Below are 53461 nucleotides of genomic sequence, written 5' to 3' on the forward strand. Positions count from 1 at the left end.
CCATTTTTCGCTGCGCGAAAAATGGGGTACGTCCCCATTTTTTTCCGTCCCCATTTTTTCCGTCCCCGTTTTATTCTAGGCGGGAGCGGATGAAGTCGATGAAGCTGGTTAGCTTAGGCGTTGGCTGGCGGTCGCGCGGGTAGAGCAGGTGCATGGGGCGCGGGGTGGGCAGGTAGTCGTCCAGCACGCGCACCAGGCGGCCGGCGGCGATGTCTTGCGCCAGTGCTGTTTCGGCTTGCATGATCAGGCCAAAGCCTTTCAGCGCGGCCTGCTTCAGGGCGTAGCTGTTGTTGGCGCGCAGGCGGCTCACGGGAATGTGGCGGGCGTCCGGGTAGCCTTTCAGGCGCCAGCGTGCTTGCGGTACCCAGCCGCTGAATTCCAGGCATTCGTGCTGCGCCAGGTCGGACGGTACCTGCGGTACCCCGCGCCGTGCCAGGTATTCAGGCGAGCCGCAAATCACCACGCCATACGGCCGCAACGGCCGCGCCACCAGCGATGAATCTTCCAGCGTGCCGATGCGCACCGCGATGTCGAAACCTTCTTCCACCATGTCGATCATGCGGTCGTTCAGGTTAAGGTCCACGCTGACTTCGGGATGCATTCCAAGGTAGTCGGGCAGCATGGGGGCGAGCCATTCCATGCCGAACGAGACTGCGGTGGTGACCTTCAGGACGCCGCGCGGTGCGATGCGCATGGTTTCGGCCAGGCTTTCGGCGGCGTTGACCTGGGCCAGGATGGCGCGGCATTGCTCGGCATACTGGCGCCCGATCTCGGTCAATGACTGGCGCCGCGTGGTGCGGGTGAGCAGGGCGGCGCCGAGGCGTTGTTCCAGTTCGCGCACGTGCTTGCCGACCATGACGGCGGAAATGCCGAAACGCTCGGCCGCCGCCGTGAAGCTGCCGCTGTCGACGGCGGCCACGAAAATCTCCATGCTGCGCAACTTGTCCATTGCTAACCTTTGGTTTGTAATGATCTAAATGATATCTCATTTATTCCTGTGAAGACGGAGAGCATACTGGCTCCACTTCGTAACCCAACAGGAGAAATCAAATGAAGAAGATCATCGTTATCGGCGCATCGGGCACCATCGGCCGGGCCATCGTGGAACAACTCGGCCTGCGCCACGAAGTCATCAGCGTGGGCCGCAGCAGCGGCCAGTACCAGGTGAAGATCGAAGATCCAGCCTCGGTGCAGGCCTTGTTCGAAAAGGTCGGCAAGGTGGACGGCGTGGTGGTGGCTGCCGGCGACGCGCATTTCGGCGCGCTGCAGGAAATGACCGCCGAGCAGTTTTACATCGGCCTCAACTCCAAGCTGATGGGGCAGGTGAACGTGGCCCTGGCGGCGCAAAAGTACTTGAACGACGGCGGTTCGATCACGCTGACCAGCGGCAGCCTGTCGCATAACCCGATCCGCTACGGCACGAACGCCAGCACGGTCAATGCCGCCGTGGACGGCTTTGTGCTCGGCGCCGCCGTTGAGATGCCGCGCGGCTTGCGCATCAACTCCGTCAGCCCGACCCTGGTGGATGAGTCGGTCGATGTGTACGGCCCGTATTTCTACGGCATGGAAACGGTGCCAGTGAAACGTGCCGCCCTGGCCTACAGCCGCAGCGTGGAAGGCGCGGAAACCGGCAAAACCTACCGCGTGTGGTAATGCGCACGGTCCTGGTAATTGGCGGCACCGGCACCATCGGCCGCGCGGTGGCGCAGGAGCTGGGCCAGCGGCATCGCGTGCTGACCGCCGGCCGCACCAGCGGCGACTTCCGCGTCGCCATCGAAGATATCGCTTCCGTGCGTGCGCTGTTCGCGGCAGCGGGCAAGGTGGACGATGTGGTGGTGGCGGCCGGCGCGCTCCATGTCGGGCCGCTGGCGGAGATGACGCAGTCGCAATTCCTCGTCGGCGTGGCGTCGAAGCTGATGGGGCAGGTGAATGTGGCCTTGGTGGCGCAGCATGCCTTGAATGACGGCGGCTCCATCACGCTGACAAGCGGGGTGGATGCGCATAACCCGCTGCGCGGCTGCGCCAATACGGTCACGGTCAACAACGGCATCGAGGGCTTTGCACGCGGCGCGGCGGTGGAGCTGCAGCGCGGCCTGCGCATCAACGTCGTCAACCCCTCGCTGCTGGAGGAGTCGGCGGCCAGGTTCGAGGCGCTGTTCCATGGCTTTGAGACGGTGCCGGCGGCGCGGGTGGCGCGCGCGTACAGCCGTTGCGTGGAAGGCGCGGAAAACGGAAAAACTTACCGCGCCTGGTAGGCAGGGGCATACAATGTGGCCTTCCTTTTAACTGTAGAGAAAAGGCCACATGAAAAACCTCCTGACCCCGCTGGTGCTGGCGCTTGCCAGCGCCACCGCCTCCGCTGCGCCGGCCGATGTGGCCGAGCTGCAGAAGATGACCAAGCGCTACGCGCCGGTGCAACTGAAGGCCGATACGTCGCAGCTGTCGGCCGGCGACCGCCTGGCGATCAAGAAGCTGATCGAGGCGGCGAAGATCATCGATACCTTGCAGCTGCGCCAGCGCTGGTCCGGCAACGAGGCGCTGTACGCGGCGCTGCAGAAGGATAAGTCGGCCCTGGGCAAGGCGCGCGCCGATTACTTCTGGCTCAATAAGGGCCCGTGGTCGATCCTGGACGACAACAAGTCCTTCCTGCCGGCCGAAGTGGCGGGCATCAAGGTACCGGCGGCGAAACCGGCCGGGGCCAACTTCTATCCGGAAGGCGCCAGCAAGGAAGAGCTGGAGGCGTGGATTGGCGGCCTGCCGGCGGCGCAGAAGCAGGAGGCACAATGGTTCTTCACCACCATCCGCAAGGGCGATGACGGCAGGTTCAAGATCGTCAAATATTCGGAGGAGTACAAGCCGGAGCTGGAGAAGCTGGCCAAGCTGCTGAAGGAGGCGGCCGCCGCCACCGGCAACGCCTCGCTGAAGAAGTTCCTCGACCTGCGCGCCGACGCCTTCCTGTCCAACGACTACCTGCCGTCCGACTTCGCGTGGATGGACCTGGATTCGGTGGTCGACGTCACCATCGGCCCGTACGAAACTTACAACGACGAGCTGTTCGGCTACAAGGCCGCCTTCGAAGCCTACGTCAGCATCCGCGACGAGAAGGAAACGCGCAAGCTGGACTTCTTCGCCAAGCATATGCAGGAGCTGGAGGACAACCTGCCGGTCGATCCGCAATACCGCAACCCGAAAGTGGGCGCAGTGGCGCCGATGGTGGTGGTGAACCAGGTGTACGGCGCGGGCGACGGCAATATGGGCGTGCAGACCGCGGCCTACAACCTGCCGAACGATGAACGCATCATCAGCCAGCGCGGCTCCAAGCGCGTGATGCTGAAGAACGTGCAGGAAGAGAAATTCAAGGCCACGCTGACGCCGATCTCGAAGATCGTGCTGCGCCCGCAGGACCAGAAGGACCTGGACTTCAACTCCTTCTTCACCCACATCCTGGCGCACGAAATCACGCACGGCCTGGGTCCGCACAGCACCAAGGGCGGCTCCACGCCGCGCCAGGACCTGAAGGATGCCTATTCCACCATCGAGGAAGCGAAAGCCGACATGACCGGCCTGTTCGCGCTGATCTACATGATGGACAAGGGCCAGCTGAAGGATTCGCTGGGGCAGGGCGAGGCGGCGGAGCGCAAGCTGTTCACCACCTTCCTCGCGTCCGGCTTCCGCACGCTGCACTTCGGCCTGACTTCCTCGCACGCGCGCGGCATGGCGATCCAGATGAACTACCTGCTGGATAAAGGCGGCTTCGTGTCGCACGGCGACGGCACCTTCTCGGTCGACTTCAAGAAGATCAAACAGGCAGTCAGCGATCTTGACCGCGAGTTCCTCACCATCGAAGCCACCGGCGATTACGCGCGCGCCAAGGACATGATGGCGAAGTACGTGGTGATCCGCCCGGATGTGCAGAAGGCCTTGGACAAGATGAAGAAAGTACCGAACGATATCCGTCCTTCTTTCCCGACTGCCAACTCCTTGCTCGCAAAATAAAGTTGCCGACTAGCTCAGCCAATATTTTGTAACAGCCCCGAAACTCCGGTAACAGCTTGCCGCAAGGCATGTATAGTTGAAGCTAGTTACCGGAGTTTTCCATGAAGCTGAGCCTGCCCATCCTGCTATCCTTGTGTGCCGCGTCGGCCGGCGCTGCCCAGCTCACCGACATGGAAACGCGCTGGCTGCAGGCCGGTGCGCCGGTGCTGGCCTACGCCAAGCAGGAACTCAAACTCCCCATCGATATCATTGTGCAGCCGCAGGCCGGCCCGAACGACGTGCCGCTGGCCATGGGCTTTGTCGACGGCCGTTGCAAGCTGGTGTTTTCCATGCGCGGCAATCCGCAGGCGGAAGAAGTGCTGGCCGGCGTACCAGCGGCGCAACACAAGGTGTTGATCGAAGCGATGACCGCGCACGAAGTGGGCCATTGCTGGCGCCAGGCGCATGGCAGCTGGCACGCGGTGCCGGCCGGCTTCATTGAAGGTCCGCAGCAGCAACTGGCAAGCCCCGAGTTGCAGGCGCTGTCGAGGCAGATGCGCGATACGCGCCGCGAGGAAGCGTTCTCCGACCTGGTGGCCCTGGCCTGGACCCAGCGCGCCAACGCCGCGCATTACGCCCAGGTGCATGGCTGGCTGATGCAGGTGCGCCAGCCGGTGGCGCATGGCTCGCATAACACGCGTGCCTGGCTGCAACTGGCCAGCAATGGCGCAGTGTTCGATAGCGAACATAACCCTTTCGAACAGGCGCGCGTGCTGTGGGGTAAAGGCCTGCTGAAAGACGAGCAATAACCCGACTGTGTTCGGTCGCGCACAGAAGTTAGTCCCGGCAAGCGGTTTAATCGCCATGCCAACCATCCTAAAGGGGACTAACCATGAAGAAAATCCTGTGTATTTCGCTGGCTGCCCTGTTCAGCTCTTCGGTTGCCTTTGCGCAAACTGTCGATAACAACGCATACAAAGCCGCGAAGGATCGGGCCGAATCTGACTACAAGGCTGCCAAGGACCGCTGCAAGGAATTGAAAGGCAATGCCGAAGACGTCTGCAAGGAGGAAGCCAAAGTGGCGCAAGCCCGTGCAGAGTTGGACGCAACCATGCAGCACCACAACACGGCCAAGGACGTCGAGAAATCGCGCCGCAAGCTGGCCGATGCCGAGTATGACCTGGCCAAGGAGCGCTGCGACGATATGAGCGGTTCGGCCAAGTCGGCCTGCAAGAACGACGCCAAGTCCGCCCACAAGACGGCGCTGGCCAGCGTGAATACGCCTGCCACCAGCACCACCGCTGCCATTGCGCAGGATGCGCGCCAGGCGGGCACCAATGTGGCCGACACCGCGCGTGAGAAAACCGCCGACACCCGCACTGCCATGTCGGACACCATGATCACCACCAAGGTAAAGGCTGAAATGGCGGCAGATCCGCTGGTCAAGGCCATGGACGTCCACGTGGAAACCCAGAAGGGCATCGTGATGCTGAGCGGCTTTGTGCCATCCAAGGCTGAAGCTGACAAGGCAGTCGAACTGGCGCGCAAGGTGGAAGGCGTGCAGGAAGTGAAATCTTCCATCCAGGTCAAGAAATAACGGCGCTGGGCGCCACGGAAAAGCCGGCCACCTGCGCCGGCTTTTCTTTTTCTTGTTTTTATGACGATCATCATTTAAGATGATCTGCATGATAGCCCAGACCCTCTCCATGCGCCTGCAACGGCGCGGCATCCACTACGCGTGGATCATCGTTGCCTTGACCTTCCTCACGGGACTTACCTCGTCCGCCGCGCTCGGCTTGCCGGGCGCGCTGCTGCAGCCGATCAGCAAAGAGTTCGGCTGGGGCGTGGACCAGGTGTCGTCGGCACTGGCGGTGCGTTTTGCGCTGTTCGGGCTGATGGGACCCTTCGCCGCGATCCTGATGGAGCGCTTTGGCCTGCGCAATGTGATGGTGACGGCGCTCGGGCTGATTTGCGCCGGCTCGCTGCTGGCGCTGGGGATGGCTGAATTCTGGCAGCTGGTGCTGCTGTGGGGCGTGATGCTGGGCGTGGGCTCGGGCATGACGGCTCTGGTGCTGAGCGCAGTGGTTTCGACGCGCTGGTTCGAAACCCGGCGCGGCCTGGTGGTGGGCATGCTGACCGCCAGTTCGGCCACGGGGCAGCTGGTCTTCCTGCCGGTTGGCGCCTGGCTGGTGGAGCGCTTTGGCTGGCGCATGGCGGTGCTGCCGGTGCTGGTGGCCTGCGCGCTGGTGGCGCTGGTGGTGTTCGTGTTGATGCGTAACCGGCCGTCCGACCTTGGCCTGGCGCCTTTCGGTGCGAGCGCGCCTGCGCCGGCTGCGGGGGCGGCACCGGCTGCGGCGCTCAGCGCCGCCACGCCATTCCGCGTGCTGCGCGAAGCATCGCGCAGCGGCGTGTTCTGGCTGCTGGCGGGCAGCTTCTTCATCTGCGGCCTGAGTACGAATGGCCTGATCCAGACCCACTTCATTTCGCTGTGCGGCGACGCGGGCATGGGGCCGGTGCCGGCGGCGTCGGTGCTGGCGATGATGGGCGCGTTCGACCTGGTCGGCACCGTGCTCTCCGGCTGGCTGTCGGACCGCTACGACAACCGCAAGCTGCTGTTCTGGTATTACAGCCTGCGCGGCCTGTCGCTGCTGTGGCTTCCATATTCCGAATTCACCTTGTACGGACTGTCGCTGTTCGCCATGTTCTATGGCCTGGACTGGATCGCCACCGTGCCGCCGACGGTGCGCCTGGTGGCCACCACCTTCGGCAAGGAGAAGGCCGGCATGGTGTTCGGCTGGGTATTCGCCGCGCACCAGCTGGGCGCCGCGGTCGCCGCGTACGGCGCTGGCCAGGTGCGCACGCTGCTGCTGACCTATAACCCGGCCTTGTTTGCGGCCGGTGCGGCCTGCCTGGTGGCGGCGCTGATGGTGCTGGCGGTGCGCCTGCAGCCGGCGCGGGCGGCGGCGCCCGTGGGTACAAGTGCCGCGTAAAGCGGTGACGAGGTCGATGGAAGAACGCCTGGCGGCGGTGGAGCGGGAAAACGCCAGCCTTCGCAAACGCATGGCGCGCCAGAACGCGAGCTGGTTGTTCGGCGTGCTGGCGCTGGCAGCCGGGGTGGCAGTGGCGGGTGTGGCGGCGCAGGATGCGGTTTTCGGCAGCATCAAGGCGAAAGAGGTCGTGGTGGTGGATGACAATGGCACGGTGCGCGCACGGATCAGCGGCGGCGTGCCGGATGCGGTCATGGCCGGCGGCCGGCATGATCATCTACGATGCCGAGGGCATTGAGCGTGGCGGCTATGTCACCACCGATACCGAGGACAATGCGATGATAAGGCTCGACTCCAGGCACCGCATGGCCGCCATCCTGGTGGCCGGCCCGGACTGCGCCGATCAAAACGGATCGCGCATGACGGTGGCGGACAAGGAGGGCGTGAAATTCCAGCAGCCGGCCATTGCGGCGCTATCGCCCGCCAGCTGCGGCGAGTTCCGCAGGATCGAGAAAGAGGCGCCCGGCAGGCGCTGGTGTCAGAAGCGATTTTCCGACGCCGCCTGCCAGGCCTGCCTTGGCGGCAGTTAAGCCATTGCCAGGATGGCGAGGCTGATGCCGACGCCGGCGAACCAGGTCAGCGAGCGCAGCGTGGCCAGGTTGCTGATGTAGATGATGCTGTACAGCACGCGGATCAGGACGAAGGACATGGCCAGGATGTCGATGCGGTCCTGGTTCGCGTGGGCCTGCTGCGCCAGGATGACGGCGGCAATGAACAGCGGCAGCGCTTCAAAGCCGTTCAGGTGGGCGGCGTGGGCGCGCCGCATCCAGCCGGACTGGCGTCCCTCCCAGTCACGCGGGTGGGCATTGTCGTAGCGGTCCTTGCCTTTGAACGAAGCCACCTTCGGCGTCAGTTCCACCAAAATGGGCAGCAGGCAGGCTGCGGCGATACACCAGTTTGCAACCGTCATCTAGTACTTCTCCTTAGTTATTGAGGTATTTGGCGAGCCAGCCGTGAACCTCGTTGTAGAAGTAGCGGCTGTTCTCTCCCTTGAGGATCCAGTGGTTCTCGTCCGGGAATACTACCAGCTTGCTCGGCGTATTCAAACGCTGCTGCGCCGCGAAGTTCATCAGCGCGTTGTTGACCGGCACACGGTAATCGAGTTCGCCCACCGTGATCAGGATCGGCGTCTTGAAGCCGGTGCCCTTGGCATGGTTCCCGCCCTGCATGATCGGGCTTTGCTCGCGCCATACCGGCAGGTCGCTCCAGACCGGGCCGCCGCCGTTCACTTCGCGGCCGTAGATGCTGTCGCTGGTACCCCACTGCATGACCAGGTCCATCTCGCCGGCGTGCGACACGATAGCCTTGTAGCGCGTGGTGGTGGCCTGCAGCCAGTTGGCCAGGTGGCCGCCGTAGCTGGCGCCGCCGGCTGCCAGCTTGCTGCCGTCGATGAACGGGTACTTCCTGATCGCCTCGTCCACCGCCCAGTTGATCTCGTCGCCCGGGCCTTTCAGCGGGTCGTGCTGGATGGAGCGGGCGAATTCCTCGCCATAGCCGGTGGAGCCCTTGTAGTCGGTCAGCAGCACCACATAGCCTGGCTTGGCCAGCAGGTGGTAGTTCCAGCGCAGTACGAACTGGTCGCGCCACATATTTGCCGCGCCGCCGTGGATCACGGCGAACAGCGGATACTTCTTGTTCGGGTCGAAGCCGGCCGGCTTCACGATCATATTGTGGATCTGGCGGCCGTCCGGGGTCTTGAACCAGAAGTGCTCGGGCGCCTGCCAGTCGATGGCGGCAGCCTTGTCCACGTTGAAGGAAGTCAGGCGCTTGGGCACGCCGTTGAAGGAGTAGATCTCCGGCGGGTTGACGGCCGATTCCCATACGCCCACCAGCGCTTTGCCGCCGGCGTTCAGGGAGTTGATGGCGCCGTTCGGCAGCGATGGCTCTTCGCGCTTGTCGCCGCCGCTGTAGTTCATCGAATACACCTTCTCCAGGCCGGCGTGCTCGAAGGAGTAGTACACGCGCTTGCCGTCGGCCGGCAGGGCGATGCGCGAGATCGAGCGGTCCAGGTCCTGCGTCAGGATCTTCGGCTGCGCGCTAGTGAAGGGCCAGGCGAAGCTGGCCACGCGGGTCAGGTCGTACACCTTGTTCGGCGCTTCTTCTTCGGTCAGGGCGAACAGGGTTTTGCCGTCCGGGGCGAAGCGCAGGTCGTGGTAGCTGCGGCCGTCCCTGGTCAGCTGGGTTGGCTCGCCGCCGGCCAGCGGCACGCTGTAGATCTGCGTGAAGGTGGAGGCGCGCGCGGCTTCGTGGCGGTTGGTGGAGACGGCGAACACCACGCCTTTGCCGTCCGGCGTCCAGACCGCGTTCAGCGACTGGCCGTCGTCGCCCTGGCTGCCGCCGAAGCCCGGCAGATCGGCCAGCTTGCTGCCGGCCAGGATGTCGCGCGGCTTGGCGTCCGGCTGCGCATCCATCACGAACAGGCGCACCTTCTTGTCGTCCAGCCACTTGTCGAAGAAGCGCGGCGGGAAGGATTCGTAGGCGCGCGCGGTGTATTTGCGGTCCTTGCGTTCCTTGGCGGATTTCTTTACCGCTTCCTCATCGGCGTTGCCCGGGTAGATTTCGCTGACGAACAGGATCTGCTTGCCGTCCGGGCTCCATTTCGGCACGCGCGCGCCCAAGGTCAGGCTGGTCATGCGCTGCGCTTCGCCGCCGCTGGCCACGTCCAGGCGATAGATCTGCGGCGCGTCGTCGCCTTCGCGCTTGGCAGTAAACAGCAGGAAGCGGCTGTCGGGCGACCAGGCATGGGCCGATTCGCCGCCCTTGCTGAAGGTCAGGCGGCGCGGCGCGCTGTCGTCGACCAGCGACTTGATCCAGATGTCGGACCACTGTTCCTTGCTGTCGTAGGCCGGGTCGGTGACCGAGAACACGGCCCATTTGCCGTCCGGGCTCGGTTGCGGGGCGCCGACGCGCTTCATCAGCCACACGTCTTCGTGTGTGATGGCGCGCTTGGCCGGTTCGACGGCTGCGGCCTGGGCCAGGGTGGCGCTGATGCCCAGGATCAGCAGGGAGGTAAGCTTGGGCAGGAAGGTAGTTGCATTCATTGCACTGGCTTCGTTGAGTCAATGGAACCGGTCATGGTGCGGAAACGGGGCGCCCCTGTCAACGTGCTGTTACTTGCCTGTTACAAAGCGCGCGCGTGGTAGACTCGCGCCCCATGAATGCCATCCTCGCCCTCAAGCTGTTCCTCGTTCCCTCCCTGATTTATGCCGTAACGCTGGCTGGGCGGCGCTGGGGACCGGGCGTGGCGGGATGGTTGTCCGCCTTCCCTGTGGTGGCCGGTCCCATCCTGCTGGCCATCGCGCTGGAGCAGGGCGCGGCGTTCGCCGCGGCGGCGGCGGAGGGCACCCTGATGGCGGTGCTGGCCATTATCGTATTCAGCCTGTCCTATGCCTGGGCATCGGCGCGCTGGAACGTGGCGCGCGCCATGCCGGCCGCCCTGGCCGCGTGGGGGCTGGCCGTGGCAGGACTGCAGGCGGTGCGCCCGGCGCTGCCGCTGGCGGCCTTGCTGGTGGTCGCCGCGCTGCTGCTGGCGCCGCGCCTGTTCCCCTCATTGCCCGCCGCAGCGGCGGCGCCTGGCGCGCAGCCGCTGCCTGCGGCGCGCGCGCGCTTCGGCGGCGACCTGCCGTGGCGCATGCTGGCGGGCGCGCTGCTGGTGATGTCGGTGAGCGCGGCGGCGGCCGGGCTGGGGCCGCGCCTGAGCGGCTTCCTGGCCATGTTCCCGGTGATGGGCACGGTGCTGGTCGGCTTCACGCATGTGCAGTCGGGCCGCGCCAGCGCGGTGCAGCTGCTGCGCGGCACCATGCTGGGCTATTTCGCTTTCGCCGCCTTCTGCCTGTCCATCGCCTTGCTGCTGCGCGCGCAGCCGGTGCCGGTATCGTTCGGCGCCGCCTTTGTGTTCGCGCTGACTATCCAGCTGCTGGCGAAAGCCGCATCGTCAAAGCGCCCGGCGCCATGACGAAGCCGTGGTATTCGGCGCTGTCGCCTTCCACCGCCACCAGGTCGAATCGTCCCAGCATGCAGGCCATTGCCACCTTGATCTCCAGCAGCGACAGGTAGCGCCCCGGGCACAGGCGCGGGCCGGCGCCGAACGGCATGGCCAACTGGCGCGCCGGGCCGCCATCGAGCCAGCGCTGCGGGTCGAACGCCGCCGCATTGCGCAGTTTTGCTTCCGACACGCTGTCGTGGCGCAGCACGCACCAGACGATGCTGTCCTGCGGCAGCTGCACATCGCCCACCACGCAATCGCGGTTGGCCTGCAGCGGGATGAAGGGCGCGGGCGGTTTCAGGCGCATCGCCTCGTGTGCGCAGGCGTCGATGTACTCCAGCTGGTCCATCTGCTCGATGGTGAAAGCCGCCGCATCGGGCGCCACGCGCCGCACTTCCTCCTGCGCGCGGCGCAGCGCATCCGGATGGCGCGCCAGCAGCCAGGCCAGCCAGGCCAGCGCGCTGGACGTGGTGTCTTCGCCCGCCAGCAGCATGGTGCTGACATTGCCCACCACAGCGCCGTGGTCGATGCCGCTGCCTTCCTGGTCGGCGGCCGCCAGCATGGCTTCCAGCATATTCTGCGGGTGCGCCGCGCGCGCAGGCTCGTCGCGCATGCGCTGCCGCGCCTTGGCGATAAAGCCGTCGGTGGCCGCGCGCAAGGCTGCCACGGCCGCTTCCAGGCGGTGGTCGAACGGCAGCTTGACGTAGCGCCAGTACGGCACCGGCAGCAGCGAGCGGCGCGCCGTGCCTTCCATGATCAGCTCCAGCTGCTGCTGCACCACGTCGTCGCCGTGCTCGATGGTGTTGACTTCCTCGCCGAAGGCCAGGCCCGCCACCACGTCCACCGTAAAGCGCTTCAGGTCCGCGTTCAGGGCGATAGGGCGGCCCGCGCGCGCCGCTTGTTCCCAGCGCGCCTGCAGCCGCGCGCCGACGCGCGCCAGCAAGGGGAAGTAGGCCTTGATGGCGTGCGGCGCGAAGGCCTGCATCACCATCTTGCGCTGGTTGCGCCAGGCCGCGCCTTCGGCCAGGAAGACGCCGCGCTCGCCGCCCATCTCATCGGACACCTGCGCCGTCACGTCGGGCCGGCGGAAGCCGTCCGGGCGGTCGCGCAGGATGCCGCTGACCAGGGCGGCATCGGCCACCACCAGCGCCTGCTGGCGGCCTACGCGAAGGCGGAACAAGGGGCCGAAGCGGTGCACCATCGCCTCCACGTCGGCGTGCACCTTTTTCGGCCGCAGCTGCAGCGCGTTGCCAAGGAAGGGCAGGCCGGCGGGGCCGGGCAGGTTGGCGAGCTGGCGCAGGGCGCCGTTGTGCGGGGTGGTTGTCGTATCCATCAGCCCAGTATGCGCCGCCTCCGCCGCCCGGTCTTGAACATTTGCGACATCGCGCTACAATGCTGCGCATGTTGCCAGTAAGTCAATTCATCGTGCCGCGCCTGTCGCTCGCTTCCTGCGTGCGCGGCATTGTCGTGCGCAGCACGCTGGGCTGCGCGCTGCCGCCGGCACAGCGCCTGAACCGCTACCCGGCCACGCCGTTCCCTACCTTGTTCCTGCAGTTGGCCGGCGAGTCGAGCATGGCGGAACCGTTCGACCCGCAGCTGGTCTGCCCGGCCGGCGGCGTGCTGCTGTCGGGCGCCCGGGCGCGCCCCACGGCCACCGGCAATCCCGGACCGGCGCACTTCATGATGGTGCTGTTTTTCCCCGATGCGCTGCATAGCCTGACGGGCATCGACATGAACAGCATCGTCGACCAGTTCCTGCCGCTGGAGGGACTGCTGGACGCGCCATGGCAGGAGCTGGGCGCGCGCATGGTGGCCGCACCCGACGACACGGCGCGCGTGGCGCTGGTGGAGGATTTCCTGGAGCCGCGCTGGCGTGCGGCCCGTCCGGGCGGCGCTTTCGACGGCGTGGTGGGGGACTGGGTGCATCGCCTCGGCGCGCAGGCCGCTGCGGCCGGCATTGGCCGCAGCGCGCGCATGGTGGAGCGCCGCATCCGCGAATGGGCCGGGCAGCCGCTGCGCCGGCTGCGGCGCACTTATCGCGCCGAGCAATCGTTCATCGCGGCGCGCGACGCCGCCTTGAAAGGCAAGGTGTCGCTGGGCGACGTGGCGCAGATGGGCGGCTACGCCGACCAGGCGCACATGAGCCGCGAAGCGCGCGAGATCAGCGGCCTGAGTCCGGGCGAAATCCTGCGCCGCGCGCAGGACGACGAGACTTACTGGATTTACCGCATCTGGAGCTAGCCCGCTAGCGCGGCAGGTCGTAATCGTAGTCGGCCAGGATGCGGCGGTACGTGCCGTCGGCCTTCATCGATTCCAGCGCCGCCTTCCAGCGCGCCAGTTCGGCCGGCGGCACGTCGGGCGAGGCGGCCAGGTGGATCTCGGCGCGCCGCAGCACCGCCCCGCGCCGCAAGGCCGACACCGGCAGGTTCTCCGAAGCCTGGGCGCGTTTGATGCTGTTCCACACGCCGACCCAGGCGCTGATGCGGCCCACCGCCAGTTTGCGCGCATTCAGCCTTTCCTCCGCCACCGCCTCCAGCCGGTGCAGGCCCGCGCGCTCGGCAATATCGAAGCCCATGCCGCCGCGCAGGCCACCCACCGGTTGTTCGCGTACCGCGCCGACCGAGCTGATGTCCACGCCCGAGTCCTGGCGCGCCACCAGTACCACATCGTCTTCCAGCAACTTAATATGCCATTGGAAAAAGGCCTCGCGGCTGTCGTTGCGGCCCAGCGGCAGCAGCACCATGGGGCCGGCGCGCGCCGTCTCGATGGAGCGCGCCTGCGGCATCAGGTCGATCGGCCGCTGGTAGCCGACTCGGCGCGCCATCTCGGCCACCAGCACGCAACTGACGCCGCTGACGCCGCCGGCGGCGCTGCTTTTGGCCTCGCAGAAGCCGGGGATCATGCCCGCGACGATGCGCAGCACCTGCGCCTGGGCCGGCAATGCCAGGCACAGCGCCAGCAGCAGGATGAAGCGGCAGGAGGCAGCCATGCGTGGCTCCGGCTGGACAGTGGTTTGCTCCAGTGTGCGCCGGGCTGCCAGCCGCGTCAAGGCGCTATAATCGCTGCGACATGACAGATTTTGACGACGACGAACAGCTGATCCACGAGCTGGGCCTGGCGGCCCGCGGCATCCAGCTGGCAAAGCAGGAAGGCCGGGTATTCCTGCGCTTTACCGGCAGCGTGCAGCTGGACGGGCTGCACATCCCCTACGACCTGGTACCGCAGCAAGGCGTGCTGGCCAAGCCCTCCAAGTGGCGCAAGCTGGAACGCGACGGGCGCGCCGCACTGTTGCTGGAACGCGGCAGCGCGGCGGCGCAATCGGCCCTGCACGCCGACGTGGAAGCGTTCGCCGCCGAGCTGCGCGAGGAGTGCGACGACTACGGCATGAAGCCGATGGACTTCCTGCACGCGCTGGAAGACATGCAGTCGTCCGAGCCGGCCGGCGTGGTGTTCGACCGCATCCGCCAGCGCCTGGAACACGCGGTGGAGCGCCACCGCGAAGAGCGTCACGCCGAACGCACGCGCCAGAGCATCAACCTGGCTGAATACCCCGACACCTTTGAGGTGGCGCGCCGCCTGCCGCGCAAATTCATCGCCTACCTCGGCCCCACCAATTCCGGCAAGACGCACAAGGCGATGGAGGCGCTGGCCAAGGCGCGCAGCGGCGTCTACCTGGCGCCCCTGCGCCTGCTGGCGCTGGAGAATTACGAGCGCCTGCAGGCGGCCGATCCCGACCTGAAGGTGAGCCTGGTCACCGGCGAGGAGCGCCGCATCGAGGAGGGCGCCACCCACGTTGCCAGCACGGTGGAAATGCTGGACACCCGCACCCCGGTCGAGGTGGCGGTGATCGACGAGATCCAGATGCTGTCCGACCGCGACCGCGGCGCCGCCTGGACCGCCGCCGTGTGCGGCGCGCCGGCGCGCACCGTGTACCTGGTGGGCGCGGCGGAAGCGCGGCGCGCGGTGGAGGCGCTGGCGGAGCGGCTGGAATGCGAGCTTGAAGTGCATATCCTCAAGCGCAAGGCGCCGCTGTCGATGGAGCCGTCCGCCGTGCGCAAGCTCAAGGCGCTGCGCAAGGGCGATGCCGTGATCGCCTTCTCGCGCCGCGAAGTGCTGATGTGGCGCGACATGGTGACCGAGGCCGGGCTGTCGGTGGCGACCGTGTACGGCAACCTGTCGCCCGAAGTGCGGCGCGCCCAGGCGCAGCGCTTCCGCGACGGCCAGGCCGACGTGGTGGTGGGCACCGACGCCATCGCCATGGGCCTGAACCTGCCGATCCAGCGCGTGGTGATGACCACCACCGTCAAGTACAACGGCTACGAGGAAGAGGAAATCCCGGCTGCCCTGGCGCGCCAGATCGCCGGCCGGGCAGGGCGCTACGGCGTGCACGAGGAAGGCCACGTGGCGGGCTACGACGACGAGACGCACAACGTGATGCGTTCCCTGCTCAAGGAAAAGCTGCCGCCGCTGAAGGCCACCGGCTTCGCCGTGGCGCCGACGCTGGAGCACCTGCACCGCATCGCCGCCGTCACCGGCGAGGATTCGCTGGCACGGCTGCTGAAGCGCTTTGTGCACAATATCGACGTGCCGGACGGCTTCTTCTTCCCGCGCATCACCGAAGAGCAGTTCGAACGCGCCGAGTGGCTCGACACCCTGCCGCTGTCGGTGGCCGACAAGTTCACCCTGTCGCTGGTGCCGGTATCGTCGAACATCGTGTCGCTGCAGAAGGCCTGGGAGCACTGGTGCGTGTCGCTCTCGCGCCAGCGCGTGACGCGCCTGCACCCCGAGCAAAACCCTCTGCACTGGATGAATTTGCAGGAGGCCGAAGACGCCTGCCGCCTCTACTCGGCCTATGCCTGGCTGGGCTACCGCGTACCGGACTACTTCCCCGACGTGGCGCAGGCGCTGGAGCTGTCGCGCTCCGCCTCGGCCCGCGTCGACGCCATCCTGCAGGACCAGAACAGCGCCAACCGCCGCCGCCAGCAAGGCGGCTTCGGGCGGCGCAACGGAAGGCGCTAGCGCGCCGCCTGTTCGCCGTCGGCGGCCTGGCCTTCCGCAGGCATGCCGTTGGCGCACCCGTCGCCGAAGCGCACCAGCACCCGCAGGCCGCGCCCCGCGTCGCCGTCATGCAGGGTGATGCTTGCGCCATTGCGCTGCGCCGCCCGCTCCGCAATCGCCAGACCAAGCCCGCTGCCGGCCACCAGCTGGCCGGGAATCCGGTAGAAGCGCTCAAACACGCGCGTCCGCAGTTCCGGCGCAATGCCGGGACCCTGGTCGCACACCGCCAGCTCCGGACCCATCCCCGAGCGCGCGCGCAGCGACACCATGACGCGCCCGCCGTCCGGCGAATACTTCACCGCATTGCCGACCAGATTGTCCAGCAGCGCCACAATGCTCTCCCGGTGCAGCGGCATGACGCAGGCGGGCGGCGCCTCCAGTTCCAGCTCGATCGCGCGCTGCATCGCCAGCGGCGCCGCCTGCGCCAGGCGCTCGCGCAGCAAGCGCACCAGGTCGAGCGGCTGGTTGCCGCCATCGCCCGCATCATTGCGCGCCCGTTCCAGCGCTAGCAGCTGATGCACGGTATGCGTGGCGCGCGCCACGCCATGGCGCAAACCTTGGTCGGCCTCCTGCAGGCGCGCCGGATTGTCGCGATGGTTCAGCAGCAGGTGCGCATTGGCCTGGATCACCGAAAGCGGCGTTTTCAACTCATGCGCCGCGTCGGTCAGGAATTCCTTGTCGCGTTCAACGCGCTCGGTTAGCCGCTGCATCAGGCGGTTGACCGAAGCCGCCAGCGGCGACAGCTCGCGATAGCCGGACGGCGGCAGCGGCTGCAGGTCGCTGCCGGAGCGCTGCTCGATGGCGGCGACCATATCCTGCAATGGCCGCAAGCCGCGCCGCACGATCAGCCAGGCCGGCAGCAGCAGGAAGGGCAGGCTGTACACCAGCGGCGCCAGGTAGTACGCCGCGCCGGACCCGGTCAGCAGCCAGCTGGTGTCATGCATCGCATCGCGCCGCACGACCACTCCGCTGGCGGTGTCGCGCTCCGTAGCGACGGACCAGTTGCGCCCCAGCGCCGGGCTGTCCGGCCCCGGCAGGGCCAGCCCCGCCGGCAGCCCGCCCTCCGACTGGTAAATGCGTTCGCCGTGCAACCACACCTGCAGCATGGTCGGCTTGGGCCAGTAATCGACCTCGCGCAGCATTTCGCTGCGCAGCGTTTCCACCTGCCGCGCCACGCGCGCCGCTTCGGCCCGGTCGTGCGCTACCGAGCGCAGGTTGAGCAGGATCTGGCGCGCCCAGCCACGGTTTTCCGCCGCGGTATGGCGCGCATGCAGCACGGTCGCCTCGTACACCGCCAGGCCCACCACGCCCAGCCAGATGGCCAGCATCACCACCAGGAAGCCGCCCAGCAGGCGGCGGAACAATGAGCGCTGCGCGATCATGATGCGATCATGTAGCCGACGCCGCGCACCGTCCGTACGCGCTGCTCGCCGATCTTCTTGCGCAGGTTGGACATATGGACATCCAGCGACTGGCTGTCGCTGCCGGCCAGCGCCCGGTCCTCCAGTTCGCCGCGCGTCACCACGCGGTCGGGCGACTGCATCAACGCCAGCAGCAGCGCGTACTCGGTGGGCGACAGCCCAACGGCTTCGCCGCCGCAGCTGATGGTCTTGCGCCTTTCGTCCAGCGTCAGTGCGCCGCAGCTCCACACGCCGCTAGCGGCGGACGGGCCGTGCGTGCGCCGCAGCACTGCCCGCAGGCGCGCCAGCAGCTCCGCCATGTCGAACGGCTTGACCAGGTAGTCGTCGGCGCCGGTCGCAAAGCCCGCCAGGCGATCCTCCAGCGCGTCGCGCGCAGTGATCAGCACGACCGGCACCTGGTCGCCCCCGCCGCGCAGTTCGCCCAGCAGCGCCATGCCGTCGCCGTCCGGCAGGCCAAGGTCCAGTACCGCGGCCGCAAACGCGTCCGGCGCCAGCAGGCGGCGCGCATCGGCCGCCATGCGCACCCAGACGGCGTCGAAGCCGTCATCCAGCAGGACCGCTTGCAGCGCCCGCCCCAGCTCAAGATCGTCTTCTACGAGGAGGATTTTCATGGCGACAGAGTGTAGCAGCACCGCGCCGCGAGGTCCTTTAGGAAGCCTGAAGGTTGCCGCGCACATGCCTCGCTAGAATCGCCGCATTCATCAAGGAGACTTCCAATGCGACTACATCACCTCTTGTTCCTGCTGGCGCTGCTGCTGCCGGTGGCGCGTAACGCTGGCGCGGCTGCGCCGCCAAAGCTGGAGCACACGATCGAGCTGCGCGCCCAGACCGTGTCCAGCCCGGTCATCGCGCAGGGAAAGCTGTACATCGGCGCCGAAGACGGCAATCTGTACGCCTTCGACATGGCCACGCGCAAACTGGCCTGGCTGTACCATGCCGGCGCCGGCGTCGCCTCCACGCCCGCCGTGGCCGATGGCCTGGTGTATGCCATGGCGCGCGACGGCCGCCTGCACGCAGTCGATGCGCGGAGCGGCGTGAAGCGCTGGGACTTCGCCCGCCGCGCCGCGTCGATGCGCGACCCGTGGGACTTCTGGCTCTCCTCGCCGGCGGTGGCCGCTGGCCGCGTCTACGTCGGCAGCCCGGACCAGAACATGTACGCGCTGGATGCCGCGACCGGCGCCGTGCTGTGGGCCTACAAGAGCGGCGGCATGATCCACGCGCCGCCGGCGGTGGCCGGCAATGCCCTGGTGTTCGGCAGCTGGGACGGCGCCGTGTACGCGCTCGATGCCGCGAGCGGCAAACAGCTGTGGCGCCACCAGTCGCAGCCCACAGCAGACTATATGATCGGCGTGCAGGCTGCGCCGCTGATCGAAGGCGACACGGTCTATATCGGCACGCGCGACGCATGGTTCTACGCGCTGGACCTGGCCAGCGGCAAAGTGAAATGGCGCTACAACGGCAAGGGTTCCTGGTTCATTTCCGGCGCCGTGGCCGACGCAGGCCGAATTTACGTCGGCACGTCCGACACCAACCTGCTGGTTGCGCTCGACAAGCAGAGCGGCCAGCCAGTGTTCGAGCATGACAGCAAGGTCTGGACCTACGCCAAGCCGGTGCTTGTTGGCGGCATGGTGATCGGCGCCAGCATGCGCGGCGAGCTGTTTGCGCTCGATGCGGCCAGCGGCAAACCGCAATGGTCATGGCGCACGCCGGAGAGCCAGGCCGACGCATTCGGACTGCTCGACAAGGCCAGCGGAAAGTTCGACAGCAAACGCATGTTCGAAGGCCCGCACTCCGTGGCGACCTCGATCGAACATGTGAAGCGCCTTGGCGCCTTCATTTCCAGCCCCGTGTGGCATGAAGGCCAGCTGGTGGCCGTCACTGCGGATGGACGCATCCTGTTCTTCCGCTAGTGCACAGCGCGGCTACCGCGCATCTGTCAGTTGCACGTGGCTTCGGCGTGACTGTGCTGGTGTTTGACGACGCCGGCGGAGGTGTTATCGGCAACTCGCTTGGCCAGGACTAATTCATCGCCAGCATACCGCTTCGGACGTGGCAGCGGCAGGCGCTGGGCACTCACCACGTGCACTTGGCGTCGATCTGCTGGCGCTCACGTCTGACGACACAGGCAGACGTGCCGTCGTCAATTCGCCTCGCCAACACAATCTCACCGGCAGCGCCGTAGCGGCAAACAAACCATTTGCCGTTGGGCGCTGGGCCGGCCAGTTCGAGCCAACTGTCGGTTGATCCATGACGCGTAATCTGGGTTTTGCCAGGCTTGAGGAAGGCTCTGCTCTCCGGTGGCCCAAGCATGGGTTCCGCGGAGTGCAGGCGTGTCGCGTCCAGTACAGATGCTGTCCAACCATCTTGTGCCGCGACCTGGATGGAAGACGCTGCAAGGGTAGGCGGACATTCCATCTTGTGCTGGGAAGGCGCCGCATGGCAAAGTCCCGCAGCGCAAAGCAAGGCCACCGTTGGCGTAGATGACAGGTTCATATGGCGCTCATTCAATTATCTGGTAGGCGTCCGCGTTGTTGCTGGCGTCGGGCCAACTGCCGTCCTTCTTCTGTTTCAAACGTCGTGCAGTGATGAATCTTGACGAGATTGTGGGTTTTTTGTTCTCGCCGGGTGGCCTGTCGTCGCGCCACTGGTCCATGACCCAGAATCCGTTTACGCCGTGGCGCAAAAACAATGCGGCGTGATTGCCGCCAGACTTGCTTTGATAGCCGCCGTTGACGAACGTGGCGATGGCTGTGCCAATCCGTATGTTGTTGTTCCCCAGTACGGGCGCACCCGCCTTCCAGCTCCGGTGGTGAGGGGCTCCGGCGTAAGCCTGGACCAATGCGACGCACTGCGTGGATCCGACCTTTGCTTTACCTTCGAGATCCGCAACTTGCGAGTAGATATATTGCATGACTGCCTCCCTCGAGTGGAAACGGAGGTTCATTGTCATGCGGCGGCCACAGGGCTGTTTTGCGCGCGATCAAATGTTACGTTGCAGGGGCGGCGGAAAACAAAAAAGCCTCATCCGAAGATGAGGCTTTCCTGTTTCATTCTGGTAGGCCGTGCGGGGCTCGAACCTGCGACCAACGGATTAAAAGTCCGCTGCTCTACCAACTGAGCTAACGACCCGAAAGAGGCCGTATTATATACAAGGTTCCTTGCGTTTGCCAAGTGGGTTTTTACATCACCCCATGGCCGTGACTTTGAGGACCTCCTCCGCCGTGGTCACGCCATCGAGCACCTTGAGCGCGCCGGCGATGCGCAGCGGCTTCATGCCCTCGGCCACCGCCTGCTTGCGCAGGGCGTTGATGTCGGTTTCCTCCTCCACCAGGGAGTTGAAGGCTTCGCTGGTGGTGAGCAGCTCGTAGATGCCGGTGCGGCCGCGGTAGCCGGTCTGGCGGCATTCCGGGCAGCCCACCGGGCGGTAGATCTGCTCCGGCTTGGGGATGTCCCAGCCGCTGGTCAGGCCGTGCCAGATATCGTCGGCGATCTCGCCGCCGGCTTCCTTGCATTCGGCGCACAGGGTACGCACCAGGCGCTGCGCCATGATGCCGATCAGCGTCGCCTCCAGCATGTAGTAGGGCACGCCCAGCTCCAGCAGGCGCATCACGGCGGACGGCGCGTCGTTGGTGTGCAGGGTGGACAGCACCAGGTGGCCGGTCAGCGCCGCCTGGATCGCCATTTCCGCCGTCTCCAGGTCGCGGATCTCGCCGACCATGATGATGTCCGGGTCCTGGCGCATCAGCGCGCGCACGCCGTCGGCGAAAGTCAGGTCGATGCCGGGCTGCACCTGCATCTGGTTGAAGGACGCCTCGACCATCTCGATCGGGTCTTCCACCGTGCAGACGTTGACCTCCGGCGTCGCCAGCGCCTTCAGCGTGGTGTACAGGGTGGTGGTCTTGCCGGAGCCGGTCGGGCCGGTCACCAGGATGATGCCGTGCGGGCGGTTGGTCAGCGCATCCCAGCGCTGCGCATCCTGCGGCGGGAAGCCCAGTTCCGGCAGCGTTTTCACCACTACGTCCGGGTCGAAGATACGCATCACCAGCTTCTCGCCGAAGGCGGTCGGCAGGGTGGACAGGCGCAGCTCGATTTCCTGGCCGCCGGCGGTGCGGGTCTTGATGCGGCCGTCCTGCGGGCGGCGCTTCTCGATCACGTCCATGCGGCCGAGCAGCTTGATGCGCGCCGTCATGGCGATCATCACCACCGCCGGCACCTGGTACACCTGGTGCAGCACGCCGTCGATACGGAAGCGGATGGTGCCCAGGTCGCGCTTGGGCTCCAGGTGGATATCCGAAGCGCGCTGCTCGAAGGCGTACTGCCACAGCCAGTCCACGATGTTGACCACGTGCTGGTCGTTGGCATCGACCGCCTTGTTGGTCTTGCCCATCTCGACCAGTTGCTCGAAGTTGTTGCGCAGCGCCACATCCTGGCCGGTGTTCTTGTTGGCGATCTTGATCGACTTGGCCAGCGAGAAGAACTGCGAGGTGTACTGCGAGATATCGAGCGGGTTGGAGATGACGCGCTTGATCACGCGGCGCGCCACCTTGGCGATTTCCGCCTCCCACTCCAGGGCGAAAGGATCTGCGGTGGCCACGATCAGCGTATCGGGCGTGATTTCCACCGGCAGGATATTGAAGCGCGCCGCATAGCTGGCCGACATCACGTCCGCCACCTTGGTGAAGTCGATCTTCAGCGGATCGATGCGGTAGAAGGGCAGCTTGGAGCGCTGCGCCACCCACTCGGTCAGCGCATCCAGCGTGAGCAGCTTGCCGCTCTTGACCGAAATCAGCTTGCAGTGCGCCACAGCGCTGAGCGGATGCATGGAGCCCGGCGTGTTGCGCATGATGCCCTGGGCCTGCGCGTAATGGGCTTTGACTTCGGCCTTCTCGACCATTCCATCAGCCAGCAGCCAGGTGAAGATAACTTGAAGATCGAGTGCTTTTGCCATGTTCGACCTTATGCGAGTGCGGCTTTCAAGCCCTTGACCCAGGACTTGGCGGGCAACTTGGTGTCGGCCACGATCTGGGCGGCGCGCTCGGCCAGCGCGGCCAGGTCGATCTCGCGGCGCGTCTTGATGGCGATCGCCACCACGTTCCCGTCATGCACCTGCGGCAGCGAGACCACCTGCGCGAAGGCGAACTTCATCGCCTTCAGGTTCTTGGCGTAGCTTGGATGGTCGCCGAACAGGTTGATGGTCATGATGCCATCGTCCGCCAGGCAGGCGGCGCAGGCCTGGTAGAACTCGGGCGTATCGAGCACTGGGCCGCGCGCGGTGGCGTCGTACAGGTCCACCTGCAGCGCATCGAGGGTGCCATGGTGGTCCGGGTTGGTGACGTAATCCATCGCATCCATTTCGACCACGTTCAGGCGGCCGTCGTTCTCCGGCAGCTTGAACATGGAATAGCAGATGCTGATCACCGACGGGTTCAGCTCCACCGCGGTGACGCGCGCCTCGGGGAAGGTCTTGTAGCAGAACTTGGTCAGCGCACCGGTGCCAAGGCCCAGCTGCGCGACATGGCGCGGCGCCGTGTTCCACAGCATCCAGGCCATCATCTGCTGGGCATACTCCAGCTCCGGCCAGTCCGGCTTACGGATACGCATGGCACCCTGCACCCATTCGGTGCCGAAATGCAGGTAGCGCACCCCGTCCAGTTCCGACAAGGTCACAGGCGCGAACTTCGGCTTGCGGGTAGCGGGGCGCGAAGACTCTTCTTTTTCGATGGATTTACGTTTAATCAGCATAGCCGCATTATCCTTGCTTCCCAGCAAGCGCACAAACGAAAAAATGGGGACGTACCCTATTTTCCGCGCAGCGGAAAATAGGGTACGTCCCCATTTTTCTAGAAACTTTAGTTGTGCATCGGTTCTACCGAGACGCGCAGGCGGATGCGCTGGCCGGGGTCGTAGCTCATGAAGTTGGTGTAGATGCGGCCGCGGTAGTCGTATTCGACGTTGTAGCCGGTGGTGCGGGTTTCATAGGCGTCGACCATGCGGCATTGCTTGACGGCCTGTTCCTGCACGGCGCCGGGCTGCACGTTGGCGTTGGCGCTGCGGTCGCCGATCACGGCGCCGGCAATGGCGCCGGCGGCGGTGGCGGCGGTCTTGCCGCTGCCGGAACCGACCTGGCTGCCGACCACGGCGCCCAGCACGCCGCCCAGGATGGCGCCGCCAGGGCTACGCTCGGCCGGCTGCTGCACCTGCACGTACTCGGTGCGGCACTCCTGGCGCGGGCGGTTGACTTGCTCGGTCACCGGGGTGACGCGGGTGACGCGGCCGTAATCTTCGAAATCGGTGGCCTGCGCCAGCGGCAGGGCACCCAGGCTCAGCGCGGCGAAAATCAATTTAGTTTTGGCATTCATTTTGTTTACCTCGTTTTCTATTTCGGCAGTTCGCTTGGTTAAATGGGAATTGCACGACTTAATAGTAACGCCGGCGCCTGTATCCTTGTGGGAAGTAAGGCAACAAAATGTAACCCCATGCTTTTGGGTTAATATGGTAAGTTTTTAACAAAACTTGCGTTAGGACTCACTTTCGGGTTGATTCATAGAGTACAACACGTTACCCTTATGGCGTGGAATCAGATTGACAGGGAGAAACGAAAGCTCCGGCCCCGGCGCATTGACCCGCCTGTGGCTTGTATTTGATAGGTCGATTTGAGGGAAAGATGAGTTTGTTGATAACTGTGCCGCCTAATTTAGTCCAGTCTATTCGCGCGTTTCGCGTGGCGGAGCTGCAGGACGAGGCAGCGCGCCTGGGGCAGCACTTCTTATATGCGCATTGCAATGCCGGCCTGACCAAGCAGCAAGTCCTGGGCATTATTGGCGAGTCTTTCCACATCCCTAAGCCGCACGCGAAGAATTTCGATGCCCTGCGCGAGACCCTGACCGAAACCATGGCCAAGGCCGGTGAGCAGCCGGGCTTCCTGATCGTGCTGGAGCAGTTGCCAAATACGCAAAAGTTCGACCGCGAGGCGCGCGAGTGCCTGCTGGATGTGTTCCGTGATGCGGCCGATTACTGGGCCGAAAAGAAAGTCCCGTTCCGCGTCTTCTACTCCTTCGAGTAGTTTTTCCTCCCCACTTGCATACTCTGCTGCGACGCAGCATAATGTCGCGTTGGCTCGCCTGAGCAGGTACAATGGCGGCCATGAAAAACATCGTCATCCTCATTTCCGGACGCGGAAGCAATATGGAAGCGGTGGTCCGTGCAGCCCAGGCCGAACAATGGCCAGCGCGCATTGCCGCCGTCATCAGCAATAAGGCGGACGCCAAGGGCCTGGAATTTGCGGCCCGGCACGGCATCCCGACCGCCGTAGTCAGCAACAAGGATTACCCGAGCCGCGAAGCATTCGATGCTGCGCTGCAGGAAGTCATTGACGGCTTTAACCCCGACCTGGTGGTGCTGGCCGGTTTCATGCGCATTTTGACGCCGGGTTTCGTGCAGCATTACGAAAACCGCATGCTGAACATCCACCCATCGCTGCTGCCGCTGTTCCCAGGACTGCATACGCACGAGCAGGCACTGGCCGCCGGCGAAACCACGCATGGCGCCACGGTGCACTTCGTGACCGCCGAGCTGGACCATGGCCCGCTGGTGGACCAGGTCTCGGTCCCGGTCCTGCCGGGCGACACAGCCGATGTGCTGGCGGCCCGCGTGCTCGAGCAGGAATGGATCATGTACCCGCGCGCTATCCGCTGGTTCATTGAAGGCCGCATCAAGGTCGAGGATGGCAAGGTCGTTATTGACCGCAACTAAATCAGAAAGAACATCATGCGTTTGCCACCATACGTCCTCACCAACGCCGAAAACGTGCTGCGTGAAATCATGCGCTTCACCGCGCCGGCCGACACCGTCCTGTCGCACTTCTTCAAATCGCACCCGAAGCTGGGCGGCCGCGAGCGCGGCGCCATTGCCGAGGCGGTCTATGCCGTGCTGCGTAACAAAGCCTTCTTCACCGACCGCGCCGAAGCTGGCGCTGGCGGCGCCACCATGCGCCGCCTGGTGCTGCTGGGCATGGCCGATGCCGTCGGTTTCGACGCCCTGCCGGGCCTGAGCGAAGACGAAGCAGAATGGCTCAAGCGCCAGCTGGAAATCGACCGCTCGCTGCTGCACAAATCGATGCGCGCCAATATGCCGAAGTGGCTGTTCGACAAGCTGGTCGCCCAATATGGCGAAGACGAAACCCTGGTACTGGCCGATGCGCTGAACACCCCAGCGCCGCTGGACCTGCGCGTCAACGCCATGAAGACCGGCCGTGACGAAGTAATCGCCGAACTGGCGACCGCCCCGATCGCCGCCGAGCCGACTCCGTACGCCCCGCTCGGCCTGCGCCTGAAGAAAAAACCGGCACTGCAGAACCTGCCGCTGTTCAAATCCGGCGCGATTGAAGTGCAGGACGAAGGCAGCCAGCTGCTGGCCCAGATCCTCGGCGCCAAGCGCGGCGAGATGGTGGTCGACTTCTGCGCCGGCGCCGGCGGCAAGACGCTGGCGCTGGGCGCGCAGATGCGCAACACCGGCCGCCTGTACGCGTTCGACGTGTCCGAAAAGCGTTTGAGCAAGCTGAAACCGCGCCTGGCGCGTTCCGGCCTGTCGAATGTGCACCCGGTCGCCATCGCCCACGAGAAAGATGCCAAGGTCAAGCGCCTGGCCGGCAAGATCGACCGCGTGCTGGTGGACGCGCCATGCTCCGGCATGGGCACGCTGCGCCGCAACCCGGACGTGAAATGGCGCCAGCCGGAAAGCGCGATCGCCGAGATGCATGAAAAGCAGGTCTCGATCCTGGACGGCGCCGCGCGCCTGGTGAAAGGCGGCGGCCGCCTGGTGTACGCCACCTGCTCGCTGCTGGAGGAAGAGAACGACGCGGTGGCCAAGCAGTTCATTGAAACCCACCCGGACTTCGAGCTGGTCCCAATGAGCAAAGTGTTGGCCGAACAAAAGATCGCCAACCTCGAGATGGGCGACTACCTGAAGCTGCTGCCGCACAAGCACCAGACGGACGGCTTCTTCGCCGCCGTATTCGAGCGCAAGCCGATGGCCAAGTCCGCCAAGGCCGACGCCGACGAAGAGTAAACCCGCAAATGTCCACCTTGGGGTCAGGAAGAAAAGTGGACATTTTCCTGGGAAATGTCCACTTTTCTTCCTGACCCCGAAGTGGACATTTAATGGAGGAAATGAATGCCGTTGGCGAATTTGCTGGATGATTTGTTGGGGGATCTGCGCGATCCGGGTCTGATGTGGCAGGTGGGGGCGATTGCGCTTTCCATCTTGCTGGGCTGGACGCTGTCGCGCTTCCTGCGCCGTAACGTGGAGTCGCGCGAGCCGCATAACGGGGTGGCGCGCTTTGGTGTGGAGAGCTTCGGCCGCGTGGTCGGACCACTGGCGATCCTGGTGCTGCTGTGGATTTCGCAGAAGGTCCTGGGCCGCTGGCATCACACCAACCTGATCAGCATTGCGCTGCCCATCTTCAGCTCGCTGGCGGTGATCCGCTTCGGCTTCTACCTGCTGCGCCGGGTGTTTGTGCGCGGCGGCGTGGTGGGCGAGGGCATGCTCACTTTCGAAAAAGTGTTCCAGCTGCTGGTGTGGCTGGCCTTTGTGCTCTACATCACGGGCATGTACCGCGACATTTTCGCCTTCCTGGACGATACGCTGGTGCCATTGGGTAAGCACAAGGTGTCGATCGCGGCCATCCTGCAGGCGGCCGTGTCGGTCGTGGTGCTGCTGTTGCTGGCCATGTGGGCCGGTGCGGCGCTGGAAGAGCGTTTGATGAACATGTCGTCAATGCATTCCAGCCTGCGCGTGGTGATGGCGCGCATGGGCCGCGCGGTGCTGATCCTGGTGGCGGTGCTGGCCAGCCTGTCGCTGGTGGGTATCGACCTGACCGTGCTGTCGGTGTTCGGCGGTGCGCTGGGTGTCGGTCTCGGTCTGGGCTTGCAGAAGATCGCGAGCAACTATGTGTCGGGCTTTATCATCCTGCTCGATCGCAGCCTGACCATCGGTAACGTGATCACGGTCGACAAATACAGCGGCCAGGTGACCCAGATCAACACGCGCTACACCGTGCTGCAAGGCACGGATGGCGTGGAGGCGATCGTGCCGAACGAGATGCTGGTGTCGGGCGCAGTGCTGAACTCTTCGCTGTCGAACAAGGCGGTGGTGCTGACCACGCGCGTGACCGTGGGCTACGAGTGTGATGTGGACTTCGTGCTGAAGCTGCTGGAAGACGCGGCCCTGAGCGTGGAGCGTGTGCTGAAGGACAAGCCGCCGTCGGGCGCGCTGCAGGCCTTCGGCGCCGATGGCCTGGAGCTGGCCGTGTCGTTCTGGATCAACGATCCGGAAAATGGCCGCGGCGGCGTGACCTCCGATGTCAATCGCGCAATCTGGAAGGCTTTGAAAGAAAACGGTATAACTGTACCGTTCCCGCAACGCGAGGTGCGTGTGCTTGGCTCTGGGCCAGCCGCGGTCGCCTAAAAAATAGTCAGTTCCTCGGGGAAAACCTTCCTCTCATCACCTATGAATGCGCGTACAATGACGCCATTCGAGGTATTCATTTGGAGTTGTAATGGATTTAAGTGCAGTTCTTGATTTCTTCAGCAACGGCGTGACCGGCCTGGGCGTGTGGGGCACGGTGGCGGCGACGCTGATCCTGACCCATATCACCATCGCCAGCGTGACGATCTTCCTGCATCGCCACCAGGCGCACCGTGCATTGGACCTGCACGCGATCCCGTCGCACTTCTTCCGCTTCTGGCTGTGGCTGACCACCGGCCAGGTGACCAAGGAGTGGGCGGCCATCCACCGCAAGCACCACGCCAAGTGCGATACCGAGGAAGATCCGCACAGCCCGGTCACCAAGGGTATCAAGACCGTGTTCTGGCAAGGCGCCGAGCTGTACCGCGCTGAATCGAAGAACAAGGAAACCATGGAGAAGTACGGCCATGGCACGCCGGACGACTGGATCGAGCGCAACCTGTACTCGCGCTTCTCGTGGCAGGGCGTGGCGCTGATGCTGATCATCGACGTCATCCTGTTCGGCGCCAAGGGTATTACCGTGTGGGCGGTGCAGATGCTGTGGATTCCCGTGACTGCCGCCGGCATCATCAACGGTATCGGCCACTACTGGGGCTACCGCAACTACGACTGCTCCGATGCTGCCACCAACATCATCCCTTGGGGCATCATCATCGGCGGCGAAGAGCTGCACAACAACCACCACACCTACGCGACCTCGGCCAAGCTGTCGTCCAAGTGGTATGAGTTCGATATCGGCTGGGGCTATATCCGCGCCATGGAAATCGTCGGCCTGGCCAAAGTGAAGAAGATGCCGCCGAAGCCGAAGTTCGATACCGCCAAGGTGAAGGCTGACTTCGAAACGCTGCAGTCCGTGATCGCCAACCGCTACGATGTGATGGCCAAGTACGCCAAGTCGGTCAAGTTGGCCTGGAAGGAAGAGCTGGAGCACCTGAAGGACAAGGCCAAGCTGGAATCGCGTTTCCTGAAGTCGTCGCGCAAGCTGCTGCAGCGCGAGCCGGGCAAGCTGGAAGCGCCGCAGAAGCAGCAGCTGATCGAGCTGTTCCAGCACTCCAAGGCGCTGGAAACCATGCACAATATGCGCGCGGAACTGAGCGTGCTGTGGGAGCGTTCGCACTTCAGCCGCGATGAGCTGGTGCAGAAGCTGCAAGACTGGTGCGAGCGCGCGGAAGCGTCGGGCATCAAGTCGCTGCAGGAGTTCTCCCTGCGCCTGCGCAGCTACGCGTAAGCGCAGGCGCTGCCCGGTCCAAACGGCCCTGCGGGGCCGTTTTCTTTTTTGAGCCGCTGGCGCGCTGCGGTTCGGGTGACGGCAGTGCCGCGCCGATCATTGCAGGCGGTACACCGCGTACGGCGGCCTTTCTTTGCGGTAGCCCGGCCCGCACCAGAAGTCGCGCTGGATGAAGTCCGAGATCCAATCCTTGCCATCGAATCCGGCGATGTGGCCCGCCGGGTTGCCGCCCTTGTAGGGCTGCAGGACGACGATGTCACCGGACTGAAAAGGAAAAGCGTCCGGATCCTTCACCGGGATTTCGCGATAGCCTAACAGGCACAATCTTTCACCCCAGTTTCTTGCCAGCGCAGGGTAGGGCGGCTGGATATCCGCCCCTGCTTCTTGCAGCGCCTGCCGTACCCATCGCGCACATTTCCCTGCGCCGAAACCGCCCACCGCATGCCCCCGCAGGTGTTTGGTGAACCTGTCGATATCGATAGCCATGGCCGCCTCCCCCAAACTTTTGATTCCAGTGTTGCGCCATGCCGCTGCTTCGGCTTTGAGGCGGCGCAAAGGCGCTCGGCGCACCATTGCCTTAACAGCAATCCTTTCCGCCGCGCGCTCCGCCAAATCGTGTTGGCGTGACTTCTAAGTTGGGAGTATTCTGTTTCCATGAATAAATATTTCTTCAGCTTTACGCTCGCCATGCTGCTGGCGGGCGGCGCCCAGGCCAAGACCTGGGAGGTCAAGCCGGACGGATTGGGGCCGTACAAGGTCGGTGCGCGCTATGAAAACCTGGGCAGGACGTTTGGCGGCTTGGGCGCGGAAACGCTCAGTGCCGACAAGTCGTGCCGCGTCGCGCCCTCCAGGCGCTATCCCCACCTGCGGGTGACTTTCGTGCGCAAGGTGGTGGCACGGGTCGATGTGGCTGCGGGCTACCGCACCGACCGCGGCGTGGCGGTGGGCGATCCATTGGCCAAGCTGCAGCGCGTGTATGGCGAGGCGGTGCGGCCGCATCCGCAGAATGCAGACTGGCTGATGGCCGATACGGGCGACCGCGAATTGTCCATCCGCTATGTCATGCGCGGGGGCAGGGTGGCGGCCATCCACGCCGGCAAGCGGGCGCAGTTGCAGACGCTGGCAGGCTGCCAATAAAAAAACCGCCCGGAAGGGCGGTTTTTTGTTCGAACCGAAGATCGATTACTTGATCTTGGTTTCCTTGTACATCACGTGCTTACGTGCTTTAGGATCGAACTTCATGATTTCCATTTTGGAAGGCATGGTGCGCTTGTTTTTGGTCGTGGTGTAGAAGTGACCAGTACCAGCGGTCGATTCCAGCTTGATCTTGTCGCGGCCAGTTTTTGCCATGATTCAGCTCCCTATTAAACTTTCTCGCCACGCGCACGCATGTCGGCCAGGACGGCGTCGATGCCGACCTTGTCGATTACGCGCAGACCGGCGTTAGACAGACGCAGGGAGACCCAGCGGTTTTCAGATTCAACAAAAATACGGCGGTTCTGCAGGTTTGGCAGGAAACGACGCTTGGTTTTGTTGTTTGCGTGGGAAACGTTGTTGCCGACCATCGGCTTCTTCCCAGTAACTTGGCAAACACGTGCCATGGCACACTCCTTGAATTACTTCCGAAATTGGAAAAACAAGAGTATATGGAAATTTCCCAAGATTTTCAAGCACTTGCGAAAAACAATTGTGTCATGTGCGATTGGCGAAATTTAACATTTGGCGGAGCCAGGTTTTGGCCCCGCCAAACGCGGTTTACACCTTGATATCTTCGCCGCGCGTGCGCCACAGCGAGTAGGCGATACCGGACATGATCAGCACCGCGGTCACCGCCAGCGACAGGGTGGCCGGGACCTTGCCACCGAACACAAAGTCGCCCAGGAAGATTTTGGAGCCGATGAATACCAGCACCGCCGCCAGCGAGTACTTCAGGTAGGTAAAGCGCTTCACCATTGCCGCCAGGGCGAAATAGAGGGCGCGCAGACCCAGCACAGCGAAGATGTTCGAGGTGTAGACGATGAACGGGTCACTGGTGATCGCGAAGATCGCCGGCACGCTGTCCACGGCAAACACCACGTCGGTCACTTCCACCATGCACAGCGCCAGGAACAGCGGGGTTGCATACAGCAGCGGCTTGCCGGCCGCATCCGGCTGGCGCACCAGGAAGGCGTTGCCGTGCAGCTTGTCCGTCACCCGCATGTGGCGCTTGAGCCAGGACAGGATGGCGTTGTCGCGCATATCGTCGTCGCCGGATTTCACAAAGAACATGCGGATACCGGTCAGCACCAGGAAGGCGCCGAAGATATACAGCGTCCAGTAATAGCTGGCCACCAGGGCCGAGCCGGCGCCGATCATGATGCCGCGCGTCACAATCACACCGACAATGCCCCAGAACAGCACACGGTGCTGGTAGGCGGCCGGGATGGCCAGCGTCGAGAAGATCAGCGAGATCACAAAGATATTATCCAGCGACAGGCTCTTCTCGATCAGGAAGCCGGTGTAAAAATGCAAACCTTTTTCGCCGCCGAACTCATACCACACCCACAGGCCGAACAGCAGGCCGGCCGAGAGGTAAAGCGCCGACAGTTTGAGGCTTTCGCGCACGCCAATCACATGGTCGTCGCGGTTCAGGATGCCCAGGTCGAGCACCAGCAGTACGGTTACTGCGGCGAGGAACACCAGCCAGGTCCAGGCTGGTGCGCCGAGCCAGAGGGCGGATAGCCATTCCATTTCTCAGTCCTTTCAGTGGATCACATGGGTCCAGCGGCGTGCAGCGCGGCGCACCAGGACGGTTTCGCGGCTGTCGAGCATGCCGTCGGCATAGACGATGTCGAGCATGGCCTTGAGCAGGCACATTTGCAGCACCGGGTCCTGGATCTCGGCCAGCACTTCGTCCAGCAGGGCGGGGTTGATCTCCACCAGGCCTGCGTTACGGTTGGGCACCGCCAGCAGCAAGTCTTCGCACAGCTCGCGCATGGTGCAGTCGAAGGTGTCGGCGTCCACCCCAACTTGCTCCAGGAAGGGGGCATTGCGCAGGGCGCTCAGCTCGGACGGGCTGACGTGGCCGTCGACAATCATGGTCAAGGCCAGGATGCGCGACATTGCTTGCGGCCCGTCGATGACATAGCTCTTCATTGCAGTTCTCCTCGGTTGAAAGTCCTTTCACTGTAATGGCGGGGTATCCTAAAGTAAAATCAATTAAACTCTGATAATCATCAACTTTTTCTGAGGTATTGCTTGATTAACTACAAGCACCTGCTGTATTTCCATGCGGTGGCCACGCAGGGGACGGTGGCCAAGGCAGCGCAGCAGCTGCACGTGTCGGCGCAGGCCATCAGCATGCAGCTGCAGCTGCTGGAAGAGCAGGTGGGCGAGGAGCTGCTGCAGAAGCAGGGGCGCCTGCTGCACCTGACCGAGGCGGGCAAGACGGTGCTGCATTACGCCAGCCGCATCTTCGACCTGGGCAACGAGCTGGAGCAGGTGGTGCGGCGCGGCGTGCTGGCGGGGCAGGAGACGCTGCGCGTCGGTATTTGCGACATCATCCCGAAGGCGATGGCGTTCCGCCTGCTCCAGCCGGCGCGCGCAGCGGGCATTGCCATGCACCTGATCTGCCGCGAGGGACGTTTTGAGGACCTTCTGCTGGACCTGGGCGCGCACCGCCTGGACCTGGTCGTGTCCGACCGCGCCTTGCCGCCGGGTGGGGCGGTGCGGGGGCACAGCCGCCTGCTGGGCACGAGCGGGCTGGCCGTGCTCGGCCACCCGGACCTGTGCCGCGCCTGGCCGGGCGAATTCCCTGCCAGCCTGCGCCTGGCGCCCTTCCTCTTGCCCGGCTCGGAGGCGACCGTGCGCAGCCAGCTTGACGCCTGGTTCGATGCGCACGATTTGCGCCCCATCGTGATGGGCGAGTTCGACGATGGCGCGTTGCTGAAGTCTTTTGCCCGCGCCGGCGACGGCTTTATCGTGGCGCCGCAGGTGCTGGTGCGCGAAGTGTGCGCCGAATACGGCTTGCAGCAGGCTGGAACGATCGATTCGGTGGTGGAGCAGTTTTATGCCGTGTCGGTGGAGCGCGCCTACGGCCACCCGGCGGTGCGCCGCATCCTGGATGGTGCGGCGGCGATTTTCGGCGGGGCTGCCGCCTGAGTCAGATCTGGCCGTGCTCGGCGAAGGAGTGCACCTGGTGCCCGGCCACCACGAAGTGGTCGAGGATGCGGATGTCGACCAGGGCCAGCGCCTGCACCAGCGCCCGCGTCAGCAGCACGTCCGATTCGCTGGGCGCGGGCGAGCCGGAAGGGTGGTTGTGCGCCAGCATGACGGCGGCGGCATTGCGCGCCAGCGCCTCGCGCACCACTTCGCGCGGGTAGACGCTGGTGTGGGTCAGCGTGCCGCGGAACAGTTCGCAGGCTTCAATCAGGCGGTTTTTCACGTCCAGGAACAGGACGTGGAAGGACTCGTAGGGCTGGCCAGCAAGCGACAGGCGCAGGAAATCCTTCACCGCGTGCGGCGAGGACAGTTCTTCGCCGCTGGCGATTTCCTCCGCGATGGCGCGCCGCGCCAGTTCGACAACGGCCTGCAGCTGGGCGTATTTGGCCGCGCCCAGGCCGGGCATGGCGGTGAAATCGGCGCGGCTGGCGTGGATCAGCGTGCGCAGGGAGCCGAAGCGGCCCAGCAGGTCGGTGGCCAGTGCCACCGCATCCTTGCCCGGTATGCCGACGCGCAGGAAGATGGCCAGCAATTCGGCGTCGGACAGGGCTTGCGGCCCGGCTTTCAACAATCGTTCGCGCGGCCGCAACTGCTCTGGCCAGTCGGAAATACCCATGGTCGCCTCCCTTCCAAGGTGCGTCATCCATTATCGGATGCCGCACGGGAGGCGGGTTTGCGTTGCCTCAGTGTTTGCGCTGGGGCGCAGGCCTTACTTCACGGTCCAGGTATCGAGTTCGGACATCAGGTCGTCGAGGGCGCTGAGCGAGGCCTGTGCCGCCAGCTCGTTGGCGCCGCCGGAAGTGCGGCAGTTGGTGTCGGTGATGACCGAATTGCGGGTATTCACCTGCAGGGTTGTGGTACCGCGCTTGCGCAGCGAGACGATGGCATGACCCACGCACATATTGCTCAAGGTATAGGCGTTGAACTGTACGACGATCTGGTGGTCCTTGTTAAATTTCTTGCAGTACTGCTCAGGAACATGGGCGCCGATCTTGTCTTCCATCCTGCTGCGGATCGCATTGTCGCCGTAGGTGTGCCAGGAGAACGTGCAGGCACTGGCGTTCATGGCGGCGAGGGTCAGGGCGGCGCCCAGCAAATATTTGCGCAAAATATTCTCCAGAAGTAACAAAGATTATTGACAGGAAACATTATAGCATATTTGTCAAGCTTGCCGCCCTACGCGGCTTGGCCGCGATCATGCGCCTTGGCTTACAATAGAGGATTGTCTGTTTACGCAAGCCTGCCATGTCTAACGTCGTCACCGCTTCGGCCTACCTCACCCTGCAATACCGCCTTGCCTCCATGGATGGCGTCAATATCGTCTCCACTTTTGAAGGCAATCCAGCTACGCTGATGCTGGGCCAGGGCCAGCTGGCGCCCAACCTGGAAGCGCTGCTGATCGGCCTGCCGGAAGGTACGCACAAGGTGTTCGAACTGGCGCCGGGCGAGGCCTTCGGCCCGCGCAACCCGGACCTGATCCAGGCCGTGTCGCGTGCGACCCTGGAGGAAAACTCGGATCCGGAAAACGAATACAAGGTCGGCGACCTGGTCGACTTCAATGCGCCGAACGGCGGCCGTTTCGCCGGCGTGCTGCGCGAACTGCGCGACGATGTCGCCATCTTCGACTTCAACCATCCGCTGGCCGGCCAGCCGGTCAAGTTTGAAGTGAACATCATCTCTGTGCTGTAAACCGCCATGGAAAAAGAAATCCTCCTCGCCCAGCCGCGCGGCTTTTGCGCCGGTGTGGACCGCGCCATCGAAATCGTCGAGCGCGCGCTGCAGCAGTTCGGCGCGCCGATCTATGTGCGCCACGAAATCGTGCACAACGCCTATGTGGTGGCCGACCTGCGCGCCAAGGGCGCCATCTTCATCGAAGAACTGGACGATGTCCCGGCCGGCAATACCCTGGTGTTCTCGGCCCACGGCGTCTCCAAAGCCGTGCGCGCGGAAGCCGAGGCGCGCGGCCTGTCGATCTTCGACGCTACTTGCCCATTGGTGACCAAGGTGCACGTGGAAGTGGCCAAGATGCGTAAGCAGGGCTGCGAGATCATCATGATCGGCCACGACGGCCACCCGGAAGTCGAAGGCACCATGGGCCAGACGGAAGAGGGCATGTACCTGGTTGAAACGGTGGAGGATGTGGCCAGCCTGCAGGTGCAAAACCCGGACCAGCTGGCCTATGTGTCGCAAACGACGCTTTCCGTGGATGATACGGCACAAATCATCGAAGCCCTTAAGGCAAAATACCCGAATATTATTGAGCCGAAAAAAGGCGACATTTGCTACGCCACCACCAACCGCCAGGAAGCTGTGAAATTCATGGCGCCGCAGGTGGAAGTGGTGATCGTGGTCGGTTCGCCGAACAGCTCGAATTCCAACCGCCTGCGCGAAGTGGCGGAGAAGAAGGGCACCCCGGCGTATATGGTGGACAACGCGGCGCAGATCGATCCGGCCTGGCTGGAAGGCAAGCTGCGCGTGGGTGTCACCGCCGGTGCTTCGGCGCCGGAAGTGCTGGTGGAAGCGGTCATCAACCGCCTGAAGGAACTGGGCGCGAAGAGCGTGCGCACCCTGGACGGCGTGGAGGAGGCGGTGACTTTCCCCCTGCCAAAAGGCCTTGATGGCGGCAAAAACAACAGCGCCCAGTGATTTGGGGCGGATCGGGAAAAATTTAATTTAGAATATTGCGGATTTTCCACGATTAGTTTTTCGGAAACCTCGCTATCATGGCGAACGCTTCCAAACGGCGGCACCACGAGGGAAACTTCGGGTGCCGTTTTTATTAGTTATTAAGGGCATACTCGATGGATACTTTTATCCAACAAATTCTGAACGGCCTGGTGCTGGGTAGTATGTATGCGCTGGTCGCCCTCGGTTATACGATGGTGTACGGCGTGCTGAACCTGATCAACTTCGCCCACGGCGACGTGCTGATGATCGGCGCGATGATCGGACTCTCCATCCTGAATTTGCTGGGCGTGTATGCGCCTGATATGCCGGGATACCTGAAACTCGGTATCGCCATCCTCGGCGCCATCCCTGCCTGCATGCTGGTGAACGTGATCATCGAGCGCGTCGCCTACCGCCGCCTGCGCAATGCGCCGCGCCTGGCGCCGCTGATTACCGCCATCGGCGTGTCCTACCTGCTGCAAACCTTCGCCATGATGATCTGGGGCCGCAACCCGCTGCCGTTCCCGCAGCTGCTGTCGTCCGACCCGATCATGATCGGTGGCGCGGTCATCACCACCACCCAGGTGCTGCTGCTGGTGCTGGCCGCCGTGTCGATGTTCGGCCTGGTCATGCTGGTGGAGCGCACCCGCATGGGCCGCGCCATGCGCGCCGTGGCCGAGAACCCGCGCGTCGCCGGCCTGATGGGCGTGGACTCCAACAAGATCATCGTCGCCACCTTCGCCATCGGCGCCGCGCTGGCGGCCGTGGCGGGCGTGATGTGGGGCGCGAACTACGCCTCGATCCAGTTCGCCATGGGCTTTATGCCGGGCCTGAAAGCCTTCTGCGCCGCGGTGCTGGGCGGTATCGGCAATATTTACGGCGCCATGATCGGCGGTATCGTGCTGGGCATTATCGAAGCGCTGGGCGCCGGCTATATCGGCGAACTGACCGGCGGCTTCCTGGGCTCGCACTACCAGGACATCTTCGCCTTCATCGTGCTGATCCTGGTGCTGACGGTGCGTCCGTCCGGCATCATGGGTGAACGCGTGGCCGACCGCGCCTGACAGGGACTGTGACTATGCTGACTTTCGACGTACAAAAGAATCCAAAGCAGGCTTACACCAGCATGGCGCTGTTGCTGGCCGCGCTGATTATCTTCCCGTTCGCCGCCGCACCGTTCGGCAATTCGTGGGTGCGTATCGCCGACCTGGCGCTGCTCTATATCATGCTGGCGGTGGGCCTGAACATCGTGGTGGGCTTTGCCGGCCTGCTGGACCTGGGCTATATCGCGTTCTATGCGGTGGGCGCCTACATGACCGGCCTGCTGGCATCGCCGCAGTTCGCCACGGTGCTGGAATCGCTGATCAATATGCATCCGGCGTTCGGCGAGGCGCTGGCCGCCATGCTGGGCGAAGACATCCGCACCAACGGCATCCACCTTTCCGTGTGGGTGATCGTGCCGATGGCCGCTGCGCTGGCTGGTCTCTTTGGCGCGCTGTTGGGGGCGCCGACGCTCAAGCTGCGCGGCGACTACCTGGCCATCGTCACCCTGGGCTTCGGTGAAATCATCCGCATCTTCATGAACAACCTGAACGATCCGGTCAATATCACCAATGGCCCGCAGGGTATCAACCTGATCGACCCGATCCGCGTGTTCGGCGTCAACCTGGCTGGCGAAGCCGGCTCGCGCGCCACCGTGGTGGTGGGCGGCTTCTCCATGCCGTCGGTGAATGCCTACTACTTCCTGTTCCTGGTGCTGACCATCGCCACCGTGTTCATCACCTCGCGCCTGCAGCACTCGCGCCTGGGCCGCGCCTGGGTGGCGATCCGCGAAGACGAGATCGCGGCCAAGGCCATGGGCATCAACACCCGCAACGTGAAGCTGCTGGCGTTCTCCATGGGCGCTACTTTCGGCGGCGTGGCGGGCGCCATGTTCGCGTCCTTCCAGGGCTTCGTGTCGCCGGAATCGTTCTCGCTGACCGAGTCGATCGCCGTGCTGGCCATGGTGGTGCTGGGCGGTATCGGCCACATTCCCGGCGTGGTGCTGGGCGGCGCGCTGCTGGCGGCATTGCCGGAAATCCTGCGCCATGTGGTGGAACCGCTGCAGATGAAACTGTTCGGCAAAGTGCTGATCGAATCCGAAGTGCTGCGCCAGCTGCTGTACGGCCTGGCCATGGTGGTGATCATGCTGACCCGTCCTGCAGGCCTGTGGCCATCGCCCAAGCATGAAGACCGTCCGGACGCCGATTCGGACTCCAAAGGCCAGTCGTCCGGCGTCGTGGCAGCGTGAGGTTGAGTGAGATGAGCGAACAAGTAATCCTGAATATCGAAGGCGTCAACAAACGATTCGGCGGCCTGCAGGCGCTGACCGACGTGCGCATCAAGATCAACAAGGGCCAGATCTACGGCCTGATCGGCCCGAACGGCGCCGGCAAGACCACCTTCTTCAACGTGATCACCGGCTTGTACCAGCCGGACACCGGCACCTTTGAGCTGGCCGGCAAGCCGTATTCGCCGTCCGCGCCGCATGCGGTGGCGAAAGCCGGCATTGCGCGCACGTTCCAGAACATCCGCCTGTTCGGTGAGATGACCGCGCTGGAGAATGTGATGGTGGGCCGCCACGTGCGCTCGCACCAGGGCGTGTTCGGCGCGATCTTCCGCCACAAGGCGGCACGCGAGGAAGAAGCGGCGATCCGCAAGCGCGCGCAGGAATTGCTGGACTTTGTCGGCATCGGCCAGTTTGCCAGCCGCACGTCCAAGTACCTGTCGTATGGCGACCAGCGTCGCCTGGAAATCGCCCGCGCGCTGGCAACCGACCCGCAGCTGCTGGCGCTGGACGAACCGGCGGCAGGCATGAACGCGACCGAAAAGCTGGCGCTGCGCGAGCTGCTGGTGAAGATCAAGAACGAAGGCAAGACCGTGCTGCTGATCGAGCACGATGTGAAGCTGATGATGGGCCTGTGCGACCGTATCAGCGTGCTGGAATACGGCAAGCTGATCGCCGAAGGCCTGCCAGCCGAAATCCAAAGCAATAAAGCAGTGATTGAAGCCTATCTGGGAGGAGCGCACTGATGGGCGCCAATGTGTTGAAAGTATCGGGCCTGAAGGTCGCTTACGGCGGCATCAAGGCAGTCAAAGGCATCGACCTGGAAGTGAACGAAGGCGAACTGGTGACCCTGATCGGCGCCAACGGCGCCGGCAAGACCACCACGCTGAAAGCCATCACAGGCACCCTGCCGCCGTGCCGGGTGGAAGGCAGCGTGTCGTATATGGGCCAGTCGCTGAAAGGCACGCAGTCCTTCCACCTGGTGGAGAAAAAGCTGGCCATGGTGCCGGAAGGCCGTGGCGTGTTCACCCGCATGACCATCACCGAGAACCTGATGATGGGAGCGTATACCATGAACGACAAGGCCGCTATTGCAGCCGATATCGAAAAATGGTTCGGCGTCTTCCCGCGCCTGAAAGAGCGTGCCAACCAGCTGGCCGGCACCTTGTCCGGCGGCGAGCAGCAGATGCTGGCCATGGCCCGAGCGCTGATGTGCCACCCGCACCTGCTGCTGCTGGACGAGCCGTCGATGGGCCTGTCGCCGATCATGGTCGAGAAGATCTTCGAAGTGATCCGCGACGTGCACCAGCAGGGCATCACCATCCTGCTGGTGGAGCAGAATGCCAAGCTGGCACTGCAAGCCGCCAACCGCGGCTACGTGATGGAGTCCGGCGCGGTGACCATGACCGGCAATGCCGAGGACATGCTGCACGATCCACGCGTTAAAGCTGCTTACCTGGGCGAGTAAACCCGGCAAGGCGGGGTCAGACCCAAGGGTCAGACCCAAGCTGGATGGCCGTCCCGTCAGAACCCAGAGATGCAGGCGACGCTGCCGGGGTCAGACCCTTGGGTCTGACCCAGGTTTACCGGGTTTAAGCGAGCAGGGCAGCGAAGCGTTCAATATCGACGTTCCCACCGCTGATCAGCACCCCCACGCGCTTGCCGCGCAACTGATCCTTCATCCTGCGCGCCGCCGCAAAGCCCAGGCACCCGGTCGGCTCCACTACAATCTTCATACGCGAAGCAAAGAACCGCATCGCATCCACCAGCTCCGCATCGCTGACCGTCAGGACATCATCCACATGGCGCTGGATGATCGGAAAGGTGTGCGCACCCAGATGCTGCGTCTGCGCCCCATCCGCAATCGTCTTCGGCGTGTCGATATGCACGATCGAACCGCTGCGGAACGACTGCTGCCCATCATTGCCAGCCTCCGGCTCCACGCCATACAGCTTGCATTTCGGCGACAGCGCGCGCGTCGCCAGCGCCGAGCCACCCAGCAGACCGCCGCCGCCCAGGCAGACGAAGAAATAATCCAGTTCACCGACATCCTCGAACAGCTCCTTCGCCGCCGTGCCCTGGCCCGCGATCACGTCCGGATGGTCGTAGGGCGGAATCAAGGTCATGCCTTTTTCCTCCGCCAGCCTGCGGCCAATCGCTTCCCGGTCCTCCTTGTAGCGGTCATAGGTGACCACGTTGCCGCCGTATCCGCGCGTCGCGGCGACCTTCGAGGCCGGCGCGTCCTCCGGCATGACGATGGTGGCGGGGATGCCCATCAGCTTCGCCGACAGCGCAATCGCCTGCGCGTGGTTGCCCGACGAGAATGCCACCACACCCGCCTTGCGCTGCGCCTCGCTAAAGCGCGACAGCGCGTTGAAGGCGCCGCGGAACTTGAACGCGCCCATGCGCTGCAGGTTCTCGGCCTTGAAGAACAGCTCTGCGCCCAGTTCCTCGTTGGCGGTGCGGGAGGTCAGCACCGGCGTGCGGTGGGCATAGCCTTGAATGCGGCCGGCGGCCGCGACGACGTCTGCATAAGTTGGGATGGTCATAGTCTCTTTCCTTACCAGGGCCAGGGGATGTTCCGGCCGATGTTGTGGGCGAGGGCGCGCTCGTACAGCATACGCACCGTGGTCAGGTCCTGCAGGGCAATGCCCGTCATATCAAAAATCGTGATGTCGCCGGGGGCGCGTGCCGGCGGCGCGTCCAGCAGATCGCCCAGCTCGGCGGCAGGCAGCGCGGGCGCCCACTGCAGTTCGCCGATACGGCGCGCCTGCGGCAAGTCGTCGGCCCACACGCGGGCCCGCTCCAGCAAGCCGGATGGCAGCTCGCGCTTGCCCTGCGTGTCGGCGCCCACAGCATTGATATGCGTGCCGGCGCGCACGGCATCGGCGCTGAACAGGGCGGCGCGGCCGGGCGTGGCAGTGATGACGATGTCGGCCGCCGCGACGGCTGTATCGGCTGCCGCCGTATGCGGGCCGCCTGCCAGCGCTACCTCGCAGCGTGCGGCGAACTGCGCCTCGAATGCCGGCTCGCGGCGGCCGTCGGAGCTGACGTAGCGTACGCGCTTGAGCGAGGGCAGGGCGTGCAGCGCATATGCCGTATGGCCGCGCGCCTGCACGCCGGTGCCGAAGACGCACACCTGTTCGCTGTCGGGACGCGCCAGCAGTTGCAGGCCCAGCGCGCCGGCGGCGGCGGTGCGGGCGGTGGTGACGGCATTGCCGTCGGCGATGCAAATGGGGCGTCCGGTGCGCGGGTCGAGCAGCATGATGGTGGCCTGGTGCGCTTCGCCGCCGGCCTCGCGGTTGGCGGGCCAGAAGCCGGCGGCCTTGAAGCCGAGCAGCTCCTGTGCCGGCACATCGCCCGACTTGATGCCGAAGATGGCGCTGCCGGGCAGCTCCTCGCGCACCAGTGGGAATACGCGCGCCGCACGGGCGGCATGCAGCGCGAAGGCTTCAAGCACGGCGGCGCGTACATCGTCGGGCTGCAGCAGGGCGGCGACGGCGTCGCGGTCCAGCATCAGCAGGCGGGCGTCGTTATTTCGCATAGTTGTAGGCCGTGGCACGCGAGACGCCGAGGTGGGCGGCGATGGTTTCCATCGCGCGCCGCGTGTCCAGCAGACCCGCGTCGCCCAGCTCGCGCATCAGCGCGCGGCGGTCTTCTGCCTTCAGTGCGCGCGGCGTGGTGGAGAGGCGGGCAGCGAATTGCTCGATGTGGGCGCGGATGGCATCGGCGCCGGCTGCGGGCGCCAGCGATTCCAGCACCGCTGCGGTGGGATCGACGTTGCTGAACTGGCCCAGCATCGCCTGCAGGCTGCGGAACAGGTTCAAGTCCACGTTCAGGCACAGGGCGGCGATGTATTGCTGGTTCCGGTCCTTGATGCCGATTGAGGTGCTTTTCGCGGGGCGGCCGTCAGGGAATGTGTTGGCGTAGTTGGCCAGCACCTGCGGGAAGGCCGGGTCGGCAATGCGTGCCAGGCCAAGCTCGGTCGCGGGATCGCCCACTTCGCGGCCCGACAGGTTGTTGTGGATCGCCAGCACGGCGTGGCTTGGGTCGAGCAGGTCATGCAGCACCACCTCGGTGAAGGGCGCCAGCGTGCGGCCGAGGCCGTCGGCCACGTGTTTCATTTGCTCCAGCAGGTGTTGCTGGTCCGGGGTGCGTATCGTCATTAAGACAGATTATCTCAACTTGGATTAAATGTCTAATTGCTTTTCCAGCTTGAGCGACGTCAAGGTCTGGCTCCGCTTGCTTGAATTGCAAACTTACTCCGTCCATACTGAAATATCAGGGAGGACGGCGAAATGGAAAACTCAACTGATGGAATTTTCGTCCAGCTAAGCGTTGCGCAACGAGAAGTACTGGAGCGATTTGCCGCCGACTTGGACATGCCGGTGAGTGACTTTCTCCGCTCGGCGGCGGAGTGTATGTATTTCTTCGACCGGAATGAGGTGATGAGGCGCCTGCTGAGTAAGTCCAATGTAGCGTCGGACGACGCTGAATGGCAGCGTTCAATGGAGGAGATTGATGCCTCACAGCAGCGCGTTCGCGAGATGCTAAGTAGCCATCCGGTGAAGTAATGGGACTCTTCGGCGGGCTTGCCAAGTCTGTCTACGCGGCGTTGAACGCGCCGCGGCGCTTGGACGCATTAAATCTGAGGGTTGCGGAGCAGCAGAAGACGATCACCTTACTTACCGAGCGCGTGATTCGACTTGAAGTCCTGGTCGGGAAAGGCCATGCAAGGCGTTGGGACGATTCAAACGATCCACCCGTCTGAACAAAAAAAGCCCCGGTCATGGCCGGGGCTCTGGAAGGACACCCGCTGAGAGGAAACCACGGATGCCGAGGAGACCTGCGTACAGCGTTGCTTCACGGCCGGCCACCGGGGCCGGCGGGTACTTCTGGATTACTGTTTCTTGGCAGCGTTGGTGGCGACCGTGGTGAACTGGTTCACAGCGGCGTTCACGTTCGCTTCGAAGGTTTCTGCGGCAGCCTTGGCGCTCTTGGTGAACTGCTCGTAACCGGCGTTGGCGTTGTTCAGGGCGGACTTGAACAGGGCAACGGCGCTTTCGCTGCCGGCTGGGGCGTTCTTGCTCACTTCGTCAACCAGGGAAATCACCTTGCGGTTGGTTTCCGCGATCTGGGTTTCGGCGGCCTTGCTGAATTCAGCGCCGGTGCCGGAAGCGATCGATGCCAGGTGACGGCCGTAAGCGATGGCTTTTTCGGCGGCTGGCTGGGCCTGGGCTGCGCTCAGGGTGAAGAATTCTTGCGGGTCCTTGGCGGCCAGCAGTTGCTTGGCGGCGACCGACGATTCTTCCAGCGAAGCCTTGGCAGCGGTGATGTTCAGGTCGACGAACTTCTCAACGCCTTCGAAGGCCTTGTTGGTCAGCGAAGAAAACAGTGCGAATTGGCTTTCGAAGTTTGCCTTGGTGGCATTAGAGAACTGCTCAGGAATCGCAAACATTGGACTCTCCAAAATTAAATTAGTCGTTGAAACTTGCTGCTTCTACAACGGAAAACAACATATTGTGCAACGCAACAAAGGCGATTATCCGGGTTCAGGAATCAAAGTCAAGCAGTTTTTGTGCGTTGCACAAAGGTATCAACTCCTTGTTGCATAAGGCTTTCTGGCCAGGTCGCTAAAAATAATTGCTGCCCGGAAGGATTTTCGTCCCAGTGCTAGAATCCACGGGATGCGCTCGCTCTTTTCCCCGATTCCCCTGTTCTTCGTTTTCCTGTGGAGTACCGGTTTCATCGTCGCCCGCTACGGCTTGCCGTACGCGCCGCCGCTGACTTTCCTTTTGTTGCGCTTTCTCGGCGTGCTGGCCATCCTCGGCCCGGCGCTATGGCTGCTGCGCGCGCCGTGGCCGAAAGGGAAGGTCGGGCATGTGGCGGTGGCGGGGCTGCTGCTGCAGGCCGGCTACCTGAGCGGGGTCTGGTGCGCGATCAAACTGGGCATGCCGGCCGGCCTGTCGGCGCTGATCGTCGGCATGCAGCCCATCCTGACCGCGCTGGCGGCGCCCTTGATCGGCGAGCGGGTCCGGCCACGCCAGTGGATTGGCCTTGGCTTCGGCCTGGCCGGCGTGGCCTTGGTCGTTTATGCGAAGATCACGCTGATTGGGCTCAGTTGGCAGGCGATCGCGCTGGCCGTGTTCGCGCTATGGTCGATCACGGCAGGCACGCTTTATCAAAAGCATTACTGCCCGCAGTTTGACTTGCGCACCGGCACGGTCATCCAGTTCGCCGCCTCGGTGGTGGCGGTGCTGCCCGTCGCCTGGCTGCTGGAGGACATGGGTTCGGTCCAATGGACGCCACAATTCCTCGGCGCCTGGGCCTGGTCTGTGCTCGCTCTGTCCATCGGTGCGATTTTCCTCCTCTTTGAGCTGATCCGTCGCAGCGATGCGACGCAGGTCACGAGCCTGCTCTACCTTACACCGCCGACCACGGCGCTCATGGCCTGGGCCATGTTCGGCGAAGTGCTGAACTGGATGGGCATTGCCGGTATGGCGCTGGCGGTGATTGGGGTACTATTTGTAGTTAAGCAACCTAACCAGGCAAAGCCATGATCCGTACCCCAGACCAGCAGGCCGTCGACGCGGCCATCACCTCGCGCCGTTCGATCCGCGCCTTCCTGCCCACCCCGGTGGCGCAGGAAGATATCGAAGCCATCCTGGAGGTGGCCGCACGGGCGCCGTCCGGCACCAATACCCAGCCCTGGAAGGTCTATGTGCTGACCGGCGCCATGAAAGAGGCGCTGTCCGCCAAAATCCTGGCGGCCTACGCCGATCCGGAGCAGAACAAACTGCATACCGAGGAATACGCCTATTACCCGCGCGAGTGGGTCTCCCCGTACATCGACCGCCGCCGCAAAGTAGGCTGGGACCTGTATGCGCTGCTGGGCCTGACGCGCGAGAACAAGGCTGGCATGGCGGCCCAGCACGGCCGCAATTTTTCATTCTTCGATGCGCCGGTCGGCATGATTTTCACTATCGACCGCATCATGGAGCAGGGCTCCTGGCTCGACTATGGCATGTTCCTGCAGAACATCATGGTGGCGGCGCGTGGCCGCGGCCTCGATACCTGCCCGCAGGCCGCCTTTACCCAGTACCACCGCATCATCAGTGAGGTGCTCGGCCTACCGGCCAGTGAAACTGTTGTATGCGGGATGTCGCTTGGCTTCGCTGATCGTGGCAGAATTGAAAACAGCCTGGTAACCGAACGCGAGCCGATTGCGAAATTTGTTAAATTTATGGAGTGAACAAGCTTTCGTTGTAGCCTCGCGTCACTATGGGAAATGTGTATTGTGGGACTGAAAACTTTGCGCTGAAAATCGCTTGCGCCGGAATCTGATTTTGCTACACTGCAACTGGCGATTCTGCTGATTCACTCCGGGGAATGACGAATGAACAAACTTGCTATCGGTCTGCTGGTGTCCTTGTTTTGCGCAACGGGGTCTATGGGTTCTGCGCAGGCGGCCACCAAGAAAGCAGGTATGCGCTATGCAGCGCCCGCGGCCAAGACCCAGGTGGTCAAGCGCGTCGTCAAGACTCGTGGCAAGAACAAGGTTGTGTACCAGCGCGTGACCAAGGTGGCCGATTTCGGCCGTCCTACCATGGGCGACCTGGCCGGCCTGAACCTGGTGCGCGATCCCCTCGATCTGAAATCCAATGTGGCCCTGGTGCTGGACCAGGCCAACTCCGAAGTCCTGTTTGAAAAGAACGCCGGCGTGGCATTGCCCATCGCCTCGATCACCAAGATGATGACCGGCCTGGTGGTGGTGGAATCCGGCCAGGACCTGGACGAGGTGCTGACCGTGACCGACGAAGACGTCGATCGCGAAAAATTCAGCTCCTCGCGCCTGAAAGTGGGCGACCGCCTGACCCGCCGCAATATGCTGCATATTGCCCTGATGAGTTCCGAGAACCGTGCCGCTTCCGCGTTGGGCCGCAACTATCCGGGTGGCCTGCCGGCCTTTGTCGCGGCCATGAATGCCAAGGCGCAGGAGCTGGGCATGAACGATACCCGCTATGTCGACTCGAGTGGCCTGTCGAAGATGAACGTGGCCAGCGCGCGCGACCTGGCCAAGCTGGTGCAGGCATCCTACGAGCACCCGATCCTGCGTGAGTTCTCGACCGATCCCAAAGCGGTAGTCGAAAACAATGGCCGTCCAGTGACCTTTGGCACCACCAATCGCCTGGTGGCGCCGAACTCGGGCTGGGAAATCGGCCTGCAGAAAACCGGCTTCATCAACGAAGCGGGCCGCTGCCTGATCATGCAAGCCATGGTGGAAGGGCGCGCCGTCATCATGGTGCTGCTCGATGCCAAAGGCGCTGCGGCCCGTGTGGCCGATGCCAACCGCATGAAGAAATGGCTGACGGCGCTCAAGCCGACCTTCGGCGACACCGTCAGCGGCGCCAGCTCGGGCGCCCAGGCTTATTCGGGAATGTAACCCAGGGTGGCGGAGATCTGGTTGGCGGTATTGACCAGGTCTTCCAGCCACTCCTCCTGCAGCCGGTCGGCCGGCGCGGAAATCGACAAGCCTGCCACCAGTTTGCCGGAATCGTCGCGGATGCCGGCCGCCATGCAGCGCACCCCCAGTTCCAGCTCTTCATTGTCGCGCGCATAGCCGCGCGCTCGCACCAGGCTCAGCTCGCGCTCCAGGCGGGCCAGGTCGGTGATCGAATTCTTGTTGTGGCCGGCCAGCCCGGTGCGGGTGGCGTAGGCGCGGATCGCCTTCGGCTCATCCACCGAGAGGAACAGCTTGCCGGTCGAGGTCAGGTGCAGCGGGCCGCGCGCGCCAATGGCGCGCACCACCTGCATGCCCGAGCGTTCCGAGTAGGCGCGGTCGATGTAGACGATTTCGTCGCCCTGGCGCACCGACAGGTTGATCGTCTGCTGCGTCTTTTTGTGCAGTGCACGCATGGAATCCAGCGCCGCTTCGCGCACCGACAGCCGGCTCTTCACCACGTTGCCCAGTTCCAGCAGGCGCATGCCGAGGCGGTAGGTGCCCGGTTCCACGCGGTCGACAAAGCGGGTCACCACCAGGTCGTTCAGGATGCGGTGCGCAGTGGAAGGGTGCAGGCCGGAGACCTTGGACAGCTCTTTCAGGGGAACCGGATCCGGGTATTTGGCCAGTGCGTCGAGCAGGGCCGTCATGCGGTCGATAACCTGGATGGTGGTCTTCGGTTCCTGCGGGGGCAGGGTTTCACTTTTCATGATGTGGTTGGTGCGGTGCGGTATAAGCAGACTTATTTATACCATGATGTGAAAAAAATGGGAATTCTGTCGCTATAATCCGTCACCATGGAACCTGTCAGTGAATTCAAAAGCAAAAGCGGCCTGAAGCGCATTTTCTCGGCCTTCTTCTACTCCATGGACGGCCTGAAAACGGCTATCCGTTCGGAGCACGCCTTCCGCCAGGAACTGGTGCTGTTCGTGGTCGGCAGCATTGCCGCGCTGCTGTTGCCCGTTTCTGCCTTCCAGAAACTGGTATTGATCGGCAGCATGGTCATCGTGCTGATCGTCGAACTGATCAACTCCGCCATCGAGGCCGTGGTGGACCGCGTCTCGCTGGAACGCCACCCCCTGTCCAAGAATGCCAAGGACTTTGGCAGTGCCGCGGTACTGCTGGCTTGCCTGCTGTCGGGCGCAGCGTGGGCGGTCGTCCTGTTCAACCGCTTCTTTTAATTACTTTCTTGTATAACGAACGAAGAAAGTATTCGTTCGTATTTATATAAGCGAAAGGTAATCTGGCGTCTCCAAACACAAAAGGGGAAACCAGATGCTGTCCAAGAAACTGATTGCCGCTGCCTTGTTCGCCACCGCTGCAGTGGCGCAGGCGGCCGACGTGAGCCTGCTCAACGTCTCTTACGACCCGACCCGCGAGCTGTACCAGGACGTCAACACCGCCTTCGCCAAGGAATGGAAGGCCAAGACGGGCGACAACGTGAAGATCAAGCAATCGCACGGCGGCTCGGGCAAGCAGGCGCGCGCCGTGATCGACGGCCTGGAAGCCGATGTGGTGACCCTGGCCCTGGCCTACGATATCGACGCCATCGCCGAGCGCGGCCTGCTGGCCAAGGACTGGCAGAAGCGCCTGGGCCATGACTCCGCCCCCTACAGCTCGACCATCGTCTTCCTGGTGCGCAAAGGCAACCCGAAAGCCATCAAGGACTGGGCCGACCTGGTCAAGCCAGGCGTGGCGGTGATTACCCCGAATCCGAAAACCTCGGGCGGTGCGCGCTGGAACCACCTGGCCGCATATGGCTACGCCTTGCGCCAGCCGGGCGGCAGCGACGCCAGCGCCAAGGAATACCTGAAGAAGCTGTACAAGAACGTGCCGGTGCTCGACTCCGGCGCGCGCGGCGCCACCACCACCTTCGTGGAACGCGGCATCGGCGACGTGCTGATCGCCTGGGAAAACGAAGCCCTGCTGGCGATCAAGGAACTCGGTCCGGACAAGGTGGAAATCGTGGCGCCGTCCGTCTCCATCCTGGCCGAGCCGCCAATCGCCATCGTAGACAAGGTGGTCGACAAGCGCGGCACGCGCAAGGTGGCCGAGGCTTACCTGCAGTTCCTGTACACCGACCAGGCGCAAGCGATCATTGCGCAGAACTACTACCGCCCGAGCGTGGAAAAGGAAGCCAGGAAGTATGCGGCCCAGTTCCCGAACGTGAAGCTGTTCAAGATCACCGATGTGGCCGGCGACTGGAGCACCGCGCAGAAGACGCACTTTGCTGACGGCGGCGTGTTCGACCAGATCTACCAGCCAGGCGCCAAGCTGGCCGGCCAATAATCAAGCAACGGAGGGTCCGATGGCGATCCAACAACTGAACCAATTCCGCGTACTGGTCGCCCCTGGCCTGCACAATAGCGGCCCGGACCACTGGCAGTCGCGCTGGCAGCGCCTGTACCCGCGTTTCGAGCGGGTCGAGCAGGAACGCTGGAGTGATCCGGTCCTGCTGCGCTGGGCAGATCGCCTGGATGAGGTACTGGACCAGGACCGCCGTCCGACCCTGATCGTTGCCCACAGTTTCGGCTGCCTCACCACAGCACTCAGCCTGTCACGTGCATCCTCCCCCCATGTGGCGGGTGTGTTGCTGGTGGGGCCTGCCGATCCCGACAAGTTCAAGGTCAGCGCCTTGCTGCCGCACGGCGAGCTGCCTTGCCCCTCGATCATGGTGGCCAGCACCAACGACCCGTGGATGACGGCGCAGCGCGCCGAACTGTGGGCGCGGCGCTGGGGCAGCGACTTCGTCAACGCCGGCGCACTGGGGCATATCAATGCCGAGTCCGGCCTGGGCGACTGGCGTTTCGGCCAGCGGCTGCTGCAAGTGCTGGCGCAGCGTGCCAGCTATATCAGCCTCGGCGAACGCTTCGCCGCGCCCAAGAAGGCGGCGCCTTCCTTCGCCCGCAGCGCCGCGCCCGCCAGCCTTCTAACGGTTTAGGAAATATGCCGGCCGCGAAAGGGGGAAGATCACCAGGCCCCTGGACTGGCTAGTGCAGATGTTTCTTGCAAGCGCCCCTCGGGGCGCTTTTTTTCTTGCAGCGCCGCTTTCAATGCCTCGGCTTTTTCAGGATAGGCTGATCCGGGCCAGGGCGGGCAGGGCGATGCCGCCGGCGTCAGCCGATAACCGTCGCGGCGGGGGCGGCGGCCTGGGGTCAGTGCAGGTGGCTTTGTTGCAGGCTTTCCGGGCGTCTTTTTTCTTTGAGCATTTCGCGCAGGGCCGCGATGTCATTGCGGGCGCAGACGATGCACTGGGGGTTGTTCTTGCCAGCGGGCGGGGCGAATTCGACGGCGGCCAGGATGCTGGCCTGGATCGACTTCAGCTTATCGTGGGCGGCCAGCGGCAGGCCGGCATCTTCGAAATCCGCCATCAGGTGTTTGGCGGTGCAATACACCGTGGCCTTCTCGAACTTGGTGTAGGCCTGCAGGGCCATCTCGGTCAGGTCGCACAGGCGGTCAGTCAGCAACAGAGCATCAGTCATCACTTCCTCCCTTCAATCGCTTGCAGACAATGTAGCACGCTTGGCATGCCGATACCAGCGCGTAGCATTTCCAGGAGGAAAGCATGCAAACCACTAAATATTATTCAATTAAACAACACTGACAGAAGAATAAACGGTTTCCCCCTTGGTAAGTTCAAATCGTGCGCGTTAGTATTTTTGCACCTGCAACGAATTGATTGGATTACCACATGAAGAACGCAGTACGTTTCAAACGCACCCTTATCGCCAGCGCTGTCCTGCTGGCCACTTCCCAGGTTTACGCACAAACGACTGCCTCCGCGCCGGCTGCCGAAGAGCAGCAGACCGTGGTTGTGCTGGGTTCCCGCTCAACCGCCAAGACCGCGCTCGATACCGCCGCGCCAGTCGGCCTGATCAACGCCAAGGACATGCAGAGCGCCGGCCCGCTGGAGCTGGGCAAGCTGCTGCAGACCCTTGATCCATCGTTCAACTTCTCCACCACCTTCATCAGTGACGGTACCGACATCATCCGCCCGGCGACCCTGCGCTCGCTCGGCCCGGACCAGCTGCTGGTACTGGTGAACGGCAAGCGCCGCCACCAGCAGGCGCTGGTGAACGTGCAGCAGACCATTGGCCGCGGTTCGGCCGGTACCGACATCAACGCCATCCCGCTGTCGGCCATCCACCACATCGAAGTGCTGCGTGACGGCGCTGCCGCCCAGTACGGCTCCGATGCGATTGCCGGCGTGATCAACATCGTGCTGAAGTCGAACGTCAACGAAACCGCTTTGAGCGGCCAGATCGGCACCACCAAGGAAGGCGACGGCGACATGATCTCCGGCAGCGTCAACCACGGTTGGGCGCTGGGCGAGAATGGCGGCTTCCTGAACGTATCGATGGAATACCGCAAGCGCGACGAAACCAACCGCGCCACTGAAGATTCGCTGCGTGTGAACCCGCCGCGCGTGACGCAGCGCATCGGCGACAGCGATGCCAAGGATGCTTACCTGTGGTGGAACGCCTCGCTGCCGATCGACAAGTCGAGCGAGTTCTACGCCTTCGGCGGCTTCTCCAAGCGCAAGGGCGATTCCTCCGGCTTCTTCCGCTCCAAGGGCGATGGCCGCAACGTGCCGGCCGTGTATCCGGAAGGCTTCCTGCCGAACATCCGCACCACCGTGAGCGACGGCTCCTACGCCTTCGGCTACCGCCGCGACCTGGCCAACGACTGGAAAGCTGACATCAGCATCAACCACGGCATGAGCGAACTGGCCTTCCGTGAAGCCAACACCATCAACGTGTCCTACTGGTACGAGCCGAAGCCGGGCGGCGGCATTTACGCCGAATCGCCGCGCGACGCCGAGACCGGCAAGCTGAAGTTCAACCAGACCACCATCAACGCCGACGTCAAGGGCCCGGTCAAGCTGGGCGGCGAAGAAGTGTTCGTGGCCACCGGCTTCGAATACCGCCGCGACAACTACCAGATCATTGCCGGCGACCCTGTGTCCTACCAGTACGGCCGCACCAACAATCCGCTGATCCCGATCAAGAACCAGGTGGGAGGCGTAGCGGCATCCGGCACCCAGGGCTTCCCAGGCTACACCCCGGCCACCGCCGTGGACGAGGGCCGCCACAATATCGCCCTGTTCCTGGATACCGAATACCGTCCATTCCAGGAGCTGCTGCTGGCTGGCGCCGTGCGCTACGAGAAGTACTCCGACTTCGGCAGCACCACCACCGGCAAGCTGAGCATGCGTTGGGACCCAAGCAAGCAAGTGGGCGTGCGCGGCAGTGTATCGTCCGGCTTCCGCGCCCCGGGCGTGCAGCAGAAGTTCTACAGCTCGGTATCGACCAACCTGAACCAGGCGGGCGAGCTGACCGAAACCCTGACCGCACGTGAGGGCAGCGCCGTCACCACCGCGCTCGGCATCAAGCCACTGAAGGAAGAAACTTCGCGCAACGCCTCCGTGGGCCTGGTGCTGCGTCCGGCGAAGAATATGTCGCTGGCGGCCGACCTGTACCAGATCAAGATCAAGGACCGCATCGTGTTCTCCAGCGAAATTTCGCCGGAAGCCAATGGCGGCCCGATCGCCAACGTGCTGAATCCGCTGAAAGTAGGCCAGGCGCAGTTCTTCACCAACGCGGTGGACACCACCACCCGCGGCCTGGACATCGTGGCTGACCACACCACCCGCTTCGAAGGCGCGACCCTGGTGCTGTCCGGCCAGCTGGGCTTCAACAAGACGGAAGTGACCAAGCGCCACTCGCCATCCAGCCTGCTGAGCGGCGAGCAGCTGTTCAACCAGGCGCAGGTGACCCTGATCGAACGCGGCCAGCCACGCAAGCACCACGTGGTGGCGGCCGACTACACCTTCGGCAAATGGAACGTGAATGCCCGCGCCAACTACTACGGCGAAGTGCAGGGTGAAGGTTTCAGCCCGCTGCAGACCTGGGAAGCCAAGTGGATCGCCGACTTCAGCGGCCGCTACAACTTCAGCAAGAAGACCAGCGTTTCGGTCGGTATCAACAACGTGTTCGACACCTACCCGTCGGAGTGGACCAACGGCGGCGACTTCCCGAAACTGGGCTTCAAGTACTGCTGGGAAACCTGCCCGTTCGGCGTGAATGGCCGTTCGATGTACGTGAAGTTTGATACCGCCTTCTGATCGGCGGTAATGCAGGAGAGGGGCGCGCCATGCGCCCCTTTTTTATTTGCCGGCAGGTGTGAATTTTCGCGTACATTCCGGCCGGGCCAGATGCTATTCTGGGCCATGGAATCGACCGTCCCAAGCGAAGAATTCATCCGCGTGAACTTTCCCCGGCTGGCCGCGGCACTGGCCTATATGCCGGTGGGCGTCACCATTGTCGACCGCGACCTGACCATCCGTTTCTGGAACCCGGCGTTCTGCCAGGTGCAGGGTTTCCCGGAAGGTGTGATGTACCCCGGCATCACGATGGCCGACGTGTTCCGCTATATCGCCCGGCGCGGCGACTATGGGCCGGGCGATATCGAGGCGGCGGTGGCGGCGCGCGTTGCGCTGTGCCTGCAATTCGAACCGCATGATTTCACGC

The 53461-nt window shown here is 63.7% G+C and carries 59 protein-coding genes and 1 tRNA gene (1 of these 60 cut by a window edge); 34 read left to right on the top strand and 26 right to left on the bottom strand.

Features of this window, described 5'->3' with window-relative positions; translation table 11 throughout:
* Positions 1-70 precede the first annotated feature (70 nt).
* Entirely contained in the window at positions 71-949 is an 879-nt protein-coding gene (locus tag ACE3TQ_RS03510; RefSeq protein ID WP_374580556.1) for a LysR family transcriptional regulator, read from the bottom strand.
* A gap of 101 nt (positions 950-1050) precedes the next feature.
* On the opposite strand from ACE3TQ_RS03510, the gene ACE3TQ_RS03515 reads away from it, so the two are divergent.
* The 8 genes from ACE3TQ_RS03515 (at position 1051) to ACE3TQ_RS03550 (ending at position 7552) form a co-directional block, all read left to right on the top strand.
* A complete protein-coding gene (locus tag ACE3TQ_RS03515) occupies positions 1051-1653 on the top strand; it encodes a short chain dehydrogenase (RefSeq protein ID WP_374580557.1) in 603 nt (200 codons plus the stop codon).
* The gene (locus tag ACE3TQ_RS03520) at positions 1653-2255 is read left to right on the top strand and encodes a short chain dehydrogenase (protein ID WP_374580558.1); all 603 of its coding nucleotides are present in this window, start codon (positions 1653-1655) and stop codon (positions 2253-2255) included. Before ACE3TQ_RS03515 ends, ACE3TQ_RS03520 begins: the two co-directional genes overlap by 1 nt.
* A 49-nt stretch (positions 2256-2304) precedes the next feature.
* Positions 2305-3996, top strand: a complete 1692-nt coding sequence (locus ACE3TQ_RS03525; RefSeq protein ID WP_374580559.1) for a hypothetical protein — start codon at positions 2305-2307, stop codon at positions 3994-3996.
* 101 nt (positions 3997-4097) lie between these two features.
* Entirely contained in the window at positions 4098-4784 is a 687-nt protein-coding gene (locus ACE3TQ_RS03530) for a hypothetical protein (RefSeq protein WP_374580560.1), read from the top strand.
* Between the two features lie 83 nt (positions 4785-4867).
* The gene (locus ACE3TQ_RS03535) at positions 4868-5572 is read left to right on the top strand and encodes a BON domain-containing protein (protein ID WP_374580562.1); all 705 of its coding nucleotides are present in this window, start codon (positions 4868-4870) and stop codon (positions 5570-5572) included.
* A gap of 88 nt (positions 5573-5660) precedes the next feature.
* Positions 5661-6965 carry an MFS transporter gene (locus tag ACE3TQ_RS03540; RefSeq protein WP_374580563.1) on the top strand — a complete coding sequence of 435 codons (1305 nt, stop codon included), beginning with the start codon at positions 5661-5663 and terminating at the stop codon, positions 6963-6965.
* Positions 6966-6981: 16 nt separating this feature from the next.
* Positions 6982-7260: a hypothetical protein gene (locus tag ACE3TQ_RS03545; RefSeq protein ID WP_374580564.1), complete on the top strand. Its 279-nt coding sequence runs from the start codon at positions 6982-6984 to the stop codon at positions 7258-7260.
* On the top strand, positions 7232-7552 hold the full coding sequence (locus tag ACE3TQ_RS03550; RefSeq protein ID WP_374580565.1) for a hypothetical protein: 321 nt from the start codon (positions 7232-7234) through the stop codon (positions 7550-7552). The genes ACE3TQ_RS03545 and ACE3TQ_RS03550 overlap by 29 nt, the downstream gene beginning before the upstream one ends.
* Here ACE3TQ_RS03550 and ACE3TQ_RS03555 read toward each other — a convergent pair.
* Together ACE3TQ_RS03555 and ACE3TQ_RS03560 are read right to left on the bottom strand one after the other, a co-directional pair.
* A complete protein-coding gene (locus ACE3TQ_RS03555) occupies positions 7549-7932 on the bottom strand; it encodes an MAPEG family protein (RefSeq protein ID WP_374580567.1) in 384 nt (127 codons plus the stop codon). The two genes, ACE3TQ_RS03550 and ACE3TQ_RS03555, sit on opposite strands and share 4 nt — an antisense overlap.
* Before the next feature lie 13 nt (positions 7933-7945).
* Entirely contained in the window at positions 7946-10063 is a 2118-nt protein-coding gene (locus ACE3TQ_RS03560) for a prolyl oligopeptidase family serine peptidase (protein WP_374580568.1), read from the bottom strand.
* Between the two features lie 113 nt (positions 10064-10176).
* Here ACE3TQ_RS03560 and ACE3TQ_RS03565 point away from each other — a divergent pair, with 113 nt between their 5' ends.
* A complete protein-coding gene (locus tag ACE3TQ_RS03565) occupies positions 10177-10977 on the top strand; it encodes a hypothetical protein (protein ID WP_374580569.1) in 801 nt (266 codons plus the stop codon).
* Here the strand turns inward: ACE3TQ_RS03565 and ACE3TQ_RS03570 are convergent.
* Positions 10928-12340: a cytochrome P450 gene (locus tag ACE3TQ_RS03570; RefSeq protein ID WP_374580570.1), complete on the bottom strand. Its 1413-nt coding sequence runs from the start codon at positions 12338-12340 to the stop codon at positions 10928-10930. The two genes, ACE3TQ_RS03565 and ACE3TQ_RS03570, sit on opposite strands and share 50 nt — an antisense overlap.
* Positions 12341-12408: 68 nt before the next feature.
* Here ACE3TQ_RS03570 and ACE3TQ_RS03575 point away from each other — a divergent pair, with 68 nt between their 5' ends.
* Positions 12409-13248, top strand: coding sequence for a helix-turn-helix domain-containing protein (locus ACE3TQ_RS03575; protein ID WP_374580571.1), 840 nt, complete (start codon positions 12409-12411; stop codon positions 13246-13248).
* Positions 13249-13252: 4 nt separating this feature from the next.
* Here ACE3TQ_RS03575 and ACE3TQ_RS03580 read toward each other — a convergent pair whose 3' ends face one another.
* Positions 13253-13996, bottom strand: coding sequence for a substrate-binding periplasmic protein (locus tag ACE3TQ_RS03580; protein WP_374580572.1), 744 nt, complete (start codon positions 13994-13996; stop codon positions 13253-13255).
* An 80-nt stretch (positions 13997-14076) separates the two neighbouring features.
* Between ACE3TQ_RS03580 and ACE3TQ_RS03585 the strand changes: the two genes are divergently transcribed.
* Entirely contained in the window at positions 14077-16026 is a 1950-nt protein-coding gene (locus tag ACE3TQ_RS03585) for a helicase-related protein (RefSeq protein ID WP_374580573.1), read from the top strand.
* On the opposite strand, the gene ACE3TQ_RS03590 is transcribed toward ACE3TQ_RS03585, so the two are convergent.
* Together ACE3TQ_RS03590 and ACE3TQ_RS03595 are read right to left on the bottom strand one after the other, a co-directional pair.
* Positions 16023-17447, bottom strand: coding sequence for a sensor histidine kinase (locus tag ACE3TQ_RS03590; protein WP_374580574.1), 1425 nt, complete (start codon positions 17445-17447; stop codon positions 16023-16025). The genes ACE3TQ_RS03585 and ACE3TQ_RS03590 overlap by 4 nt on opposite strands.
* Positions 17444-18097, bottom strand: a complete 654-nt coding sequence (locus tag ACE3TQ_RS03595) for a response regulator transcription factor (RefSeq protein ID WP_374580575.1) — start codon at positions 18095-18097, stop codon at positions 17444-17446. Before ACE3TQ_RS03595 ends, ACE3TQ_RS03590 begins: the two co-directional genes overlap by 4 nt.
* Positions 18098-18202: 105 nt before the next feature.
* On the opposite strand from ACE3TQ_RS03595, the gene ACE3TQ_RS03600 reads away from it, so the two are divergent.
* Positions 18203-19396, top strand: coding sequence for a PQQ-binding-like beta-propeller repeat protein (locus tag ACE3TQ_RS03600; RefSeq protein ID WP_374580576.1), 1194 nt, complete (start codon positions 18203-18205; stop codon positions 19394-19396).
* 163 nt (positions 19397-19559) lie between these two features.
* Here ACE3TQ_RS03600 and ACE3TQ_RS03605 read toward each other — a convergent pair whose 3' ends face one another.
* The 6 genes from ACE3TQ_RS03605 to ACE3TQ_RS03630 all read right to left on the bottom strand — a co-directional run bounded on the left by ACE3TQ_RS03605 (position 19560) and on the right by ACE3TQ_RS03630 (position 23845).
* On the bottom strand, positions 19560-19979 hold the full coding sequence (locus tag ACE3TQ_RS03605; RefSeq protein WP_374580577.1) for an STY0301 family protein: 420 nt from the start codon (positions 19977-19979) through the stop codon (positions 19560-19562).
* Between the two features lie 7 nt (positions 19980-19986).
* Positions 19987-20397, bottom strand: coding sequence for a BPSL0067 family protein (locus ACE3TQ_RS03610; RefSeq protein WP_374580578.1), 411 nt, complete (start codon positions 20395-20397; stop codon positions 19987-19989).
* 142 nt (positions 20398-20539) lie between these two features.
* A tRNA-Lys gene (locus ACE3TQ_RS03615) sits at positions 20540-20615 on the bottom strand.
* A gap of 55 nt (positions 20616-20670) precedes the next feature.
* Positions 20671-22434 carry a GspE/PulE family protein gene (locus ACE3TQ_RS03620; protein ID WP_374580579.1) on the bottom strand — a complete coding sequence of 588 codons (1764 nt, stop codon included), beginning with the start codon at positions 22432-22434 and terminating at the stop codon, positions 20671-20673.
* Positions 22435-22442: 8 nt separating this feature from the next.
* A complete protein-coding gene (locus ACE3TQ_RS03625) occupies positions 22443-23228 on the bottom strand; it encodes a spermidine synthase (protein WP_374580580.1) in 786 nt (261 codons plus the stop codon).
* Between the two features lie 107 nt (positions 23229-23335).
* Complete coding sequence (locus ACE3TQ_RS03630) at positions 23336-23845, bottom strand: glycine zipper 2TM domain-containing protein (protein WP_374580581.1); 510 nt, start codon at positions 23843-23845, stop codon at positions 23336-23338.
* A 305-nt stretch (positions 23846-24150) separates the two neighbouring features.
* Between ACE3TQ_RS03630 and ACE3TQ_RS03635 the strand changes: the two genes are divergently transcribed.
* The 5 genes from ACE3TQ_RS03635 to ACE3TQ_RS03655 all read left to right on the top strand — a co-directional run bounded on the left by ACE3TQ_RS03635 (position 24151) and on the right by ACE3TQ_RS03655 (position 29238).
* A complete protein-coding gene (locus ACE3TQ_RS03635; RefSeq protein ID WP_374580582.1) occupies positions 24151-24549 on the top strand; it encodes a barstar family protein in 399 nt (132 codons plus the stop codon).
* A gap of 80 nt (positions 24550-24629) precedes the next feature.
* Positions 24630-25238: a phosphoribosylglycinamide formyltransferase gene (gene purN, locus ACE3TQ_RS03640; RefSeq protein ID WP_374580583.1), complete on the top strand. Its 609-nt coding sequence runs from the start codon at positions 24630-24632 to the stop codon at positions 25236-25238.
* A 15-nt stretch (positions 25239-25253) separates the two neighbouring features.
* Entirely contained in the window at positions 25254-26552 is a 1299-nt protein-coding gene (locus tag ACE3TQ_RS03645) for an RsmB/NOP family class I SAM-dependent RNA methyltransferase (RefSeq protein ID WP_374580584.1), read from the top strand.
* A 105-nt stretch (positions 26553-26657) separates the two neighbouring features.
* The gene (locus ACE3TQ_RS03650; protein ID WP_374580585.1) at positions 26658-27950 is read left to right on the top strand and encodes a mechanosensitive ion channel family protein; all 1293 of its coding nucleotides are present in this window, start codon (positions 26658-26660) and stop codon (positions 27948-27950) included.
* Between the two features lie 91 nt (positions 27951-28041).
* The gene (locus ACE3TQ_RS03655) at positions 28042-29238 is read left to right on the top strand and encodes a fatty acid desaturase (RefSeq protein ID WP_374580586.1); all 1197 of its coding nucleotides are present in this window, start codon (positions 28042-28044) and stop codon (positions 29236-29238) included.
* A gap of 96 nt (positions 29239-29334) precedes the next feature.
* On the opposite strand, the gene ACE3TQ_RS03660 is transcribed toward ACE3TQ_RS03655, so the two are convergent.
* Positions 29335-29724, bottom strand: a complete 390-nt coding sequence (locus tag ACE3TQ_RS03660; protein ID WP_374580587.1) for a hypothetical protein — start codon at positions 29722-29724, stop codon at positions 29335-29337.
* Positions 29725-29892: 168 nt separating this feature from the next.
* Between ACE3TQ_RS03660 and ACE3TQ_RS03665 the strand changes: the two genes are divergently transcribed.
* Complete coding sequence (locus ACE3TQ_RS03665; protein WP_374580588.1) at positions 29893-30375, top strand: hypothetical protein; 483 nt, start codon at positions 29893-29895, stop codon at positions 30373-30375.
* Between the two features lie 45 nt (positions 30376-30420).
* Here ACE3TQ_RS03665 and rpmG read toward each other — a convergent pair whose 3' ends face one another.
* The 4 genes from rpmG to ACE3TQ_RS03685 all read right to left on the bottom strand — a co-directional run bounded on the left by rpmG (position 30421) and on the right by ACE3TQ_RS03685 (position 32373).
* Positions 30421-30591, bottom strand: coding sequence for a 50S ribosomal protein L33 (gene rpmG, locus ACE3TQ_RS03670; RefSeq protein ID WP_028101815.1), 171 nt, complete (start codon positions 30589-30591; stop codon positions 30421-30423).
* 11 nt (positions 30592-30602) lie between these two features.
* On the bottom strand, positions 30603-30839 hold the full coding sequence (gene rpmB / locus ACE3TQ_RS03675; protein ID WP_008451488.1) for a 50S ribosomal protein L28: 237 nt from the start codon (positions 30837-30839) through the stop codon (positions 30603-30605).
* Positions 30840-30993: 154 nt separating this feature from the next.
* Positions 30994-31968: a TerC family protein gene (locus ACE3TQ_RS03680; protein ID WP_374580589.1), complete on the bottom strand. Its 975-nt coding sequence runs from the start codon at positions 31966-31968 to the stop codon at positions 30994-30996.
* A 12-nt stretch (positions 31969-31980) separates the two neighbouring features.
* Complete coding sequence (locus tag ACE3TQ_RS03685; protein ID WP_374580590.1) at positions 31981-32373, bottom strand: TerB family tellurite resistance protein; 393 nt, start codon at positions 32371-32373, stop codon at positions 31981-31983.
* Positions 32374-32475: 102 nt separating this feature from the next.
* Here ACE3TQ_RS03685 and ACE3TQ_RS03690 point away from each other — a divergent pair, with 102 nt between their 5' ends.
* On the top strand, positions 32476-33378 hold the full coding sequence (locus tag ACE3TQ_RS03690; protein ID WP_374580591.1) for a LysR family transcriptional regulator: 903 nt from the start codon (positions 32476-32478) through the stop codon (positions 33376-33378).
* Position 33379: 1 nt separating this feature from the next.
* Here the strand turns inward: ACE3TQ_RS03690 and radC are convergent, their stop codons facing one another.
* The gene (gene radC, locus ACE3TQ_RS03695; protein WP_374580592.1) at positions 33380-34054 is read right to left on the bottom strand and encodes a DNA repair protein RadC; all 675 of its coding nucleotides are present in this window, start codon (positions 34052-34054) and stop codon (positions 33380-33382) included.
* A gap of 93 nt (positions 34055-34147) precedes the next feature.
* On the bottom strand, positions 34148-34546 hold the full coding sequence (locus ACE3TQ_RS03700; protein WP_374580594.1) for a hypothetical protein: 399 nt from the start codon (positions 34544-34546) through the stop codon (positions 34148-34150).
* Positions 34547-34683: 137 nt separating this feature from the next.
* Here ACE3TQ_RS03700 and ACE3TQ_RS03705 point away from each other — a divergent pair, with 137 nt between their 5' ends.
* The 6 genes from ACE3TQ_RS03705 to ACE3TQ_RS03730 all read left to right on the top strand — a co-directional run bounded on the left by ACE3TQ_RS03705 (position 34684) and on the right by ACE3TQ_RS03730 (position 39899).
* Positions 34684-35127 carry a peptidylprolyl isomerase gene (locus tag ACE3TQ_RS03705; protein WP_374580595.1) on the top strand — a complete coding sequence of 148 codons (444 nt, stop codon included), beginning with the start codon at positions 34684-34686 and terminating at the stop codon, positions 35125-35127.
* A 6-nt stretch (positions 35128-35133) separates the two neighbouring features.
* Positions 35134-36084, top strand: coding sequence for a 4-hydroxy-3-methylbut-2-enyl diphosphate reductase (gene ispH / locus ACE3TQ_RS03710; protein ID WP_374580596.1), 951 nt, complete (start codon positions 35134-35136; stop codon positions 36082-36084).
* Positions 36085-36239: 155 nt separating this feature from the next.
* Positions 36240-37169, top strand: coding sequence for a branched-chain amino acid ABC transporter permease (locus ACE3TQ_RS03715; RefSeq protein WP_374580597.1), 930 nt, complete (start codon positions 36240-36242; stop codon positions 37167-37169).
* Between the two features lie 14 nt (positions 37170-37183).
* On the top strand, positions 37184-38395 hold the full coding sequence (locus tag ACE3TQ_RS03720) for an ABC transporter ATP-binding protein (protein WP_374580598.1): 1212 nt from the start codon (positions 37184-37186) through the stop codon (positions 38393-38395).
* Positions 38396-38406: 11 nt separating this feature from the next.
* Positions 38407-39177 (top strand): ABC transporter ATP-binding protein, encoded by a 771-nt coding sequence (locus ACE3TQ_RS03725; RefSeq protein ID WP_130310751.1) that lies wholly within the window; start codon positions 38407-38409, stop codon positions 39175-39177.
* Positions 39177-39899, top strand: coding sequence for an ABC transporter ATP-binding protein (locus ACE3TQ_RS03730; RefSeq protein ID WP_374580599.1), 723 nt, complete (start codon positions 39177-39179; stop codon positions 39897-39899). The genes ACE3TQ_RS03725 and ACE3TQ_RS03730 overlap by 1 nt, the downstream gene beginning before the upstream one ends.
* A gap of 124 nt (positions 39900-40023) precedes the next feature.
* Here the strand turns inward: ACE3TQ_RS03730 and ACE3TQ_RS03735 are convergent, their stop codons facing one another.
* From ACE3TQ_RS03735 to ACE3TQ_RS03745, 3 genes are read right to left on the bottom strand one after another with little or no spacing between them, the layout of a single operon-like run.
* On the bottom strand, positions 40024-40980 hold the full coding sequence (locus ACE3TQ_RS03735) for a threo-3-hydroxy-L-aspartate ammonia-lyase (protein ID WP_374580600.1): 957 nt from the start codon (positions 40978-40980) through the stop codon (positions 40024-40026).
* An 11-nt stretch (positions 40981-40991) separates the two neighbouring features.
* Positions 40992-41975, bottom strand: coding sequence for an ornithine cyclodeaminase family protein (locus ACE3TQ_RS03740; RefSeq protein WP_374580601.1), 984 nt, complete (start codon positions 41973-41975; stop codon positions 40992-40994).
* Positions 41965-42597, bottom strand: coding sequence for a transcriptional regulator (locus ACE3TQ_RS03745; RefSeq protein ID WP_374580602.1), 633 nt, complete (start codon positions 42595-42597; stop codon positions 41965-41967). Before ACE3TQ_RS03745 ends, ACE3TQ_RS03740 begins: the two co-directional genes overlap by 11 nt.
* Before the next feature lie 132 nt (positions 42598-42729).
* On the opposite strand from ACE3TQ_RS03745, the gene ACE3TQ_RS03750 reads away from it, so the two are divergent.
* Complete coding sequence (locus ACE3TQ_RS03750; protein WP_374580604.1) at positions 42730-43005, top strand: hypothetical protein; 276 nt, start codon at positions 42730-42732, stop codon at positions 43003-43005.
* 326 nt (positions 43006-43331) lie between these two features.
* On the opposite strand, the gene phaP is transcribed toward ACE3TQ_RS03750, so the two are convergent.
* Positions 43332-43889: a TIGR01841 family phasin gene (phaP, locus tag ACE3TQ_RS03755; RefSeq protein ID WP_374580605.1), complete on the bottom strand. Its 558-nt coding sequence runs from the start codon at positions 43887-43889 to the stop codon at positions 43332-43334.
* Between the two features lie 229 nt (positions 43890-44118).
* Here phaP and ACE3TQ_RS03760 point away from each other — a divergent pair, with 229 nt between their 5' ends.
* The 3 genes from ACE3TQ_RS03760 to ACE3TQ_RS03770 all read left to right on the top strand — a co-directional run bounded on the left by ACE3TQ_RS03760 (position 44119) and on the right by ACE3TQ_RS03770 (position 46874).
* Complete coding sequence (locus tag ACE3TQ_RS03760) at positions 44119-44991, top strand: DMT family transporter (RefSeq protein ID WP_374580606.1); 873 nt, start codon at positions 44119-44121, stop codon at positions 44989-44991.
* The gene (locus ACE3TQ_RS03765) at positions 44988-45683 is read left to right on the top strand and encodes a nitroreductase (RefSeq protein WP_374580607.1); all 696 of its coding nucleotides are present in this window, start codon (positions 44988-44990) and stop codon (positions 45681-45683) included. Before ACE3TQ_RS03760 ends, ACE3TQ_RS03765 begins: the two co-directional genes overlap by 4 nt.
* A 144-nt stretch (positions 45684-45827) precedes the next feature.
* On the top strand, positions 45828-46874 hold the full coding sequence (locus tag ACE3TQ_RS03770; RefSeq protein WP_374580608.1) for a serine hydrolase: 1047 nt from the start codon (positions 45828-45830) through the stop codon (positions 46872-46874).
* Here ACE3TQ_RS03770 and ACE3TQ_RS03775 read toward each other — a convergent pair.
* Positions 46859-47641: an IclR family transcriptional regulator gene (locus tag ACE3TQ_RS03775; RefSeq protein ID WP_374580609.1), complete on the bottom strand. Its 783-nt coding sequence runs from the start codon at positions 47639-47641 to the stop codon at positions 46859-46861. The two genes, ACE3TQ_RS03770 and ACE3TQ_RS03775, sit on opposite strands and share 16 nt — an antisense overlap.
* 87 nt (positions 47642-47728) lie before the next feature.
* Here ACE3TQ_RS03775 and ACE3TQ_RS03780 point away from each other — a divergent pair, with 87 nt between their 5' ends.
* From ACE3TQ_RS03780 to ACE3TQ_RS03790, 3 genes are all read left to right on the top strand, one after another.
* Complete coding sequence (locus ACE3TQ_RS03780) at positions 47729-48112, top strand: diacylglycerol kinase (RefSeq protein ID WP_374580610.1); 384 nt, start codon at positions 47729-47731, stop codon at positions 48110-48112.
* Positions 48113-48206: 94 nt separating this feature from the next.
* Positions 48207-49220, top strand: a complete 1014-nt coding sequence (locus ACE3TQ_RS03785; protein ID WP_374580611.1) for a sulfate ABC transporter substrate-binding protein — start codon at positions 48207-48209, stop codon at positions 49218-49220.
* A gap of 19 nt (positions 49221-49239) precedes the next feature.
* Complete coding sequence (locus ACE3TQ_RS03790) at positions 49240-49872, top strand: RBBP9/YdeN family alpha/beta hydrolase (RefSeq protein WP_374580612.1); 633 nt, start codon at positions 49240-49242, stop codon at positions 49870-49872.
* A gap of 214 nt (positions 49873-50086) precedes the next feature.
* Here ACE3TQ_RS03790 and ACE3TQ_RS03795 read toward each other — a convergent pair whose 3' ends face one another.
* Complete coding sequence (locus ACE3TQ_RS03795; RefSeq protein ID WP_374580613.1) at positions 50087-50413, bottom strand: hypothetical protein; 327 nt, start codon at positions 50411-50413, stop codon at positions 50087-50089.
* Between the two features lie 209 nt (positions 50414-50622).
* Between ACE3TQ_RS03795 and ACE3TQ_RS03800 the strand changes: the two genes are divergently transcribed.
* On the top strand, positions 50623-53055 hold the full coding sequence (locus ACE3TQ_RS03800) for a TonB-dependent receptor plug domain-containing protein (RefSeq protein ID WP_374580615.1): 2433 nt from the start codon (positions 50623-50625) through the stop codon (positions 53053-53055).
* 105 nt (positions 53056-53160) lie between these two features.
* Positions 53161-53461: the 5' portion of a response regulator gene (locus ACE3TQ_RS03805; RefSeq protein ID WP_374580616.1), read on the top strand. Its footprint extends 1358 nt past the window's final position; 301 of the gene's 1659 nt are visible here — the first part of the coding sequence; its start codon is at positions 53161-53163; the stop codon falls past the right edge of the window.

Source organism: Pseudoduganella sp. (assembly GCF_041914865.1).
Taxonomy (GTDB): Bacteria; Pseudomonadota; Gammaproteobacteria; order Burkholderiales; family Burkholderiaceae_D; genus Rugamonas.

Excerpts from the sequence above, each read along its gene's own strand:
- ACE3TQ_RS03510 (WP_374580556.1), bottom strand. The coding sequence starts at position 949 with ATGGACAAGTTGCGCAGCATGGAGATTTTCGTGGCCGCCGTCGACAGC.
- ACE3TQ_RS03515 (WP_374580557.1), top strand. The coding sequence starts at position 1,051 with ATGAAGAAGATCATCGTTATCGGCGCATCGGGCACCATCGGCCGGGCC.
- ACE3TQ_RS03520 (WP_374580558.1), top strand. The coding sequence starts at position 1,653 with ATGCGCACGGTCCTGGTAATTGGCGGCACCGGCACCATCGGCCGCGCG.
- ACE3TQ_RS03525 (WP_374580559.1), top strand. The coding sequence starts at position 2,305 with ATGAAAAACCTCCTGACCCCGCTGGTGCTGGCGCTTGCCAGCGCCACC.
- ACE3TQ_RS03530 (WP_374580560.1), top strand. The coding sequence starts at position 4,098 with ATGAAGCTGAGCCTGCCCATCCTGCTATCCTTGTGTGCCGCGTCGGCC.
- ACE3TQ_RS03535 (WP_374580562.1), top strand. The coding sequence starts at position 4,868 with ATGAAGAAAATCCTGTGTATTTCGCTGGCTGCCCTGTTCAGCTCTTCG.
- ACE3TQ_RS03540 (WP_374580563.1), top strand. The coding sequence starts at position 5,661 with ATGATAGCCCAGACCCTCTCCATGCGCCTGCAACGGCGCGGCATCCAC.
- ACE3TQ_RS03545 (WP_374580564.1), top strand. The coding sequence starts at position 6,982 with ATGGAAGAACGCCTGGCGGCGGTGGAGCGGGAAAACGCCAGCCTTCGC.
- ACE3TQ_RS03550 (WP_374580565.1), top strand. The coding sequence starts at position 7,232 with ATGATCATCTACGATGCCGAGGGCATTGAGCGTGGCGGCTATGTCACC.
- ACE3TQ_RS03555 (WP_374580567.1), bottom strand. The coding sequence starts at position 7,932 with ATGACGGTTGCAAACTGGTGTATCGCCGCAGCCTGCCTGCTGCCCATT.
- ACE3TQ_RS03560 (WP_374580568.1), bottom strand. The coding sequence starts at position 10,063 with ATGAATGCAACTACCTTCCTGCCCAAGCTTACCTCCCTGCTGATCCTG.
- ACE3TQ_RS03565 (WP_374580569.1), top strand. The coding sequence starts at position 10,177 with ATGAATGCCATCCTCGCCCTCAAGCTGTTCCTCGTTCCCTCCCTGATT.
- ACE3TQ_RS03570 (WP_374580570.1), bottom strand. The coding sequence starts at position 12,340 with ATGGATACGACAACCACCCCGCACAACGGCGCCCTGCGCCAGCTCGCC.
- ACE3TQ_RS03575 (WP_374580571.1), top strand. The coding sequence starts at position 12,409 with ATGTTGCCAGTAAGTCAATTCATCGTGCCGCGCCTGTCGCTCGCTTCC.
- ACE3TQ_RS03580 (WP_374580572.1), bottom strand. The coding sequence starts at position 13,996 with ATGGCTGCCTCCTGCCGCTTCATCCTGCTGCTGGCGCTGTGCCTGGCA.
- ACE3TQ_RS03585 (WP_374580573.1), top strand. The coding sequence starts at position 14,077 with ATGACAGATTTTGACGACGACGAACAGCTGATCCACGAGCTGGGCCTG.
- ACE3TQ_RS03590 (WP_374580574.1), bottom strand. The coding sequence starts at position 17,447 with ATGATCGCGCAGCGCTCATTGTTCCGCCGCCTGCTGGGCGGCTTCCTG.
- ACE3TQ_RS03595 (WP_374580575.1), bottom strand. The coding sequence starts at position 18,097 with ATGAAAATCCTCCTCGTAGAAGACGATCTTGAGCTGGGGCGGGCGCTG.
- ACE3TQ_RS03600 (WP_374580576.1), top strand. The coding sequence starts at position 18,203 with ATGCGACTACATCACCTCTTGTTCCTGCTGGCGCTGCTGCTGCCGGTG.
- ACE3TQ_RS03605 (WP_374580577.1), bottom strand. The coding sequence starts at position 19,979 with ATGAACCTGTCATCTACGCCAACGGTGGCCTTGCTTTGCGCTGCGGGA.
- ACE3TQ_RS03610 (WP_374580578.1), bottom strand. The coding sequence starts at position 20,397 with ATGCAATATATCTACTCGCAAGTTGCGGATCTCGAAGGTAAAGCAAAG.
- ACE3TQ_RS03620 (WP_374580579.1), bottom strand. The coding sequence starts at position 22,434 with ATGGCAAAAGCACTCGATCTTCAAGTTATCTTCACCTGGCTGCTGGCT.
- ACE3TQ_RS03625 (WP_374580580.1), bottom strand. The coding sequence starts at position 23,228 with ATGCTGATTAAACGTAAATCCATCGAAAAAGAAGAGTCTTCGCGCCCC.
- ACE3TQ_RS03630 (WP_374580581.1), bottom strand. The coding sequence starts at position 23,845 with ATGAATGCCAAAACTAAATTGATTTTCGCCGCGCTGAGCCTGGGTGCC.
- ACE3TQ_RS03635 (WP_374580582.1), top strand. The coding sequence starts at position 24,151 with ATGAGTTTGTTGATAACTGTGCCGCCTAATTTAGTCCAGTCTATTCGC.
- purN (WP_374580583.1), top strand. The coding sequence starts at position 24,630 with ATGAAAAACATCGTCATCCTCATTTCCGGACGCGGAAGCAATATGGAA.
- ACE3TQ_RS03645 (WP_374580584.1), top strand. The coding sequence starts at position 25,254 with ATGCGTTTGCCACCATACGTCCTCACCAACGCCGAAAACGTGCTGCGT.
- ACE3TQ_RS03650 (WP_374580585.1), top strand. The coding sequence starts at position 26,658 with ATGCCGTTGGCGAATTTGCTGGATGATTTGTTGGGGGATCTGCGCGAT.
- ACE3TQ_RS03655 (WP_374580586.1), top strand. The coding sequence starts at position 28,042 with ATGGATTTAAGTGCAGTTCTTGATTTCTTCAGCAACGGCGTGACCGGC.
- ACE3TQ_RS03660 (WP_374580587.1), bottom strand. The coding sequence starts at position 29,724 with ATGGCTATCGATATCGACAGGTTCACCAAACACCTGCGGGGGCATGCG.
- ACE3TQ_RS03665 (WP_374580588.1), top strand. The coding sequence starts at position 29,893 with ATGAATAAATATTTCTTCAGCTTTACGCTCGCCATGCTGCTGGCGGGC.
- rpmB (WP_008451488.1), bottom strand. The coding sequence starts at position 30,839 with ATGGCACGTGTTTGCCAAGTTACTGGGAAGAAGCCGATGGTCGGCAAC.
- ACE3TQ_RS03680 (WP_374580589.1), bottom strand. The coding sequence starts at position 31,968 with ATGGAATGGCTATCCGCCCTCTGGCTCGGCGCACCAGCCTGGACCTGG.
- ACE3TQ_RS03685 (WP_374580590.1), bottom strand. The coding sequence starts at position 32,373 with ATGAAGAGCTATGTCATCGACGGGCCGCAAGCAATGTCGCGCATCCTG.
- radC (WP_374580592.1), bottom strand. The coding sequence starts at position 34,054 with ATGGGTATTTCCGACTGGCCAGAGCAGTTGCGGCCGCGCGAACGATTG.
- ACE3TQ_RS03705 (WP_374580595.1), top strand. The coding sequence starts at position 34,684 with ATGTCTAACGTCGTCACCGCTTCGGCCTACCTCACCCTGCAATACCGC.
- ispH (WP_374580596.1), top strand. The coding sequence starts at position 35,134 with ATGGAAAAAGAAATCCTCCTCGCCCAGCCGCGCGGCTTTTGCGCCGGT.
- ACE3TQ_RS03715 (WP_374580597.1), top strand. The coding sequence starts at position 36,240 with ATGGATACTTTTATCCAACAAATTCTGAACGGCCTGGTGCTGGGTAGT.
- ACE3TQ_RS03720 (WP_374580598.1), top strand. The coding sequence starts at position 37,184 with ATGCTGACTTTCGACGTACAAAAGAATCCAAAGCAGGCTTACACCAGC.
- ACE3TQ_RS03725 (WP_130310751.1), top strand. The coding sequence starts at position 38,407 with ATGAGCGAACAAGTAATCCTGAATATCGAAGGCGTCAACAAACGATTC.
- ACE3TQ_RS03730 (WP_374580599.1), top strand. The coding sequence starts at position 39,177 with ATGGGCGCCAATGTGTTGAAAGTATCGGGCCTGAAGGTCGCTTACGGC.
- ACE3TQ_RS03735 (WP_374580600.1), bottom strand. The coding sequence starts at position 40,980 with ATGACCATCCCAACTTATGCAGACGTCGTCGCGGCCGCCGGCCGCATT.
- ACE3TQ_RS03740 (WP_374580601.1), bottom strand. The coding sequence starts at position 41,975 with ATGCGAAATAACGACGCCCGCCTGCTGATGCTGGACCGCGACGCCGTC.
- ACE3TQ_RS03745 (WP_374580602.1), bottom strand. The coding sequence starts at position 42,597 with ATGACGATACGCACCCCGGACCAGCAACACCTGCTGGAGCAAATGAAA.
- ACE3TQ_RS03750 (WP_374580604.1), top strand. The coding sequence starts at position 42,730 with ATGGAAAACTCAACTGATGGAATTTTCGTCCAGCTAAGCGTTGCGCAA.
- phaP (WP_374580605.1), bottom strand. The coding sequence starts at position 43,889 with ATGTTTGCGATTCCTGAGCAGTTCTCTAATGCCACCAAGGCAAACTTC.
- ACE3TQ_RS03760 (WP_374580606.1), top strand. The coding sequence starts at position 44,119 with ATGCGCTCGCTCTTTTCCCCGATTCCCCTGTTCTTCGTTTTCCTGTGG.
- ACE3TQ_RS03765 (WP_374580607.1), top strand. The coding sequence starts at position 44,988 with ATGATCCGTACCCCAGACCAGCAGGCCGTCGACGCGGCCATCACCTCG.
- ACE3TQ_RS03770 (WP_374580608.1), top strand. The coding sequence starts at position 45,828 with ATGAACAAACTTGCTATCGGTCTGCTGGTGTCCTTGTTTTGCGCAACG.
- ACE3TQ_RS03775 (WP_374580609.1), bottom strand. The coding sequence starts at position 47,641 with ATGAAAAGTGAAACCCTGCCCCCGCAGGAACCGAAGACCACCATCCAG.
- ACE3TQ_RS03780 (WP_374580610.1), top strand. The coding sequence starts at position 47,729 with ATGGAACCTGTCAGTGAATTCAAAAGCAAAAGCGGCCTGAAGCGCATT.
- ACE3TQ_RS03785 (WP_374580611.1), top strand. The coding sequence starts at position 48,207 with ATGCTGTCCAAGAAACTGATTGCCGCTGCCTTGTTCGCCACCGCTGCA.
- ACE3TQ_RS03790 (WP_374580612.1), top strand. The coding sequence starts at position 49,240 with ATGGCGATCCAACAACTGAACCAATTCCGCGTACTGGTCGCCCCTGGC.
- ACE3TQ_RS03795 (WP_374580613.1), bottom strand. The coding sequence starts at position 50,413 with ATGACTGATGCTCTGTTGCTGACTGACCGCCTGTGCGACCTGACCGAG.
- ACE3TQ_RS03800 (WP_374580615.1), top strand. The coding sequence starts at position 50,623 with ATGAAGAACGCAGTACGTTTCAAACGCACCCTTATCGCCAGCGCTGTC.